At 35.6% G+C, this 57,085-nt stretch carries 68 protein-coding genes and 1 pseudogene (1 of these 69 running past the window's edge); 43 read left to right on the top strand and 26 right to left on the bottom strand.

Annotation, left to right across the window (positions count from 1 at the left end; all coding sequences use genetic code 11):
* The 5 genes from CDZ92_RS12655 to CDZ92_RS12635 form a co-directional block, all read left to right on the top strand.
* Positions 1-83, top strand: partial view of a sensor histidine kinase gene (locus tag CDZ92_RS12655; protein WP_096155565.1) — the final stretch only. Its footprint begins 919 nt before the window's first position; the window shows 83 of its 1,002 coding nt (coding positions 920-1,002); the start codon falls outside the window, past its left edge; its stop codon occupies positions 81-83.
* 84 nt (positions 84-167) lie between these two features.
* Complete coding sequence (locus tag CDZ92_RS12650; RefSeq protein ID WP_096155564.1) at positions 168-938, top strand: ABC transporter ATP-binding protein; 771 nt, start codon at positions 168-170, stop codon at positions 936-938.
* Positions 928-2,859 carry an FtsX-like permease family protein gene (locus CDZ92_RS12645; protein ID WP_096155563.1) on the top strand — a complete coding sequence of 644 codons (1,932 nt, stop codon included), beginning with the start codon at positions 928-930 and terminating at the stop codon, positions 2,857-2,859. Before CDZ92_RS12650 ends, CDZ92_RS12645 begins: the two co-directional genes overlap by 11 nt.
* Before the next feature lie 145 nt (positions 2,860-3,004).
* A complete protein-coding gene (locus tag CDZ92_RS12640; RefSeq protein WP_176483764.1) occupies positions 3,005-3,334 on the top strand; it encodes a PadR family transcriptional regulator in 330 nt (109 codons plus the stop codon).
* Positions 3,331-4,533, top strand: a complete 1,203-nt coding sequence (locus CDZ92_RS12635) for a DUF2812 domain-containing protein (protein ID WP_096155562.1) — start codon at positions 3,331-3,333, stop codon at positions 4,531-4,533. The genes CDZ92_RS12640 and CDZ92_RS12635 overlap by 4 nt, the downstream gene beginning before the upstream one ends.
* 354 nt (positions 4,534-4,887) lie before the next feature.
* On the opposite strand, the gene CDZ92_RS12630 is transcribed toward CDZ92_RS12635, so the two are convergent.
* Positions 4,888-5,694 carry a hypothetical protein gene (locus CDZ92_RS12630; RefSeq protein WP_096155561.1) on the bottom strand — a complete coding sequence of 269 codons (807 nt, stop codon included), beginning with the start codon at positions 5,692-5,694 and terminating at the stop codon, positions 4,888-4,890.
* A 290-nt stretch (positions 5,695-5,984) separates the two neighbouring features.
* Between CDZ92_RS12630 and CDZ92_RS12625 the strand changes: the two genes are divergently transcribed.
* Positions 5,985-6,233 (top strand): YuzF family protein, encoded by a 249-nt coding sequence (locus tag CDZ92_RS12625; protein ID WP_255249855.1) that lies wholly within the window; start codon positions 5,985-5,987, stop codon positions 6,231-6,233.
* Positions 6,234-6,282: 49 nt separating this feature from the next.
* On the opposite strand, the gene CDZ92_RS12620 is transcribed toward CDZ92_RS12625, so the two are convergent.
* The 10 genes from CDZ92_RS12620 to CDZ92_RS20510 all read right to left on the bottom strand — a co-directional run bounded on the left by CDZ92_RS12620 (position 6,283) and on the right by CDZ92_RS20510 (position 12,922).
* Positions 6,283-6,828 (bottom strand): LysM peptidoglycan-binding domain-containing protein, encoded by a 546-nt coding sequence (locus CDZ92_RS12620; protein ID WP_096155560.1) that lies wholly within the window; start codon positions 6,826-6,828, stop codon positions 6,283-6,285.
* A 124-nt stretch (positions 6,829-6,952) separates the two neighbouring features.
* Positions 6,953-7,093 (bottom strand): DUF6241 domain-containing protein, encoded by a 141-nt coding sequence (locus tag CDZ92_RS20340; RefSeq protein ID WP_255249854.1) that lies wholly within the window; start codon positions 7,091-7,093, stop codon positions 6,953-6,955.
* 160 nt (positions 7,094-7,253) lie between these two features.
* Complete coding sequence (locus CDZ92_RS12615; protein WP_096155559.1) at positions 7,254-8,942, bottom strand: glutamine--tRNA ligase/YqeY domain fusion protein; 1,689 nt, start codon at positions 8,940-8,942, stop codon at positions 7,254-7,256.
* A 463-nt stretch (positions 8,943-9,405) separates the two neighbouring features.
* Positions 9,406-10,083 (bottom strand): YdeI/OmpD-associated family protein, encoded by a 678-nt coding sequence (locus CDZ92_RS12610; protein WP_096155558.1) that lies wholly within the window; start codon positions 10,081-10,083, stop codon positions 9,406-9,408.
* Positions 10,084-10,150: 67 nt separating this feature from the next.
* Positions 10,151-10,348, bottom strand: coding sequence for a hypothetical protein (locus CDZ92_RS12605; RefSeq protein WP_096155557.1), 198 nt, complete (start codon positions 10,346-10,348; stop codon positions 10,151-10,153).
* A 155-nt stretch (positions 10,349-10,503) separates the two neighbouring features.
* Positions 10,504-10,626 (bottom strand): hypothetical protein, encoded by a 123-nt coding sequence (locus tag CDZ92_RS20335; RefSeq protein WP_255249814.1) that lies wholly within the window; start codon positions 10,624-10,626, stop codon positions 10,504-10,506.
* A 15-nt stretch (positions 10,627-10,641) separates the two neighbouring features.
* On the bottom strand, positions 10,642-10,953 hold the full coding sequence (locus CDZ92_RS12600) for a hypothetical protein (protein WP_141395225.1): 312 nt from the start codon (positions 10,951-10,953) through the stop codon (positions 10,642-10,644).
* A gap of 57 nt (positions 10,954-11,010) precedes the next feature.
* Positions 11,011-11,883 (bottom strand): nitroreductase family protein, encoded by an 873-nt coding sequence (locus CDZ92_RS12595; protein ID WP_096155555.1) that lies wholly within the window; start codon positions 11,881-11,883, stop codon positions 11,011-11,013.
* Positions 11,884-12,234: 351 nt separating this feature from the next.
* Complete coding sequence (locus tag CDZ92_RS12590) at positions 12,235-12,753, bottom strand: DUF421 domain-containing protein (RefSeq protein ID WP_369679947.1); 519 nt, start codon at positions 12,751-12,753, stop codon at positions 12,235-12,237.
* Positions 12,677-12,922: a hypothetical protein gene (locus CDZ92_RS20510; RefSeq protein WP_369679946.1), complete on the bottom strand. Its 246-nt coding sequence runs from the start codon at positions 12,920-12,922 to the stop codon at positions 12,677-12,679. Before CDZ92_RS20510 ends, CDZ92_RS12590 begins: the two co-directional genes overlap by 77 nt.
* Before the next feature lie 215 nt (positions 12,923-13,137).
* Here CDZ92_RS20510 and CDZ92_RS12585 point away from each other — a divergent pair, with 215 nt between their 5' ends.
* A complete protein-coding gene (locus CDZ92_RS12585) occupies positions 13,138-13,461 on the top strand; it encodes a hypothetical protein (protein WP_406564902.1) in 324 nt (107 codons plus the stop codon).
* A gap of 57 nt (positions 13,462-13,518) precedes the next feature.
* On the opposite strand, the gene CDZ92_RS12580 is transcribed toward CDZ92_RS12585, so the two are convergent.
* From CDZ92_RS12580 to CDZ92_RS12570, 3 genes are all read right to left on the bottom strand, one after another.
* Complete coding sequence (locus CDZ92_RS12580; RefSeq protein ID WP_227521538.1) at positions 13,519-14,484, bottom strand: PDR/VanB family oxidoreductase; 966 nt, start codon at positions 14,482-14,484, stop codon at positions 13,519-13,521.
* A gap of 15 nt (positions 14,485-14,499) precedes the next feature.
* A complete protein-coding gene (locus CDZ92_RS12575) occupies positions 14,500-14,880 on the bottom strand; it encodes a dimethylamine monooxygenase subunit DmmA family protein (RefSeq protein WP_141395224.1) in 381 nt (126 codons plus the stop codon).
* Between the two features lie 62 nt (positions 14,881-14,942).
* Entirely contained in the window at positions 14,943-15,890 is a 948-nt protein-coding gene (locus tag CDZ92_RS12570; RefSeq protein ID WP_096155553.1) for a heme-dependent oxidative N-demethylase family protein, read from the bottom strand.
* A 236-nt stretch (positions 15,891-16,126) separates the two neighbouring features.
* Between CDZ92_RS12570 and CDZ92_RS12565 the strand changes: the two genes are divergently transcribed.
* Both CDZ92_RS12565 and CDZ92_RS12560 read left to right on the top strand, forming a co-directional pair.
* On the top strand, positions 16,127-16,972 hold the full coding sequence (locus CDZ92_RS12565) for an STAS domain-containing protein (RefSeq protein ID WP_096155552.1): 846 nt from the start codon (positions 16,127-16,129) through the stop codon (positions 16,970-16,972).
* 351 nt (positions 16,973-17,323) lie between these two features.
* Positions 17,324-17,479 carry a YpzG family protein gene (locus tag CDZ92_RS12560; RefSeq protein WP_096155551.1) on the top strand — a complete coding sequence of 52 codons (156 nt, stop codon included), beginning with the start codon at positions 17,324-17,326 and terminating at the stop codon, positions 17,477-17,479.
* 216 nt (positions 17,480-17,695) lie between these two features.
* Here the strand turns inward: CDZ92_RS12560 and CDZ92_RS12555 are convergent, their stop codons facing one another.
* Positions 17,696-18,187: a hypothetical protein gene (locus CDZ92_RS12555; RefSeq protein WP_096155550.1), complete on the bottom strand. Its 492-nt coding sequence runs from the start codon at positions 18,185-18,187 to the stop codon at positions 17,696-17,698.
* Positions 18,188-18,346: 159 nt separating this feature from the next.
* On the opposite strand from CDZ92_RS12555, the gene CDZ92_RS12550 reads away from it, so the two are divergent.
* The 12 genes and pseudogenes from CDZ92_RS12550 to CDZ92_RS12500 all read left to right on the top strand — a co-directional run bounded on the left by CDZ92_RS12550 (position 18,347) and on the right by CDZ92_RS12500 (position 29,456).
* Positions 18,347-19,408, top strand: coding sequence for a M42 family metallopeptidase (locus CDZ92_RS12550; RefSeq protein ID WP_096155549.1), 1,062 nt, complete (start codon positions 18,347-18,349; stop codon positions 19,406-19,408).
* 59 nt (positions 19,409-19,467) lie between these two features.
* Positions 19,468-19,644, top strand: a pseudogene (locus tag CDZ92_RS12545) (thioredoxin reductase); the annotation flags it as partial.
* Positions 19,645-19,824: 180 nt separating this feature from the next.
* Complete coding sequence (locus tag CDZ92_RS12540; RefSeq protein ID WP_096155548.1) at positions 19,825-20,826, top strand: LacI family DNA-binding transcriptional regulator; 1,002 nt, start codon at positions 19,825-19,827, stop codon at positions 20,824-20,826.
* A 138-nt stretch (positions 20,827-20,964) separates the two neighbouring features.
* Positions 20,965-21,774, top strand: a complete 810-nt coding sequence (locus tag CDZ92_RS12535) for an ABC transporter substrate-binding protein (protein WP_255249813.1) — start codon at positions 20,965-20,967, stop codon at positions 21,772-21,774.
* Complete coding sequence (locus CDZ92_RS20330) at positions 21,759-22,187, top strand: extracellular solute-binding protein (RefSeq protein ID WP_255249812.1); 429 nt, start codon at positions 21,759-21,761, stop codon at positions 22,185-22,187. The genes CDZ92_RS12535 and CDZ92_RS20330 overlap by 16 nt, the downstream gene beginning before the upstream one ends.
* A gap of 203 nt (positions 22,188-22,390) precedes the next feature.
* Complete coding sequence (locus tag CDZ92_RS12530) at positions 22,391-23,257, top strand: carbohydrate ABC transporter permease (protein ID WP_096155547.1); 867 nt, start codon at positions 22,391-22,393, stop codon at positions 23,255-23,257.
* The gene (locus CDZ92_RS12525; RefSeq protein ID WP_096155546.1) at positions 23,257-24,078 is read left to right on the top strand and encodes a carbohydrate ABC transporter permease; all 822 of its coding nucleotides are present in this window, start codon (positions 23,257-23,259) and stop codon (positions 24,076-24,078) included. The genes CDZ92_RS12530 and CDZ92_RS12525 overlap by 1 nt, the downstream gene beginning before the upstream one ends.
* Positions 24,079-24,454: 376 nt before the next feature.
* Positions 24,455-26,137: a glycoside hydrolase family 13 protein gene (locus CDZ92_RS12520; protein ID WP_096155545.1), complete on the top strand. Its 1,683-nt coding sequence runs from the start codon at positions 24,455-24,457 to the stop codon at positions 26,135-26,137.
* Positions 26,138-26,626: 489 nt separating this feature from the next.
* Positions 26,627-28,267: a glycoside hydrolase family 13 protein gene (locus tag CDZ92_RS12515; RefSeq protein WP_096155544.1), complete on the top strand. Its 1,641-nt coding sequence runs from the start codon at positions 26,627-26,629 to the stop codon at positions 28,265-28,267.
* A gap of 144 nt (positions 28,268-28,411) precedes the next feature.
* On the top strand, positions 28,412-28,726 hold the full coding sequence (locus tag CDZ92_RS12510; RefSeq protein WP_096155543.1) for a DUF3243 family protein: 315 nt from the start codon (positions 28,412-28,414) through the stop codon (positions 28,724-28,726).
* Between the two features lie 198 nt (positions 28,727-28,924).
* Complete coding sequence (locus CDZ92_RS12505; RefSeq protein WP_096155542.1) at positions 28,925-29,131, top strand: stress-induced protein, KGG, repeat-containing protein; 207 nt, start codon at positions 28,925-28,927, stop codon at positions 29,129-29,131.
* Between the two features lie 142 nt (positions 29,132-29,273).
* Positions 29,274-29,456 carry a hypothetical protein gene (locus CDZ92_RS12500; protein WP_096155541.1) on the top strand — a complete coding sequence of 61 codons (183 nt, stop codon included), beginning with the start codon at positions 29,274-29,276 and terminating at the stop codon, positions 29,454-29,456.
* Positions 29,457-29,518: 62 nt separating this feature from the next.
* On the opposite strand, the gene CDZ92_RS12495 is transcribed toward CDZ92_RS12500, so the two are convergent.
* Complete coding sequence (locus tag CDZ92_RS12495; RefSeq protein WP_096155540.1) at positions 29,519-30,091, bottom strand: DoxX family protein; 573 nt, start codon at positions 30,089-30,091, stop codon at positions 29,519-29,521.
* A 246-nt stretch (positions 30,092-30,337) separates the two neighbouring features.
* Between CDZ92_RS12495 and CDZ92_RS12490 the strand changes: the two genes are divergently transcribed.
* The 6 genes from CDZ92_RS12490 to CDZ92_RS12465 all read left to right on the top strand — a co-directional run bounded on the left by CDZ92_RS12490 (position 30,338) and on the right by CDZ92_RS12465 (position 33,648).
* On the top strand, positions 30,338-31,072 hold the full coding sequence (locus tag CDZ92_RS12490; RefSeq protein WP_096155539.1) for a ZIP family metal transporter: 735 nt from the start codon (positions 30,338-30,340) through the stop codon (positions 31,070-31,072).
* Between the two features lie 112 nt (positions 31,073-31,184).
* Positions 31,185-31,556 (top strand): hypothetical protein, encoded by a 372-nt coding sequence (locus CDZ92_RS12485; protein WP_096155538.1) that lies wholly within the window; start codon positions 31,185-31,187, stop codon positions 31,554-31,556.
* Positions 31,557-31,976, top strand: a complete 420-nt coding sequence (locus CDZ92_RS12480; RefSeq protein WP_096155537.1) for a hypothetical protein — start codon at positions 31,557-31,559, stop codon at positions 31,974-31,976.
* 19 nt (positions 31,977-31,995) lie between these two features.
* Positions 31,996-32,190, top strand: a complete 195-nt coding sequence (locus tag CDZ92_RS12475; RefSeq protein WP_096155536.1) for a YwbE family protein — start codon at positions 31,996-31,998, stop codon at positions 32,188-32,190.
* Positions 32,191-32,354: 164 nt separating this feature from the next.
* The gene (locus CDZ92_RS12470; RefSeq protein WP_096155535.1) at positions 32,355-32,879 is read left to right on the top strand and encodes a sigma-70 family RNA polymerase sigma factor; all 525 of its coding nucleotides are present in this window, start codon (positions 32,355-32,357) and stop codon (positions 32,877-32,879) included.
* A complete protein-coding gene (locus CDZ92_RS12465) occupies positions 32,869-33,648 on the top strand; it encodes an anti-sigma factor C-terminal domain-containing protein (RefSeq protein WP_176483763.1) in 780 nt (259 codons plus the stop codon). The genes CDZ92_RS12470 and CDZ92_RS12465 overlap by 11 nt, the downstream gene beginning before the upstream one ends.
* Before the next feature lie 47 nt (positions 33,649-33,695).
* Here CDZ92_RS12465 and CDZ92_RS12460 read toward each other — a convergent pair whose 3' ends face one another.
* Entirely contained in the window at positions 33,696-34,193 is a 498-nt protein-coding gene (locus CDZ92_RS12460; RefSeq protein WP_096155533.1) for a hypothetical protein, read from the bottom strand.
* A gap of 94 nt (positions 34,194-34,287) precedes the next feature.
* Here CDZ92_RS12460 and CDZ92_RS12455 point away from each other — a divergent pair, with 94 nt between their 5' ends.
* Positions 34,288-34,869: a vWA domain-containing protein gene (locus CDZ92_RS12455; RefSeq protein WP_096155532.1), complete on the top strand. Its 582-nt coding sequence runs from the start codon at positions 34,288-34,290 to the stop codon at positions 34,867-34,869.
* 52 nt (positions 34,870-34,921) lie between these two features.
* Here CDZ92_RS12455 and CDZ92_RS12450 read toward each other — a convergent pair whose 3' ends face one another.
* Complete coding sequence (locus CDZ92_RS12450; RefSeq protein WP_096155531.1) at positions 34,922-35,557, bottom strand: FMN-dependent NADH-azoreductase; 636 nt, start codon at positions 35,555-35,557, stop codon at positions 34,922-34,924.
* A gap of 193 nt (positions 35,558-35,750) precedes the next feature.
* Positions 35,751-35,897 (bottom strand): hypothetical protein, encoded by a 147-nt coding sequence (locus tag CDZ92_RS20020; protein WP_176483762.1) that lies wholly within the window; start codon positions 35,895-35,897, stop codon positions 35,751-35,753.
* Positions 35,898-36,131: 234 nt separating this feature from the next.
* Between CDZ92_RS20020 and CDZ92_RS12445 the strand changes: the two genes are divergently transcribed.
* The 7 genes from CDZ92_RS12445 to CDZ92_RS12415 all read left to right on the top strand — a co-directional run bounded on the left by CDZ92_RS12445 (position 36,132) and on the right by CDZ92_RS12415 (position 39,705).
* Positions 36,132-36,476: a rhodanese-like domain-containing protein gene (locus CDZ92_RS12445; protein WP_255249811.1), complete on the top strand. Its 345-nt coding sequence runs from the start codon at positions 36,132-36,134 to the stop codon at positions 36,474-36,476.
* A gap of 300 nt (positions 36,477-36,776) precedes the next feature.
* Entirely contained in the window at positions 36,777-37,202 is a 426-nt protein-coding gene (locus CDZ92_RS12440; RefSeq protein ID WP_096155530.1) for a VOC family protein, read from the top strand.
* 115 nt (positions 37,203-37,317) lie between these two features.
* Positions 37,318-37,647: a PadR family transcriptional regulator gene (locus CDZ92_RS12435; protein ID WP_096155529.1), complete on the top strand. Its 330-nt coding sequence runs from the start codon at positions 37,318-37,320 to the stop codon at positions 37,645-37,647.
* Positions 37,644-38,279 (top strand): HAAS signaling domain-containing protein, encoded by a 636-nt coding sequence (locus tag CDZ92_RS12430; RefSeq protein WP_096155528.1) that lies wholly within the window; start codon positions 37,644-37,646, stop codon positions 38,277-38,279. Before CDZ92_RS12435 ends, CDZ92_RS12430 begins: the two co-directional genes overlap by 4 nt.
* Before the next feature lie 70 nt (positions 38,280-38,349).
* A complete protein-coding gene (locus tag CDZ92_RS12425; RefSeq protein WP_096155527.1) occupies positions 38,350-38,748 on the top strand; it encodes a hypothetical protein in 399 nt (132 codons plus the stop codon).
* 13 nt (positions 38,749-38,761) lie between these two features.
* Positions 38,762-39,154: a hypothetical protein gene (locus CDZ92_RS12420; RefSeq protein WP_096155526.1), complete on the top strand. Its 393-nt coding sequence runs from the start codon at positions 38,762-38,764 to the stop codon at positions 39,152-39,154.
* Between the two features lie 32 nt (positions 39,155-39,186).
* Positions 39,187-39,705, top strand: a complete 519-nt coding sequence (locus tag CDZ92_RS12415; protein WP_096155525.1) for a hypothetical protein — start codon at positions 39,187-39,189, stop codon at positions 39,703-39,705.
* Between the two features lie 387 nt (positions 39,706-40,092).
* On the opposite strand, the gene CDZ92_RS12410 is transcribed toward CDZ92_RS12415, so the two are convergent.
* From CDZ92_RS12410 to CDZ92_RS12395, 4 genes are all read right to left on the bottom strand, one after another.
* A complete protein-coding gene (locus tag CDZ92_RS12410) occupies positions 40,093-40,794 on the bottom strand; it encodes a metallophosphoesterase family protein (protein ID WP_096155524.1) in 702 nt (233 codons plus the stop codon).
* A 371-nt stretch (positions 40,795-41,165) separates the two neighbouring features.
* Complete coding sequence (locus CDZ92_RS12405; RefSeq protein WP_096155523.1) at positions 41,166-41,549, bottom strand: hypothetical protein; 384 nt, start codon at positions 41,547-41,549, stop codon at positions 41,166-41,168.
* 194 nt (positions 41,550-41,743) lie between these two features.
* Complete coding sequence (locus tag CDZ92_RS12400) at positions 41,744-43,135, bottom strand: aldehyde dehydrogenase (protein WP_096155522.1); 1,392 nt, start codon at positions 43,133-43,135, stop codon at positions 41,744-41,746.
* A 77-nt stretch (positions 43,136-43,212) separates the two neighbouring features.
* Positions 43,213-43,515: an ArsR/SmtB family transcription factor gene (locus tag CDZ92_RS12395; protein ID WP_096155521.1), complete on the bottom strand. Its 303-nt coding sequence runs from the start codon at positions 43,513-43,515 to the stop codon at positions 43,213-43,215.
* A gap of 192 nt (positions 43,516-43,707) precedes the next feature.
* On the opposite strand from CDZ92_RS12395, the gene CDZ92_RS12390 reads away from it, so the two are divergent.
* A complete protein-coding gene (locus CDZ92_RS12390; RefSeq protein ID WP_096155520.1) occupies positions 43,708-44,790 on the top strand; it encodes a threonine aldolase family protein in 1,083 nt (360 codons plus the stop codon).
* Between the two features lie 41 nt (positions 44,791-44,831).
* Here the strand turns inward: CDZ92_RS12390 and CDZ92_RS12385 are convergent, their stop codons facing one another.
* From CDZ92_RS12385 to CDZ92_RS12375, 3 genes are all read right to left on the bottom strand, one after another.
* A complete protein-coding gene (locus tag CDZ92_RS12385) occupies positions 44,832-45,782 on the bottom strand; it encodes an L-threonine 3-dehydrogenase (protein WP_096155519.1) in 951 nt (316 codons plus the stop codon).
* Positions 45,783-45,863: 81 nt separating this feature from the next.
* Positions 45,864-47,057 (bottom strand): glycine C-acetyltransferase, encoded by a 1,194-nt coding sequence (locus CDZ92_RS12380; protein WP_096155518.1) that lies wholly within the window; start codon positions 47,055-47,057, stop codon positions 45,864-45,866.
* Positions 47,058-47,426: 369 nt separating this feature from the next.
* Positions 47,427-48,902, bottom strand: a complete 1,476-nt coding sequence (locus CDZ92_RS12375) for an amidase family protein (protein WP_096155517.1) — start codon at positions 48,900-48,902, stop codon at positions 47,427-47,429.
* Between the two features lie 271 nt (positions 48,903-49,173).
* Between CDZ92_RS12375 and CDZ92_RS12370 the strand changes: the two genes are divergently transcribed.
* The 7 genes from CDZ92_RS12370 to CDZ92_RS12340 all read left to right on the top strand — a co-directional run bounded on the left by CDZ92_RS12370 (position 49,174) and on the right by CDZ92_RS12340 (position 56,786).
* A complete protein-coding gene (locus CDZ92_RS12370) occupies positions 49,174-50,289 on the top strand; it encodes an NAD(P)/FAD-dependent oxidoreductase (RefSeq protein ID WP_096155516.1) in 1,116 nt (371 codons plus the stop codon).
* A gap of 245 nt (positions 50,290-50,534) precedes the next feature.
* Positions 50,535-51,230, top strand: a complete 696-nt coding sequence (pssA, locus tag CDZ92_RS12365; protein ID WP_096156998.1) for a CDP-diacylglycerol--serine O-phosphatidyltransferase — start codon at positions 50,535-50,537, stop codon at positions 51,228-51,230.
* 288 nt (positions 51,231-51,518) lie between these two features.
* Entirely contained in the window at positions 51,519-52,499 is a 981-nt protein-coding gene (locus tag CDZ92_RS12360; RefSeq protein WP_096155515.1) for a TAXI family TRAP transporter solute-binding subunit, read from the top strand.
* Positions 52,500-52,524: 25 nt separating this feature from the next.
* Positions 52,525-53,058: a DUF1850 domain-containing protein gene (locus CDZ92_RS12355; RefSeq protein ID WP_157842768.1), complete on the top strand. Its 534-nt coding sequence runs from the start codon at positions 52,525-52,527 to the stop codon at positions 53,056-53,058.
* Between the two features lie 28 nt (positions 53,059-53,086).
* Positions 53,087-55,288 carry a TRAP transporter permease gene (locus CDZ92_RS12350; RefSeq protein ID WP_096155513.1) on the top strand — a complete coding sequence of 734 codons (2,202 nt, stop codon included), beginning with the start codon at positions 53,087-53,089 and terminating at the stop codon, positions 55,286-55,288.
* Between the two features lie 97 nt (positions 55,289-55,385).
* Positions 55,386-55,727, top strand: a complete 342-nt coding sequence (locus tag CDZ92_RS12345; protein ID WP_096155512.1) for a nuclear transport factor 2 family protein — start codon at positions 55,386-55,388, stop codon at positions 55,725-55,727.
* 129 nt (positions 55,728-55,856) lie between these two features.
* A complete protein-coding gene (locus tag CDZ92_RS12340; RefSeq protein WP_096155511.1) occupies positions 55,857-56,786 on the top strand; it encodes a manganese-dependent inorganic pyrophosphatase in 930 nt (309 codons plus the stop codon).
* Positions 56,787-57,085 lie beyond the last annotated feature (299 nt).

Raw genomic sequence — 57,085 nt, 5'->3', positions numbered from 1 at the left:
ATAAATTAGGACACCACCTTCTCATACATTCGGAAGTTTCCAAAGGCACTACTGTTACGATTCGATACCTTACAAAACTGTAAGGTATTTTTTGTATCGATAAATGGTTGTAACAAACAATTATTAGTAAGATGAAGGTAACAAGTTACAGGGCAGGGGGATTTAGTATGGCAGATGTTATTTTAGATGCTAATAAACTAGTAAAGATATATGGAGAAGCGAGCGGAGAAGGAGCGACAAAGGCAATAGATGGAGTTAGTTTGACGGTGCGTAAGGGTGAATTTATTGCCATAATGGGCCCATCTGGTAGCGGAAAAACAACACTATTACATATGCTCAGTGGCATAGACAAACCAACCTCTGGTGAAGTGCATATCGCAGGAAGAGAAATTAGTAATATGACAGGGGATGAACTAGCCATCTTTCGTCGTAAGAAGCTAGGGTTTGTATTTCAAGAGTTTAATCTATTAGATAGCTTAACAGTAAAAGAGAATGTCATTTTGCCAATGGTATTAGAAAAGAAAATCGTGGAAGAAATGGATGAAAAAATAGAAGAACTAGCAAAGTTGTTTAGTATAGGTGATATTTTGCATAAATATCCGTACCATATTTCTGGTGGTCAGCAACAACGTACAGCGGTAGCGCGAGCGCTTGTGAATGAACCGAACATTGTTTTTGCAGATGAACCTACAGGTAATTTAGATTCCAAGTCCTCTTCCACTATTATGGAGTGTTTTGAAAAAATTGTGCAAGAACTGGAAACAACCGTCCTTGTTGTGACACACGATGTGTTTGCAGCAAGTTACTGCCGTAAAGTTGTTTTCATAAAAGATGGTCGAATTCACTCCTCCATTGTTCGAAAAGGAGATAGGAAAGAGTTTCTCAATCAAATAATGGATAACCTCGCCGTTCTAGGAGGTAGGAGCCATGACCTTTAATCAACTCGTATGGAGGATGGCGAAGAAGAATAAGCAAAAATATTTGTTTTACTATTTATGTAATAGTTTTGCGGTTTTATTTTTCTTCATGTTTGCAACGATTTACTATAATGAAGAAATTGTAGAAGTTAAACAGATAGATTCCATTGATACGGTATTAATTGTACCAGGTGTTGCATTAGTTGTATTTGCCATTTTCTTTATTAACTATGCACATGGAATATTTATTAAAAGAAGAAGAAAAGAATTTGGCTTGTTTATGACGCTTGGAATGTCGAGCAAGGATTTTTGTAAATTGTTATTACTAGAAAGTGGAGTTATTGCCGTTCTTTCTATTATTTCAGGGATTATAACTGGTGCTGTATTTTCAAGGCTGTTTTTCTTAGTGTTAATGAACAGTACTGGGTTTGACGAAGTTCCGTTTCAATTGAATGTAGAAATGTTTAAAGCATCTATTGGTGCATTTTTACTCGTGTATCTCGTTTCTGTAGGAAAGACGTTGATTTTAACTGTTACACAATCGCTTACACATAGTTTAAAAAGTGATAGGGTGACAGATTCACTCAAGTTTAAAAGTCCGCTTTTTGGTGGAGTAGGAATTGTAATCGTAATCGGATCGGCCTTCATGCTCTACTATACCTATTTAAACCCGAGCTACGGCGGAAGTGATGGCAGTATTCTACTACTGTTTACTATTCTTTTGTTACTAGGTCTCTATGTAGCGTTGTCTCAATGCATGAGCTTTTTTATTGAAATGGCAAAAAAGTATAAACCATTTTATTTTCGTAGATTGTTATTTTTGTCCAACTTAGAATACAAGTTTAAACAGCAAACAGGAATTTTAATGCTTGTTACGGTAATGAGTATGGTCACAATATTTTATAGTTCCGTTATATTGTTTATTTACCTATCGACGGAAGATCAAGTGACCAAACGTAATCCGTATACACTGACCTTTGTAGAATCAGAAACAAAGAATCGAATCTCCGAAGAGGAACTTTACTCTATTTTAGATAAAAAAGAGCATCCGTTGACAGATCATTTGGTTTTACCAGTTTTTGAACACACGGTGAAACATGCTGAAAATTGGTTCTATGATTATGCTTTTGTAAGGTTGTCTGATTTTAATAGTTTAACCGGAAGTCAGAAAGTCTTAAGCGAAGGTGAATTTATCTATTTTTTAAATAACTATCCTGAATATACGTATATGGATGAGCCTTTGGATAGACTCACTATTAAGGTGCAAGGGGAGAATGTAACGCTACCTCAACAAGAGGCGTTCGTGGACAGAAAGGTGAATATTGGATACGAGTACTTTATTTTGAATGATGGGGAGCTAGATGCTTTAAAGCAAAATGTAGTCGGAGTGGAATATAACATTCATTTAATAAATACAGACAACTGGAAGAATACTAGCTTTGCGGTGACTGAACTAGAAAAGAGTTTAACAGAGTGGAATGAGGCTAATTTAGATGAGGAGATGGAGGAAACATATCCGGATGTCAGATCTCGAGTGAAGGAGTATGACTCGGAAAAAAACGCCGGAGCCATCCTATTCTTTGTTTCCACTTTCTTAAGTGTAATGTTCTTTTTTGGAACGTTTATTCTGTTATATTTAAGTTTATTCTCAGATGTTGAACAGGAAAGAAAGCAATATAGGAAACTATTTAAGATTGGAATTACATCGAAAGAAATGAAAGCGAACATTTCAAAGGAATTAGCCGTTTTATTCTTTTTTGCACCATTACTAGGCAGTTGCCTTGCTTTTGTCTATGTTCTTACTTTAGCAAAAGATGTTGGTGGGATTTTGCAAAATCCAAATCTATTCAAGAATTTCCTTGTTATATCCTTGATTTATTTAGCCATACAAACAATTTATTACGTTTATGCACGAAGGAAGATGTGGAAGCAGTTATTGTAAGATCATATTTTTCAGGTCGAAGGGAACATACTTCGGCCTTTTTAATTGTAAATTTTTTCTTGTTTTGTATGTCGTGGTGTGATATAGTCGTATCATGACATACCGAGGTGTGACATTACTTGTTGTTCAGAAAGTGGTGTTTGAAGTGAATATAGAAAAAGTATTAAAAAAATATATACCGATGACAGAGACTGCGTTTTATATTCTTTTGTCTCTCACGTATCCTCGACATGGGTACGGAATTATTAAACATGTAGAAGAGATATCGAACGCTAGAATCCGTTTAGGATCTGGTACGATTTATGGGACGTTAACAAAGATGCAAAAGGATGGAGTTATTACTGTATTTTCTGATGAAGAAAGAAAGACAGTTTATGAAATTACGGATGTCGGCAAACAACTTATAGTAGCGGAGATTAATAGGTTGAAAGAGCTTCACGGGAATGCCATAAAGTATGAGGGGGAGTTTATATGATGACTCGATTTAGGCCATTATGGAGTTTTGATGTGCAGAAAACTGAAACATGGCTATCGGAACAAGCGGCAAAAGGGTATCACTTACATAAACTGCATCGCTTTAAAAGAGGCTTTTCTTTTGAAAAAGGAGAATCAAAGGCTGTGACATATCGGATTGGCCGAGATAAAAATCAAGGAGCCACTTTGTCCAAAACACTTACAGATGGTGGTTGGGAAATCGTTGCACAAAGTGGAGGTTGGTTTGTAACCGCCAATGAAAGTGTACCAGAACAAATTAAATCCTTTACGAGTCGAGAAGGGATAATTAAAAGAAATAGATCAATCACTTACTTATATTACTTCTTACTTTTTTACTTTTCTTTTGTGGCATTTACGAACTTTGCGATATTTTCTGCAGCTTACTTTACTAATATCCCGATGGAAGTGGAAGAGAGTCCATTTTGGTTCATCACATATACGGTATTTGGTATTATTGCGGCCTTTTATATCCTAATGGTATATTCCGTTATTAAGATTCATCGAACGAATAAAATGTTGTCTGAGGAACATGTAAAGTCTAGTTTTGTAAGTAATTTTCAGACAGTAACGATTCTAACGAAGAAGGAAGAAAAGGAATTTAGGAAGAGTGGAAAGTTGTTTAAGAAAAGGAAGTTTGGTTGGTTTTATTCTCCTGACAAAACGGAGAAATGGCTTGAGAAAATGGAAGCCGAAGGAAATAATCTTTATAGAGTCAACAAGCTAGGAACAACGTTTATTTTCTTAAAAGGAAAGTCACGAAAAGTAAAATATTGTGCGGACTATCAAAACTTCTCGAAAGAAAGTTACTTTGAAATACATCGTCAAGCAGGATGGAAGCAGGTTTATAGCTCAGCAACCGCATTACAAAAGTGGACAATTTGGAGTAAAGAGTATAATGAAGGGGAGATTTCTCCTCATTTATATAGTGATAAAACACATCTATTGAAACACGCAAAGCGTGTTGCATCAGCCTATTCAATTCTCTTCACACCAATGGTGCTTATGTATTTGTTTATTACGGGTTTTAATTTGATGTATATCTACACATCGGATACGTGGAGTATAAATGAATTCAATATAATTATGTTCTTAATAACTATTATTGTATTTGGGTCGTTTATCACAAGGTCGTGGATGTACTATTTCCGATTGAAAAAAGAAACGAGCACGGAGAGGTAGTGTGCGTGAAACAAGATTTTTCGGTGTGTAACTGGCACCTGTAATTTATAGGCCTTATGATGTGAAACAAGATTTTTCGGGTGGTGCATGGCACCTGTAATTTTAATGCCTTATGAAGTTCAACAACAGCAAATTTTTAGGTCTAGATGAACTTCATAGGCCTTATGAAGTTCAATAACAACAAACTTTTAATGTTAGATGAACTTCATAGGTCTTATGAAGTTCAACAACAACAAATTTTAAATGCCAGATGAACTTCATAGACTCTATGAAGTTCATCTGGCATTAATTTATTAGGACAAGTTGAACTTCACAAGCTTTTTTGTCCCAGACTCTTTATTTATTCTTATGTTCTCACCAAGATTTATCGTCAAAATTGCCTTCGTTAGGATAAATCTCGCGTTTCTTTGAATAGCCATCTTGGTACACTACTTCAAGCTCAAGCTTCTTCATGTTTTTTGTATTCAGTTCGCCTTGATAATATCCGTAAGTACCAGCTCTACGTTGTAATTCTTCCACACCTTCCGTTCCATCACCATAAGTAATGTGAACTTTAACTTCTCTAACTCGGAATTCTTCTAACGGTGACTGCGCCGGATGTACGGCTATGTTAAAATAACCTATTTTATCTTTACCGTCAGATCCAAACTCGCTCTCGTACTGCACAAGGCGCTTATGTGAAGTATCTGGAATCATATCGACAGTAGAAGATTTTGTTGTACCCCCAACTGCTGTTATTTGATATTCGTACGATTTATTAGAGGCTAGCACAACGTTCGCCTCAAATTGTGTGAGATTCAAACTAGTAGCTTTTATTTCTTCCCAAACGTTACTAGAGGTATTTCTATAAGAAAAAATTACTTCAGCGTCATTATCTAATTCATTAAATGTCCAAACAGCTGTCACATGAACAAAGTTTTCATTTACTACTGATTTCGGAGTAAACTCTACATGATTAATAAATCTGTTTGCCTCCACTAATTCATAGAGCTCATATTGCATGTTATCTATATTAGATGTAAGCCGATTAATTTCAGATCGCAAATAAATCACTTCTTGGCGTGAATTATTTTCTACCTCAAATACTTTTGATACGGAATAAATACTTAAAATCAAACTTCCTATAAGTAGGAAAGCTAAAATCTTCATCTGCTTCTCCAATTTCCATCCCCCTAGTTAGTACAATCCGAATTTCTCCATACATACATAACGAACGAAATAGAAAAAAGTTTCAAAAAACATTAACTATAGTAGCATAGTAATGTTTAAACAAACGTTTGATTAATATGTAAAAAACTTATGTACATCAATGGAATTTTATCTAGATTAACATTTAATAAAAACGATAATAAAATAATGAACCGTCTTTCCAATGTATAAGAGTAACCATTTCAGAAATGTAAACATATGTTGAGATGGATAATAATCTAGGAGGGGAAATTTTGAACAATATGTATACTTACCGTACGCAACCGCAAATGAATACGAATGGTCCTATGCAAGTTGTAGTCGTAGAGCCGTATGTGTATACTGCCCTAACTAACTTGAATGGAAAGCGAGTAGTATTAGATACGACACGTGGATCTGTTAGTGGAACAGTTGTAGATGTAAAACCAGATCATGTCGCCATTCAAGAACATGACTCCACTTTTTTAGTACGTTTATGCCAAATTGTATGGATAATGCCTGATAATAACTAAATCTAAATGTTAAAGCGCGAAGGACAGCACGATACATGCTGTCCTTTACCTACATAGCAGCTGGGATATTAATCACTTGACCACCAAAAATAAGGTTAGGATGTTGGATTTGAGGATTTACTCGTAGGATACTTTCTACAGAAGTACCAAACCAAATAGCGATTTTGAATAACGAACTCCCTGGCCTGACAATGTACTGACCAATTATCGGGCGTTCTTCACATTGAAACCCTAACGAAGTCCATGTTTCCGCATCTACAATACCTGTCATTTCTAACTCGCGAGTGTTACGCTGCCAAGTAAGTACAGCTGTTTGAGTGAGTGGCCCATATATTCCATCTATTACTCCTCGATAAAGACCAACAGTTTGTAACATAAATTGAATTCTACTAACATTTGGACCGCGGTCTCCTTGTCTTAATACAGGGCATAGAGTATACGAAAACTCCCGAGGTGGTAACTGAATAATTTGCCCAGGATATATTAAATTAGGATTCTCTATTTCAGCGTTATAAGCCATTAAAAGTTGTAAAGTCGTGTTAAATCTTGTTGCCAATGAATAAAGGGTATCGCCAGGTTGAATGACGTAGACCATATTGATTTCCTCCATTAAATGTTTTCTTTGACTAATATATGATTTAGTTAGATTTTTGTTTCAACCTGAAAAAACGCTCGATACAAAAAGAAAAAGCTAGGGAACTATAGTATCCCTAGGCATTTTATTTAAAGTGTTTTCTAGCATATCGGAGTTGTTCTCTTTCCGTTAAGAGCCTCGTCGCTTTTCCAACCGTTCCATTTTGTAGAGACCATATTGGATTATGATCTTGCACTGCATGACTAAAATCGAGGGATGAAACTATAGATGAATCAATTTCATCATTACGGTTCGTTTATTGAAAAACGTAATTTTGTAAATAGAAATAAAACATTCGTTACTCTTATAGTAGTCATACATTATGTAACGGATTAAAAAAGGCCAGAAGCATAATAAAAATGGCTTCTGACCTTTTTTCTTATATCCTAAAGCTTAAACGAGCTCTTTAACGAAACAATTAAGTTAAATACAAATTTCTCTTCAGTCGTATGCTTTGGATCCACATTGAAGTAACCGTGTCTAAAGAATTGGAACTTCTCTTGTGTTGCCACGCTTTTCATGTTTGGCTCTACAAAACCATTTAATACTTGAAGAGAATTAGGGTTAATTTGATCTAAGAAAGATTTTTCCACTGTTTCCGTTTGCTCTTCTCCAGCAGTACCTTCTGCTACTACTTCCTCAGGCTCTTCTGTCGTTAATAACGGCTCATATAAGCGAAACTCTGCTGGTATAGCTTGAGTTGCTTCTACCCAGTGAATCGTACCTTTTACTTTACGACCAGTAAATCCAGAACCACTCTTCGTTTCAGGGTCATACGTACAGTGGATTTCCACCACATTTCCGTCTTCGTCTTTAATGAATTCTTCACACTTAATAAAGTAAGCATGCTTTAGACGAACTTCATTACCAGGGTATAGACGGTGGTATTTGTTCGGTGGATTTTCCATGAAATCTTCTTGCTCAATATAAATTTCTCTTGAGAATGGAATTTGTCTCATACCCATTTCCGGATTCTCAGGATTAATTTCTGCATCTAAAAATTCTACTTGCCCTTTAGGGTAGTTCGTAATAACCACTTTTAAAGGACGAACAACACCCATTGTACGAGGTGCTTTCAGTTTTAGATCTTCACGAACAAAGTGGTCAAGCATTTGTGAATCTACAAATCCTGAACCTTTTGATACGCCTGTTTCACGAACGAAGGTACGAATTGCTTCTGGCGTGTAACCTCTGCGACGTAAACCAGAAATAGTTGGCATACGTGGGTCATCCCATCCGTCAACAATTCTTTCGTCCACAAGTTGCTTCAGTTTACGCTTACTCATCACAGCGTTCGTAATATTTAAACGACCGAACTCAATTTGTTGTGGTGTGCTTGTCATTTCACACTCTTGTACAATCCAGTTGTAAAGAGGGCGTTGGTCTTCGAACTCTACTGTACAGATGGAATGAGTTACATCTTCAATCGCATCTTCTAGAGGATGAGCGAACGCGTACATCGGGTAGATACACCATTGATCGCCTGTATTGTGGTGAGTTGCATGGGCAATTCGGTAAATAACAGGGTCACGTAAGTTAATGTTCGGTGAACTCATATCAATTTTCGCGCGTAATACTTTCTCTCCGTTACCAAACTCTCCGTTACGCATACGTTCAAAAAGGTCTAAGTTCTCTTCAATAGAACGATCGCGGTAAGGGCTGTTTTTACCAGGTGCTTTTAATGTGCCACGGTACTCACGAATCTCATCTGCAGAAAGGTCATCAACATATGCTTTTCCTTTTTTAATTAAAAGAACAGCTCTGTCGTACATTTCTTGGAAATAATCAGATGCGAAAAATAGTCCGTCCCAGTCGTAGCCAAGCCATTTCACATCTTCTTTAATCGCATGAACGTACTCAGAATCTTCTTTTAAAGGGTTCGTGTCATCAAAGCGTAAGTTCGTTTTACCGTTAAACTCGTCTGCTAAGTCGAAGTTAATAACGATTGATTTTGCATGACCAATATGTAAGTATCCATTAGGTTCTGGAGGGAAACGAGTAATAACATGGCTTCGCTTACCAGACTCCAAATCTTCTTTCATAATATTACGGATAAAGTTGGAATTATGATCCACGTTTTGTTCAACCTTTCTTGTTATGTGATGATTGGGTCAACTAGACAGATTACCAGGCCCAAATCTTATTTAATAAGCATTATACACTATTCAATTTTATAATTGTATCACAATTGAAAGTGAGTGCAAAAAAGTTAGAAGTTTCTTCAAAGACGAATGATTATATTTAAGACAGCAATAATGTACACACCCTTTTAAATGCCGCAGATGATTGGAGCGCAAGCCTTCGCTTTCCGCGGGCGGTCTCGTGAGCCTCCTCGGCGCAAGCGCCTGTGGGGTCTCACTTAACACGCTTTCCCGCAGGAGTCTACGGCTTGCGCTCCAATCATCTGCTAGAAAGAATAACAATCTTTACATTCTTCTATAGAATAAAAAGAAAAAAATCCGACTTATCCCAAGTTAATTAGGGCATATTGTTCGAATTTTCCTTTAATAAACATAGTTTTGTCCCAGCCGTGATAATCTATTTTTTCCTTCTATATAAATCCATCGATTTATAGCCTTCTAGTAATACTTCCTTCATTTGGTCTAGCCTCTTGTCTTGCGTTTCTTTTCTCTTCGCGCTATACACATATCTTGCCCAATCTTTCTGGTAGCCATATGTTAGGTTGTTATAAATTTGAAGGACCTTGCTATCGTCTTTCAAATATTCCTTAATATCTTCCACATGTTTAATATAATCATCTACGCATTGGCTAACAGGAGGAGAACTAGTTGCCTTTTTCTTTTTTTGTGCTTCCGCTTTAAATCCAATTACGGTAAACACATCATCTAAACTAACCATTCGTGAAAATTTGATATTGCTGCCATGTAAAAAGCCATTTTCATCTAAATGTTTCGGACTATAGATAGTATCTCGTTCAATATACTCTTCATATTTAGGGTTATTCTTTTTCGGATATGCGAAAAAAACATAGCCATTGTCTTCAAGTAATTGCTTGTTAATAATTAATTCTACATATTCCCTAAACTGCTCTATTTTGAAAATAAAGAAAAAGATTAAATGGTATTTTTCTTTTACAATAGCGGAGTCGAATTGGATTTCCTCAAAATCTTTATACCCTGCAGGCACATTCAAAATGAGTTTAGTTGGATATTTTTTGAAATTCAATTTCTCTGTAATGCTTTTAGTTGAATTCATTTGCTCTCTCCCTATTAAACTAGTTCATCTAAAGGTTTGACCAAATCCATTAATAATAAACGTATATCTATTTGTTTTCGCCAAGTAACTTTAACATGGCATTTATTTCTCCCTGATGTAAACCTTCGTGCCATAGGACGAAATTTAATACCTCTGCTGCGGTATTAAGCGTAACGTCAGGACCAAGCGAGAATGGTTTTTCTCCTGCTTCTTCCAATCTACCAGAGAATGTTTGTACTATTCGGTTTGGCTGTTCCTCTAACATTGTTTTAATTTCAGAAATTGAGGGAGGTTCTGTTGTCTATTTATTTGGACTGCTTCCGATACTAAACATTTCTTGAAACTCAGAAGAACAATTATGCTCTTCTTTTAAAAACGAATGCATCAACACTTCCTGGGCCCAAAAAATATGGGCAAAATTCATAATAAGTTATTATTAAATCCTTTTGGTATTTCTAAAAGAATACTTTCAGGTGTTTTCTCTAATAACGAAACCGTACGTTTACGAATAATAATCATCTGTTTGAAAAGACTTTGTTCCATCGTGTATGTACCTCCTTATGAATATTTAGGGTATTTTTGACGATATACCCCCATGAATAGAATGATAAGCCCAACTAAAAAAATAATCGGAAACATAACCATCATTAATGCTATGCCAGCAAAACCGTCTCCTTCTTTAATTCCATACTGCACCGAGACAATCCAAGATAATAATGGTGCAATGCAAACCATTGTGATAATGCCCCATACAATAAATTTCTTGTCTTTCCATTTTCCATTGCTTAAAATAACACCTATGATTAGAGTTAATACTAAAATTGTGGCTGCTAATACGATCATTATACTTTCACCACCTACTTCGCTCATCTACTAATCATCATATTCTACAAAGCAAAACAATATCCTTTTATTGTTTAAGAACAATTAACTCTTCTGCTCTAGTTTCCAGGTTACAATATATTCCGTATTTTCATTTAATAATGAAATGCTAGGATTTTCAATAGACCAATCACCACCGATAGATAACTCCTGGCAAGCTAATTCAAATTGACACATTGCAATGCCCATATCTAATAGTTGCATAAGGTAACCGAAGGATGAACTGTAATTTGGTGTATGTTCAATGAAAAAGTGACATGATTTACCATCTTCAGAAAGTACTAATCTCCAAGGTTGCTTGTTGGAAGCAGAAGGCCCTAGCCTTACCATGTCGATTGGAGTTTCTAAAAGCCCTGCAACATCTCTTGATAGAAATGTATCAAAACTCCCATGATAAAATAGTTTCTCCCACGGCTTTTTATTATCTGCTTTCACGACAAAACGAAGTGCTTTATCAAACACTCGCTGTTTTTCCTTTGGATAGCCTAGAGGTGATACACAAGGAATAAACTCCCCATCAGGCATTTGAATTTCTCTTTCAAAAGAATTTCTTGTAAATGTGCCACCCATCCAACATGTACCGATTCCTAACTGTGTTGCATATAGAGTTGCTTTGTGAAAAATATATGCATACTCCACTAAAGGGTACTTTTCGTTTACGCATTTGCCAACAAAATAAGCTTGTGCGTTTTTAATAAAACCGTATGTTCCAATTTTAAAGCCCTTATCTGTAACGTTGTTTTTAATGTGTATAAAATCAATGTGACCTTTATTGCCGAACGGTCCGATTAAATTCTGATCATTCGTTATAAAACTTGTTAATTTATCAATATCTGAATCTCTTAAGCGTTCTGTTTCATATGTTCTTACAGATTGTCTGGCGCGCATTGTTTCAATCAAAGAAATGTTAGTAGCCATGCGTTCTCCTCTCGCTAAACATATTTATTTAATAATAGTATAAGTACAAAAACTCCAAGACAACAACGAAAAAGCATCATTTATATGAAAAAATAAAGAAAGCAGAGGAGGAGCGAGAGTATTTGATTTACGATGAAGTTCATTTTGGCAAAAGAAAAAGAAGAAGATGAACTGGATAAGGCAGATGAAGTTCATTTTGGATAAGAAAAAAGAAAAAATGATCTTCATCGACAATAATTTAAAACGAGAGACAGTATAAAGTATTGGATAGCTTCTTTAGAAATAAACACCTAATTTTTTCAATAAATAAATTTACTTCCTTTGTTAAAAATCGAATTTTTGTCTCTTTTGTTAAGAACCTGTCTTCTGAAATGGAATAATATACATCCCACCATCTTTAATCCAATCCGCGTACAATACATCTTTCACAGATGATACTCCTTGAGCTTGAAGCTGTTGGTCAAGCCACGTTTTGTCAAAGCCCAATTCCGATAAATTATCTTCTACAATTTCACCATCTAGTATGAGGGATGTACATAGATAAGTAGGAGCTGGTGCAATATTTAAATCTTCCAGTGTAACTTTCTGAAACAAGTTTTTCTTCAAAATGCTAATAGAACCGTTCGTTTCAAGTATTGCATAAGCCACTTCTCGAATTGAAAATGTTTCACTTTGCCTTAGTAAACTTAACAATTGATTTAAGTTCATTCTGTTTTTCTTTAACTCTTTTCGGTCAATTTTTCCATCTCTTATAATGATAGATGGCTTTCCCTCTAAATAAGCTCTTGTTTTCTTAAACTTTAATAAGATTCTCCATAATAATAAGCAAAGCTCTCCATAAACCAATCGTATAGATGATATAAAAAACACCTACATTTTGTTCGTAAATGGCATTTCCTAATAACTCAGAAAGTACGATTGCCGAGACAAAATCGAAAGGGGTTAATTGTTTAATAGTCGTTCTTCCTAAAATGATTGTTATAAAAAAGAGCAAGAAAAACCCAATAATGACTTTTATGCTTATATCTGTAAAGTCCATGTCAACATCTCCCAAACTAACAACCTTTTTTATCTATTTTTGACTAGAATGGGAGATTTTATTCTTTATGGTATTTTCAAAGATATAACCGCGAAAAGTTTTTCTTGATTTTAATACTAGCTATAAATTCCCTAAACATAGGCCATCGTCCAATCCGAATAGGCAATTACCGCATATTATCTACTGTATTAAATAAAATACGAGGAGGATTTACATTGAACGAACATTTTCAAACTATGATGCCCCATCAAACTTTTGATCAGCACACGTTAATGAATGTAAATAACCAAAGATTTCGACCAGGATTCGGTGGAGGATTCGGAAGACCAGGATTCGGTGGAGGATTTGGAAGACCAGGCTTTGGCTTTGGAGGATTCGGACGTCCAGGATTTGGAGGGGGCTTTGGAGGAGCAGGCCTTGGTTTAGGATTTCTAGGAGGCTTAGCTACGGGAGCACTACTAACACCAGGACCAGGTTTCGGATACGGCTACCCACCGCCATACTACTACCAACCATACCCGTACCAATACTATTACTAAGAACAAACGATAAAAAAGTAACCTTCTTACCTATTAAAGGTGAAGAAGGTTACTTTTTTAATTGATATCTAAGACTAATCGTTCTGACTTAGCACGAGAAACACAAGTCAGTATGCTTTTGTTCAAATACTTTTGTTCCTCGCTTAAAAACTGATCATAATGATCAACTTCTCCTTCTAACACCTTAACCTCACAAGTGCCACACCTTCCCACTTGGCAAGAGTAAGGGACATTAATTCCTGATAGAATTAAGGAGTTTAATAATGTTTGATTTTTGGAAACAAATACAGTCTCTCCCGTTTTTAACTCTACTTCAAAAGGTAATGTTTTTTTAGGCGCAGGAGGAGAAAAACGTTCAAAATGAATGCTTGATTTCGGATAACCATATTCAATTGCTGCATTGGAGAATTCAGCAATAAACGTTTCTGGTCCACAGAAATATACGTGTGTGCCAATATTGTGTTCTAAAAGGGTTAATGGTGAGAGACGTTCTGAATCTTCCGCCTCTGAAAAATAAAATGTACATTGTTCTCGAAAATATTCTTTTAGAAGAGAGTAAAATGAACATAGCTCCCTTGATTTAGCAGCGTAGTGAAGTTCAAATGAGCCACCGGTCTCTTGTAGCTCTTTCATCATAGATAAGAAAGGAGTAATCCCAATCCCAGCAGCATAAAAAACATGATGCTTTGCCTTAAAGCTTAATGGAAAGTAATTTTTCGGATAACTAATGGTCAACTGTTCGCCAACTTTTATTTGCGTGTGCCAGTAGTGAGAACCTCCCTTTGAGGTGTCACTTAATAAAATGGAAATATCATACGTACCTGTTTTATCTGGATGGCTGTTGAGAGAGTAAGATCTTTCTAACAAACTCCCATTCTTTCGGATGTATGTAGTTATATGTGAGCCAGCACTAAAAGGCGGAAGAGTAGCGCCATTCATTGGTGCCAATGTAAATCTCTTCACTTTCGGAGTTTCAATAGTAATGTATTTTACATATACAGGAATTTCTTTTTGTTTTTTCAAGTAAAACACCTCTGCCTATAGCTTTGCGACATAACCAAGAAAGGCGTCTCTTTCCTTTGAATAATGATCAGATACGGATAATAATAAATGACAGTGGATGCAAGTAACTTCAATGTTTACAGGTACCTCGTTTACCTTCATCAGCCCATGACAACGACAACAAAATATCTGTATCCTCTTTTCTCCATAGCCAATAAAATGTGACTCTTCTTCGGTATAACCTATCTCCATAGCCAACCTTTTAACTCGACTCAAATTTCCCCAAGTAGTAGCAACATAGAGGAACGTACCCATCTTTTGGTTTCTTAATTTCCTCGTCAACTCTTTATCTTCTAAACTTATAACTTCAATTGTAGCATCTACAACTTGATTATGAAGTGGGGATAAGAGTGCCAATCCTTTCTCACATCCACAAAAAATATATTTTCGTTTGCCAGAGATCAACAATGGTAGTTCATTCATTTACCATCTCTACTTTCTAACTGTTCTTTTAAATAGGCTAGTACCTCATCTTTAAATAAGGAAATCCCTTTGTAATCGACAATGTGTGGTGGAAGTTCACTTAGAATGTGATAAAACTGTTCTAACCACTCTCTCTTACTTATAAAATCGGAAAGAGGGAGTACATGTGAGTGAATGGTAAATAAAATAGAGTTGGAACGAGGTAGTCGAAAAAGTTTTTGTACTTCGACTCTCAAATGTACAAATTCTCCCGCATTTTCCTTTGTAACTTTCTTTCTATTTTGTCCCCACTCATTAAACGTTTCTAGTGAAGTATCTAAACGATTTCCAGCCATTAGCGACCAATTTTTACGCCACCATGGATTTCCTGCTTCTAAACCGAGCAGAAAAGTAAGGATCCTGTCATCTAAGCCTTCCTCTTTGAATCCAGGAATAGGACGATGAATATCTTTAAAAGACATTCCAAGATTGAAGGCAAGTGACCAATTAGCTGGAAAGCATAATTGCCCAGCGTCTAAAAACAAATCCCCATCTCGTTGTGTCATAATGAGTAAGTCTTCTTGCACATGTCGCCCGATAAAATCTAGCGGTTCTTGTTGGAGGGAAGATTCATCTCCGAAGATAAACTCCTGACTTTCATCAAGTATATTATTGTGGAAAATCCACTTATTGTTACTTTTTTTCAAAGAAAACATGTTAGGATAATAGTGTGTTAGATGTTCTAATAGTAACTCTACGACTTCCCACTGTACCTTTTTTGTATGTGACGACGATTGGTAGCAGCGAGAATAGTTATTTATTAATAGGTTACGTTTTAAGTTTATTTCATTTTCGTAATTCAATGTAATTTCAACACTTGTTTCTTGCTCCAGAATGATAGAATTATTACTGTAGCGATATACATCTTCTTTGAATGGATATGGAAACTTATCGAGCCTATTCATTCTCGTTCACACCTTTTTATCAGAGTAGTCTGTCATTTTCATCGTAAGTATAGTTTACTATGTATTAAGGAAGAGCAACAGCAAGTTATAAATACTTACTTTAAAACAGAATACAAATGTGTTAGGATTTCCTAAGTATTAAGTATAGTTGTCGAAGTTTTTGGAGGATTTTCCTCCCTATTAGCGAATATGAAAATAAATTGTCAATTATTGAACAAAGAGAGGAGAGTTCCTGGATGAAAGTAACATTAAATAGTAATTCAGAATTAAAGAAATTTCTTAGTGAGAATAGAATGGATTTTGAGGAGAGGCTTTTATCAGAAGCGGTTAATGTTGCATCCAAAATTAATGATATTTTACAAGCAGGCAATATAGACCTTTTAAAAAATGCAGAGACATTAGTTATGTATGTAATAGAACAGAAAGAAGAAGAATTAATCGAATTTGCTAAACAGGAAGGTATTTTATGGGCGCAACATTCATTAACACTTTCCTTTAAATTAGAGTGGGTGCAAGCGATTAGGCGTACTCTTTGGAAGTTTTTACATAAGTTTGATAAATTGAATGAAAATAGTTTTTTAATTAATGATTTTTATGAGTTGGAAAAGAAAATCAATAATAATGTGGACTGCTTTTTAAATACTTTTTTCTTAAGTTACTCCAATTACAAAGACAATTTATTGAACAATCAAAGAAAGTTAGTAGAACATCTATCCGTTCCAATTATTCCAATAAGTACATCTGTTGCGGTATTGCCTCTAATTGGAATGATTGATTCGTATCGAATGAAAATTATTCAAGAAAAGGTGCTAACGGAGATCTCAAATTTGAAATTACAAACACTAATCTTAGATCTTTCTGGCGTTACAACGATGGATGATGAAGTGATTTCAGACTTTGAAAATGTTTTAAGCGGAGTAACCATGATGGGGTGTAAAGCTGTTATAACGGGCTTACGTGCAGAACTTGTCACAAAGATGGTTCGTCTCGGTGCATCGTTCCAACATTTAGCCGATACGCGTGGAACACTTCAACAAACATTGAAGACTTATTTAGATTTAGAAAATGTAAAACTATACTGACATAAAATGGCTTATGTTAAAATCTAATGTTTTAATATGAGCCATTTATATTTGCTTTCTGATTATTTTAAGTAGAATGCGATTAGCATATACATAAAAAAGGTGCTTAGTTATGAATAAACAATTCCTTTCAATTAGTCTAAAATTCAAAAAAAAAATACCATAGGTAGTCGTCGATGGCCCCCATACTCTCTCCCTCAAAAATAATTGCTAACTCAAGGTTGTATCCAAATTTATCCTTAAAAGAAATGTGCGTATTTTCCTTTCCATTAAACATAAACTGATAATGATATTCCAAGCTGAATATCATTTTATTAGAAATATCCAATCCTACCAAAGAGGTGACAATGCATGAGAAATCAAGGTCGATTAGATCCAACTTCTCAAAAATTTACCCACAATTGGACAAGACCTAAGCGAGCTAGTTCTCAAATAAACGGACATACAAAAATGTCTCAGTCCGTTATTATTGCTAGAAGTGATGCGAAGGCACACAGGATGTTTTAAGATATTTCTAAATCTTTAAAAGGAAAGAAGATGATATTGTCTTCTTTCCTTAAAATTTAACCTTTTATATAGTAATTGCAATCTTCAATTATTCATCATTCATAAAGCGCTTTTCGTTGGAGGGATTAATCATGTCCTTTTTTTGTTGACTTTACTAAAATAAGTACCGTTACTTTTCTTTTCAGGGTAGACATAACAAATAAAAGTTTAAGTTACTCAACACAAAACAATGATTCGATATGGAGTAGTCTGGGCAGGAATGCTTTTCGTACTCGGTCCGTAAATGACAATTAGATTGCGGTTAGCGGGATTGGAGGAGAACTGTTGACCATTTTGTAATACTAGTTGCGTAATTGGTGATATGTTTAATTGTAATTGCCCATCACTACTCAATAGTTGATCATTAAAATAATCTATTTTTACGTTCTGGTAGGTCCTATTTTTAACCATTACTATAGCACGATATTGCGGGGGATAGATTAGAGGAACAGGAGCATTTGTGTCGAAGTAGCCTACAATTCTGTCTCCGGTTCGTGCGGTAGAGTGATCGACAAAATAAGTAGTAGGTGATACGACAAAATTAACTATTCCTCCATTTCCATCCTCTAATGTAAACATTTTACAACATCCTTCACTAGCGCCATTTGGACTAATAGGAAAATCGCTTATAAACGTAATCGTACCTTCAAATACCCCGAAATTTACCATCATGTTACCCCCAATAAGAAATATCTTCTTTTCTAGATTATGAAGCACCTAAAGATAGGTGCCTACAAGATAATTTTCTGATTTATAAGACGATTTGTTAGTTACTTTACAGTTTTCTACTGTAAAATAGAATCAATATTTAAAAGGGGGATAATGAATGTGAAAAATTTGTTAAAAGAATTGTCTTCTATTCACGGGCCGTGTGGTTTTGAAGAAGAAGTAGCCAAATACATAGCAAAACGTCTTAAAGGAGCTGTTGACTCCATTGAGGTAGACGGAATAGGCAACTTAATTGTGAAAAAAAAGGGTCATCAGGAAGGGCCGAAAATAGTAATTGCAGCTCATATGGATGAAGTAGGCTTCATCGTAAAGAAAATAGAGAATAATGGTTTAATCCGATTCGAAAAACTTGGTGGACATGATGATAGAATTTTACTTTCACAACGTGTTCAATTACAGTCTACTAGCGGTTTACGACAAGGTGTTATTGGAACGATAAGTGCCCATATGATGAAGTACGACGATCCGAAAAAAGTTCGACCTCATCAGAAATTATACATAGACGTTGGTGCATCTTCTAAAAATGAAGTAGAGGAACTAGGAATTAAAGTAGGGGATTCGATCACTTGGCACCCACATTTTGAAGAATTAACGGAAAATAGAATCGTTGGGAAAGCTTTTGATGACAGAGCAGGTTGTGCCGTATTAATTCAAGCACTGGAAGATCTAGAAGCAACCGAGTTTGCGGGTGAAATGATAGGAGTCTTTACCGTACAAGAGGAAGTAGGATTAAGAGGAGCGCGTGTTATTAGTCATCAGCACCATCCTGATGTAGCTATAGCAATAGACACAACGGCTGTCAGTGACACACCGGAAGAAATGATGGATAACTCTTTAGCGCTTGGAGCAGGAACCGGTATTAAGGCGATTGATTTTAGTTTAATTGCAAATAAAAAAATTCGAAATCAATTAGTGCAACTTGCCTTAGAAAATAAAATACCTTATCAAGTAGAAGTATTCCCTGGTATTGGAACAGATGCAGGTGAATTAAGTCAAGCACATCAAGGTGTACCTACTGGAACATTATCGATACCTTCCCGGTATGCACACTCTTCTATTGAAGTAATCGATGTAAGAGACCTAGAAGCAACAAAAGATTTATTGGTTGCGTTTGTGAAGAACATGAAAAAGGCGAAAGAATATAAATTTACGATTGATTGACTATTTTTTTCGTTAAAAATACCTTGAATTCTTATGGAGTTGTTTCCCCTGAAAGAGGAATCATCGAGTATCAAGCACAATTAGGTGGGAAAATTCACGTTTATCCCGAAAAGATGATTTGGGATGTAGGGGGACAAACGCCAATTCCTGCTGCAAAGTTAATTGATCAATTAGTTGAGCAAGGATTGACGTTCCAACATACTGTTATATTGAATGAAAAGGTAGAGATTCTCACAATGACGTATTTAAAGAAAAGAACGTGGAGATAGTGAAAAAGCTAATGGCTACAAAAGGTTAGCTTGTCTAATTTTAATGAGTGGGAGTGATTTAAACCTCTAAAAATGAAAGCACTTGCAAAAATAAAAAAAGGATGTTAAAGTATTTTTACGTAAACGTTTTCGTAAAAAGGTGATGAAATGAAACCAACGATTAAAGATGTCGCGCAGAAAGCAAATGTATCCATTGCTACTGTGTCGAGAATATTAAATAACCAACCAGGCTATTCCGAAAAAACAAAGGAAAAAGTGTTGAAAGTGATTGAAGAAATGGGCTTTCATCCAAATGGAATTGCGAGAGGTTTGGTAAATAAACGAACGAAAACAATTGGTGTTTTATTACCGAATGTAACGAGTTCCTTTACCTCCAAATTATTAAAGGGTTTGGAGGAAAGTGCTCACGAAAATGATTACAGTATGATAGTTTGTAATACAGACCATAACGGTAAGCGCACGCTAGACTACTTAAGAGTACTAGGGGAAAAGAAAGTCGATGGACTAATTTTCGTTAGCCAAGTTGTGAGAGATGAGTATTACAAAGTTATGCACAGTTTAGGAATTCCAGTAGTGTTAGTTTCATCTCAGTCTTATAAATATCCGATTCCATATGTGAAAGTGGATGATGTACAAGCAGCATACCAAGCAACAAGTTATCTTATTCAAAATGGACATACGAAGCTTGCAATGATTGGTGGAGATATAGAAGATGAACTAGTTGGTATACCGAGGCTGGAAGGATTTAAAAAAGCATTAAAAGATCATGGCCTACAAGTTAACGAAAAGTTAATTGTTCATGGTGATTTTGGTTTTAGTAGTGGGAAAAGATGTATGGAACAACTAGTACCATATTTAACCGAATTTACAGCAATCTTTACAGCAAGTGATGATATGGCAGTTGGAGCATTATCTACAGCATATGCACATAATTTAAAGGTTCCTGATGATTTTTCCATCGTAGGTTTTGACAACACGAATATTTCAGAAATGTCCATTCCACCTTTAACAACTGTTGCGCAACCACTTTGGGAAATGGGTAGTACAGCTGTAGAAAAGATAATTGAAATGATTGAAAAAAATCATCAAATCGAGAGCTCCATTATGAGCCACACTATTGTAGAAAGAGAAACTGTTAAGAAAATATAACACCTCCATAAAGGTGTATTATTTTCAATACTTACGTAAACGTTTACGTAAGAAGATTTATTAAGTTCAAATTATTTTTTTCTTCATTACGTAAACGTTTACGTAATGAACTCAAACAAAACCATAGGGGGAACAACAATGAAAAACAAGTTTAAAGCACTTATTGCAAGTTCAGTAGCAGCGTTAGCATTAACAGCTTGTGGTGGAGGATCTGATGATGGAAGAGTGAAAGTGGAATTCTTTCAAAATAAATCAGAAGCAGTGAACACTTACAACGAATTGATTGCAAAGTTTGAAGAAGTATATCCAGAAATCAATATCGAGCAAAACCACGTACCAGAATCTGAAACAGTATTACGCTCACGTTTAACTCAAAATGACATTCCACAAATCATGGCAATTAACGGAAATGCAACGTATGGTGAACTTGCAGCAGCTGGAGTACTTCATGACTTCGCAGGTGATACAAAGATTGAACAAGTTCAACCTGCATATGTAGAAATGTTAAATCAATTAGCAGGAAAAGACACTCCTAACGGTATTCCGTTTGCTGCAAATGCGAACACAGTACTTTACAACAAAGATAAGTTTGAAGAAATGGGTCTTGAAATTCCAACTACTTGGGATGAATTTGTGGGAGTAGCAGAAGCAATTGAAGCAGCTGGTGAAGTTCCTTTCTATCACACATACGGTGATGCTTGGACAGCGATGGTACCATTTAACGCGCTAGCCGCGAACCTACAAGGTGATGATTTTATTGAGAAAAGAAACGAAGGTGCTGTTACATTCAACGAGCGTTATAAAGAAGCAGCAGAAAACATGTTAACATTACTAAACTTCGCTAACAATGATGTATTTGGTGCTGGTTATGATCAAGGTAATACGGCTTTTGCAAATGGCGACGTTGTTATGTACATCCAAGGTACTGGGCAGTGGGATCTATTTTAGATGCAAACCCTGAAGCAAACATTGGTGCTTTTGCTTTACCGGCAACAAACGATGTGTCAAAAAATCGTCTAGTATCTGGTGTTGATACAGTATTAGCCATTTCAGAGAATGCTAAAAATAAAGAAGAAGCACAATTATTCATTGAGTTCTTACTTCGTCCAGAAAATGCACAATTCTACATTGACCAAGAAAAACAATTCTCAGCAGTGGAAGGTGTTATTCAAGAAGACCCTACAGTAGCTGACTTAGCAAAACATTTTGAAGATGGTACAATTACTAGTTTCCCTGACCACTATTTTCCAACAGGAATGCAAGTAGAAAACTTAGTACAAGAGTTTTTACTTAAGAAAGACGTACAAGAGTTTTTAAATACTCTAGATAACGAGTGGAACAAAGTAAAAGGTAGAAACTAATAATTTTAGGAGGGAGAACTTCTTTTTCTCGGACTTTTCCCTCCGAAAAAAAACCTTCCTTATTGATATGGGTCCATTTCCTATGAAGGTTAACGATAATCTTTATCGGAAATGGTCTTATGCTAACGAAGGTGAGACATTGTATTCAGAAGTTAATTTGTGGTATCGATTTCACAAAGAAATTAAGGGGAGGAAAGGTAGCAATGAAAAAGAAGAAAATTAGTCCATATCTTTTAATGGTACTTCCAGCAGTTATTCTATTTTTTGCCTTTCATACATTTCCAGTGTTACAAGGTATTTTCTATAGTTTCACAAACTGGAAAGGGTATGGATCTTGGGATTTTGTAGGATTCCGAAACTATATTAATGTATTTCAAGATTCACGCGCATTAGATGCATATATGTTCACATTTAAGTTTGCCATTTTATCTACTGTCCTAGTAAATATCATTAGTTTAGCAGTTGCGCTAGGATTAAACTCACAAATTAAGTTTAAGAAAACGTTGCGCGGCGTTTATTTCATGCCAAACATTTTAAGTATCTTAATTGTTGGATTTATCTTTAACTATATTTTTGCAATCTTTGTTCCTTCCATTGCGGAGAACTTAGGAATCAACTCTTTAACGGCAAGTATTTTAGGAAATCCCGATTTAGCTTGGATAGGAATTGTTGTTGTAGCAGTATGGCAGGCTGCAGCCTTTAATACGATACTTTATCTAGCAGGTCTTGCAACTATTTCAACAGAGCTTTATGAAGCATCAAGCATTGACGGAGCGAATAAATGGCAGTCTTTCTGGAAAATTACGTTCCCACTTATTGCTCCATTCTTTACAATCAATATGGTTTTAGCAATGAAAAATTTCTTAATGGTATTTGACCATATTATGGCCTTAACAGGTGGTGGCCCAGGTAGATCTACAGAGTCTATTTCCTTATTAATCTACCGCGGTGGTTTCCAAGGTGGAGAGTTTGCCTACCAATCGGCTAACGCAGTTGTGTACTTTATTATCATCGTAACAATTTCTGTTATACAAATCCGTTATTTACAAAAACGGGAGGTGCAGATGTAATGGGAAGCAAAAAAATTAATTGGACGGTTACGATATTATTAATAATCGGTTCCATCGTTATTCTTTTTCCAATATATTTAACAGTTGTCAATGCGTTGAAAACTCCACAAGAGACAGCGCAGTCCATTCTAGCGTTACCAAGCGAATTACGTTTTGATAACTTTACAAGAGCAATCGAAATGACAAATTTCTTTAATGCGTTAAAAAATAGTGCCTATATTACATTTTTTACAGTAGTATTTACGATCTTAACGAACTCAATGGTTGCCTATGCTATTGCTCGTAATATGCACAAGAAATCTTATAAAGTATTATTCTATTATTTTGTAAGTGCAATGTTTGTACCGTTTCCAATCATTATGTTACCGATTGTAAAACAGATGAGTGCCATTTCTATGATGAATCCAACAGGGCTAATCATTTTATACATTGTGTATGGACTAGCATTTAATATTTTCTTATATGTTGGATATATTAAGTCGATTCCAATTGAATTAGAAGAAGCAGCAATTATGGATGGATGTTCTAGATGGGGAGTATTCTGGAGAGTTATTTTCCCACTATTAACACCGATGAATGCAACAGTAGGTATTTTAACAGCACTTTGGGCGTGGAATGACTTTATGTTACCACTAGTTATTCTAAGCGACCGAAGTGATATGACGTTACCTTTAGTACAGTTCGTTTTCCAATCACAATTTAGCACTAACTACAACTTAGCATTTGCCTCTTACTTACTAGCGTTGTTACCAATGTTACTCGTATATATCTTCCTACAAAAATGGATTATTAGCGGAGTTACAAAAGGAGCTATTAAGTAACAAATTTGGTGCATTTGTTAAATAAGCGATGTGACCAAAGCCAGGTGCGAAGTGACCGAAGCAAGGTGCGAAGTGACCGAAACAAGCTGCGAAGTGACCGAAACAAGCTTCGAAGTGACCGAAACAAGCTACGAAGTGACCGAAGCAAGGTGCGAAGTGACCGAAGCAAGGTGCGAAGTGACCGAAGCAAGGTGCGAAGTGACCGAAACAAGGCACAAAGTGACCGAAACAAGGCACAAAGTGACCGAAGCAAGGTGCGAAGTGACCGAAACAAGGCACAAAGTGACCGAAACCAGGTACAAAGTGACCGAAGCAAGACCCATAGTGACCAAAACAAGATACAAATTATATAAAATAATCGAAGGGACGGCGAACAATGCAAAAAACATGGTGGAAAGAAAGTGTCGTATATCAAATTTATCCAAGAAGCTTCATGGATAGCAACGGAGACGGAATTGGCGATATCCAAGGAATTATCTCAAAATTAGACTACCTAAAAGAATTAGGAATAGATGTTATTTGGTTATCACCGGTTTATAAATCTCCGAATGATGATAACGGCTATGACATTAGCGACTATAAAGATATTATGGACGATTTCGGAACAATGGCAGATTGGGAAGAAATGCTTGCAGAAATTCATAAGCGCGGCATGAAATTAATTATGGACTTAGTAGTTAATCATAGTTCAGATGAGCACGAATGGTTCATAGAGTCAAAGAAATCAAAAGATAACCCTTATCGTGATTATTATATTTGGCGAGAAGGAAAAGATGGAAAAGAGCCAAATAACTGGGAAGCAACGTTTAGCGGATCTGCTTGGGATTATGATGAAGCAACAGATGAATATTACCTTCACCTTTTCGCGAAAAAACAACCTGACTTAAACTGGGAAAATCCACGCTTACGCCGTGAAGTGTACGATATGATGAAATGGTGGTTAGATAAAGGTATCGATGGTTTCCGTATGGATGTTATCAACTTTATTTCCAAAGTAGACGGTTTACCAGACGGTGAGTTAAAAGAAGGAAAAAAATACGGATCTGGTTCTAAATATTTCATGAATGGACCTAAAATTCATGATTACCTTCAAGAAATGCACCGCGAGGCGATAAGCGGGTATGATGTTATGACAGTTGGAGAAATGCCAGGCGTAAACCCAGAACAAGCACAGCTTTATACAGATGAAAATCGTAATGAAGTGAACATGGTATTCCAATTTGAGCATGTAGATTTAGATTCTGGACCTAACGGAAAATGGGACTTAAAACCACTAGATTTAAAAGACTTAAAGTGGAGCTTATCTAGATGGCAAAAAGGATTAGAGAAAACAGGTTGGAATAGCTTATATTGGAATAACCACGACCAACCACGAATCGTCTCTCGCTTTGGGGATGACAAGAATTATCGTATGGAATCTGCTAAAATGTTAGCAACACTTCTACACATGATGAAAGGAACGCCATACATCTACCAAGGTGAAGAAATTGGGATGACAAACGTTAAATTCGATTCAATCGAAGACTACCGAGATATTGAACTATTAAATATGTATAAAGAAAAAGTGGAAGCTGGTGTTCCAGTAGAAAAAATCATGGAAAGCATTTATGTAAAAGGGCGTGACAATGCACGAACTCCTGTTCAGTGGAACGAAAGCGAAAATGCAGGCTTTACAACAGGTACTCCATGGATTAATGTAAATCCTAACTATAAAGAAATAAATGCCGAGCAAGTAGTGAAAGACCCTAACTCTATTTTCCATTACTATCGTCAGTTAATTGCATTACGCAAGCAAAATGAGATAATCGTATATGGAGATTATGATATTATCGTCGAAGATCACCCTCAAATTTATGCTTTTACTAGAACTTTAGGGGAAGAGAAACTGTTGGTTGTATGTAATTTTTACGGTGAGACAACAACATTTGATTTACCGGAGCAATTAAAAACATTAACAGTTGATAGCCTTTTAATAAGTAACTATGAAGTGGAAGAAAAAGAAGTAATCGAACATATCGAACTTCTTCCATACGAAGCAAGAGTGTATAAATTAAAATAAATCTAGAGTAGATACCCGAGTGAGTTTCATAATGTACAATTACTAAACGAAAAACGAATATTAAACCTATTCTTTCATATAATTAACGTTTTATATCGAACGTTATTTAATAATAATACACTGAACATTCGTTTTTCACTATACGAACAGTAATTATGAAATTGATTCACCCATATAAAAATAGAATCGCACCATGAAAGATGAAGAGTTAAAGATTTCATTTTAACTTATCAATATTAATTAAGTTGTTGTTTGCGGATGGTGAGAGACTCCTGCGGGAAAAGTGCGTCAAGGGAGACCCCACAGGCGCATGAGCCGAGGAGTAGGTTTTTTCATGACAGTGAAAATAACCTTCCTTTTACCACCCGCGGAAAGCGAACACCTTCCGCGAACAACAACGATTAGTACTCAATACAATACTTTTCGGGTAGGGCTTATGTGTTATGTGCCCTGCCTTTTTACCATATCTAATGTAAAGGAGCGAAGATAATGAATAAAAAATGGTGGAAAGAAGCGGTTGTTTATCAAGTATACTGGCGCAGTTTTAATGACACAAATGGTGATGGTTACGGTGATTTACAAGGTGTTATCGAAAAGTTAGATTACATAAAACAACTAGGTGTAGATGTAATCTGGTTAAATCCATGCTATGAATCTCCTGATGTGGATAATGGCTATGACATTAGCGACTATTACGGTGTCATGGAAAAAGCAGGAGACATGAAAACATTGGAGCGTTTGATTGCAGAAGTTCATAAACGAGACATGAAAATTATTATGGACTTAGTAGTAAATCATACTTCTAATCAACACCCATGGTTTATGGAGTCTGCTTCTTCCAAAGATAACCAAAAACGCGATTGGTATATATGGAAAGACCCACATCCTCAAACAGGTGAAGCTCCAAATAACTGGAGATCTTATTTTGCACCATCTGTGTGGGAGTACGATGAAAATACAGAACAATATTACATGCATTCATTTGCGGTGGAGCAGCCAGATTTAAACTGGGAAAACGAAAAAGTTCGAAATGCCATTTATGAAATGATGCGTTTTTGGCTAGATAAAGGGATTAACGGCTTCCGAATGGATGTTATTAACTTGCTTGCAAAATTAGAAGGTTTTCCTGATGCGGAAAATCCATATGATATTTCTTACTTAGGAAATAATCCAGGTATCCACGAGTATTTACAAGAGATGCATGATAAAGTACTACGTCACTATGATGTGATGACAGTAGGAGAGATTCCTTTCGTTACTCCAGAGGATGGCGTGTTATATACAGGGGAAGACCGTAAAGAATTAAACACGCTATTCCATTTTGAAGTAGCAGATAACATGGCAACATGGGATATGCTTCGTTTTAAAAAAATTCAAAAACGCTGGTACGAAGGATTAAAAGGAAAAGGCTGGAACTCTCAATTTCTAAACAACCATGATCATACTCGTCAAGTAACACGTTACGGTAATGACGGAAAGTATCGAGTGGAGTCTGCAAAACTACTTGCTACACTTGTTCATACATTACCAGGTATGCCTTATATTTACCAAGGAGAAGAAATTGGAATGACGGGTGTAAGATTTGATTCAATTGAAGATTACAACGACATTGCGATGAAAAATAAATATAAAGAAGAAGTAGGAAAAGGTAGAAATCCAAAAGAAGTGTTTGAAAGCTTACTATTATTAAGCCGTGACAACTCTAGAACTCCAGTTCAATGGAATAGCGAAAAAAATGCTGGATTCACATCGGGGACACCGTGGATTAAAGTGAATCCTAACTATAAAGAAATAAATGTAGAAAAAGCTCTGCAAGATGAGAATTCCGTATTCTATTTCTATAAAAAACTAATTCAACTCCGTAAAGAAAATGAAGTAATGGTATATGGTGACTTTGAAGATCTATCCGAAGGTGATGAAAAGTTATACACGTATACTCGTGCGTACAATGGAGTAAAATGGTTAATCATTTTGAATCATAGCGACGAAGAATATAATTTAACATTGCCTAGGTCTTTAGACGGAACGAAAAAAGAATTAATTTTAGCAAACTATGTAGGTGTGACAAGTAACAGCGACATGGATCAAACTGTCTTGCGTCCACACGAAGCAAGAATTTATAGAATTTAATATACTACAAAAAGCCCAGTCGCTAATCCTAACGACTGGTTTTTTTGTAATGAAAGTTTGTTTCTTTGTAAGTCAGGGAATGGAGATAGTGTCGCAAATCTTTTCTGTTTCATATGTGACAAAAATAGAGAGGAGTCGATAAGTATGAATACGAATCAAAAAACGGAAGAAAAGCTAAAAGACATTTCTAGTGAACAAAAACAGGAGATCTTAGATAATTTCCAAGGGTTCATGGATTATTTAAAAAAGCAAATTAACCGCGGAGAAAAACTAGGTTTAAATGAAGAGCAATTAGCAAAAGCGGCAGAAAAGGTTGCCGAGCATTTGAACAAACATGAAGAACCACAAAACCGTGAAGAATACGTCTTAAACAAAATGTGGAATGTAGCAAAAGATGACGAAAAACATGCTATCGCACATGTATTAGTACGTTTGGCAAAAGAAGAAGGAAACGTTTAAACTATTAAGGTAATATATAAGTAGAAACTACTATTTTAATTTCTCGTCTCAAAAAGTGTTTAATCTTTCGCAAACCATGGTAAATGTATTTATGTGAGTTCGTTTCTAATGAAAAATCAAATCATCATGAGAAGCTAAATTCATTATGAAACGGACTCATGAAAAATTCATAAAACCATTAACAGGAGGATGATGAACATGACAAACAATAATAATCAGAATCAGAGCAATGGTACAATGAGTTATGAAGAAAGAGGTCGTAAAGGTGGAGAAGCAACGAAGCAAAGTCAAGGCAAAGACTTTTACGAAGAGATTGGTCAAAAAGGCGGAGAAAAAACAAAGCGTGAGCATGGCACGGAACATTACGAGGAAATTGGACAAAAGGGCGGCCGTAGCTCCAATTAATAATATAGGACAAGCTATTCGATAATAATAAAAAGAAGCCGATTTTGGCTTCTTTTTTGTATCTTCTAAAAGTACATACTCCTTTACTCTATAAGCATCATACAGTGAACCATACGGAATTGAGAAGGAGGCTACTTTAATTATGATTATGTATCAAGGATACGGTGGTCAACCAATATATTATCATTGGCCAACTTTTCCTAGTCATCAACATATGACTACACACCAACACGATAGTTCTCACACGCATAATTATCACCCACATGCACATTTTGGATATTTTTATCCTTGGAACTTGTACACAGAACGTAGTTGGATGTACTAAATACAAAAAGCAAGAGAGGAAGTGTTATCGTTATAACTTCATCTCTTGCTTGCGTTTAAAGTTTATATTTGTCTAGTTTTTTCTTTTTTCTGAGAAGCGTTACGATTCCATGGTGTGCCTAAGAAAGGAAGTGCCCAACGATCTAGTCCAATCCACCCTGAATTTTTCCAAGCAAGTACGAGCCATGTTGCAAGGACGAATAATATTGGATTCGTACTTAGTGTTCCTGCAAAAAGGAAACTCACATTCATTACTCCGCCAAAAAATGCTGCGATACCAGTTAATAAACCAAGAATTAGTCCTATTCCAACCAAAAGCTCACCGTATGCAACTACATAACTGAATACTTCCGCATTTGGGAGAGCCACATTTTCTAAAAAGCTTGCATACCAACCTGTTACATCTGCACCACTTTCTGCTTTTGCGATAGCGCCATTTAAATAACCTTTAACAGCTGCACCAGCATTTTCTCCAGTCCAAGCATCACTTGTAACCTTCTTCCATCCAGCTGTAAGCCATGCATATCCAACGTATAGTCTAACAATTAACCAAATCCAAGCAGCGCGTGTACTGCTGAATAGAAACTTTGAAACGGGATTTTCAGGGATAATAATATTACTTCCTTTACTTTGCAAATAAACGCCTCCCTTTTCTAAAAAAACAAGCAATTTTTTGTTAATTTCTACCTTAATTGTAACGAGGAAAAGCGTTTAATTATGTGATATTTATCACACCTTTGGAAAATAGTAAGTTGTAATAGTTAATCATATGCACTTAAACTAGGTAAGTTTCATAGTGTATATGAATAATTTTTCGCGAATCTTAAAAAGATATATGTGATATAAGTTTTTTAGCTATATTTTATTAGGAGGCGTTCACTCATGTGGAATGCCCTGTTTTGGGGGACGTTAGCAGCATCTGCAACAATGGCAGGAGCTATATTAGCAATGAAAGTAACGATACCTCATCGCATTGTCGGTTACATAATGGCTCTAGGGACTGGTGCTTTAATTGGAGCAACTGCTTATGAGCTGCTTGAGGGTTCATTAGAAATTAGTGGATTTAAAGAAGTGGCAATTGGCTTTTTAGGTGGTGCATTAACCTTTACAGTCCTAGACTATTTTGTTTCACATAAAGGAGGGCATCAACGAAAAGGAGTGGACCGAGAGCAGAAAAAAACAGATAGTTCTTCTGGTATGGGGATTTTTATCGGAAGCGTCATGGATACAATACCAGAAACAGCATTGATTGGAATGAGTTTGATTGGCGGTGGATCTGTTAGCTTAGCACTAGTAGTATCAGTGTTTATAAGTAATATTCCGGAAGGGCTTTCGAGTACAATAGGACTTAGAAAAAGTGGCTTCTCGAAAAAAAAGATCCTCATTATGTGGGGCTTCGTTGTTATTGCTTCCGCCTTGAGTGCGGTAGGTGGAGCAACTATTTTTGCAGAAGCATCCAATAGTATGAAAGCCATTGTAAGTTGTTTTGCAGGAGGTGCCATCATTGCAATGATTGCCTCGACGATGATGCCAGAAGCATATAAAGAAGGCGGACCAACAGTTGGATTTGTAACTTCCATAGGAATCTTTATAGCTTTATGGTTGCATCATTTATAGGCATCTAATGTGCAGATAGATTAAGTCTATCTGTTTTTTTGTTATTCGTTTACATTTGTTCATTTGAAATGTAATATTTTACAGTAAGAGATTTTTTATAAGGGGTAAAATAATGAAAAGTATATCTAAAAGTAATTCTAAGATTAGATACTTCTTGCTACTATTAATGTATTTAATAATTGTTTCTTTAGTCTTTTATAGTACACCCTCCATGACAATTTTTATGTTATGCTTATTCCTTATTACTATATATTTTATATTTTTATATTATATTAGTTTAAAAGAAGGAATGACGCTAAGAAAAAGAATTCCATACGTTTTCGTAACAATATTTACAGCGTTACTGGTCAATTGGTTATTAGGATCGCCGATTAAGATGCACATTGTAATTATAGCTGTAACATCTACAGCTATTGCTTCACATATAGAGCAAAGAAAGAATATGGAAAAGGAGAATACATATATGGAAAAGGAGAATACATAATTGAAAAAACTTTTATTCATAATATCTTTAATATATCTCTCAGCTTGCAACGTAAATCAAGTTGATACAATGGTGCTTTTAAATGAAAAAGTGACAAAAGTGGAAGTATCCAGATCTAACGGCATAGGGGATGTGAATTTAGATATTCTAACAACGTATGAGGACAAGCCAACCATTAGAATTTTTGAAAATGCTATTAAAAGTGCAGTGCAAAAAGAAGTCACTATACCGAAATCTACACCAGATTATGACTTAATCATTGATTATGGAGACAACTTTCCAAGGCATGCCATCCATTTGTGGCTTGGAAATGATAAAGAACAAAGTATTATGATGTACATGGTTGAAGGTGGAGATACTTACGTCACTTCCATGAAGATAACAAAAGCTTTAAGAGATCTACTACTAAATGCGGAATAGATAAAAGGAGAATAAGCCATTGCCAGGAACAAAAAGAGCTAAAATAAAAATAGGAACGAAAGTGAAAGTAGTTCAAAAGCAAGATCAACGTAGTGGGAAGTTAACGGAAGGTATTGTATCCAAACTACTCACTAATTCCCCAACACATCCTCATGGAATAAAAGTAATGTTACAAAATGGTGTGGTTGGTAGAGTGAAAGAGATTATTGAGTAGCACAAACAAATAAAAACAAATTTCCCCGGAAATAGACATGTGAAGTTGGAAATAGTCGAAAAAATGTTCCCTCCTAATGGTAAAGTTAGGATGGAATATTTTTTTTCGAAATTATTGTAACTTTTTTTGCATAAATGCAGTTGATTGTATGAAGGAGGGAAAAGATGCGAAAAGAAAGAAAAATTGAAGACATTTACATGCTATATATGAAAGATCTTTTTCGATACATTTATTCCCTCTGTAAGAACAAGGAACAAACCGAAGACATTGTTCAAGAAACATTTTATCGAGTGTACATCTATATCGATTCTTATAAAGGAGAAGAAATTAAACCTTGGTTATTTAAAATAGCCTATAATACTTTCATAGATACGTATAGGAAAGAAAGTCGAATGACCTATCTAGACGCTGAATTGTTGAATAATGTAGAGAAAAGTATAGGTGCAGAACAACAATTTTTCCAAAAACATGAAGTAAGTAACTGGTTAAAAGAAGTACATAATCTTTCTATAGAAAAAAGAAATGCAGTAATACTTAGAGACTATCATTCTTTTAGTTATCAGGAGATTTCAGAGCTTTTGGACTTGTCCCTTAGCTACAGAATTTGCATGTGGAAAGGTGCTCTTCTATCTCTGTATCTTCTGTATGTGTACATTCGCCGTTTATGCAGAATACGGAATGTTTCTTAATGCTACGATTGATAAAGAACTAAGAAGTAAGGTAGGTAGTGAGCAAAAAACAGTTGGTAAGTTGTACGGAAGTATGTTTTTTGACATGGTTGATATTAAACGAGAGTGGCTCGATGGACAATACGATATTAACTTAAGCTTTGTGCACCCTGACTTTTTTGATCAAGAGGATCCTCATCTTTTTCCGTTGGAAGATGTATGGAATCTCAGGGATGAAATATGGGGAGTACTAGATCTATTACCTGAAGGAACTGTTTCCGAAGTGGCTATATCCTTTGACCAACTATATTCAATTGATGAAGTATACTCCATATTGAGTCGATATCCAGATTTGGAGATTGTATGGTACGCAATGAATACAGGGAGTGAGGTTGAACACTCCAATCGCTTTGGTCCGTTTTTGCATGCTAGGGAAGGTTTATTTGGTTTAAATGAAAATGCTATATGGGACTTAATGGAGAATAATAATTCAATTCTAGTAAGAGGAGAAGGTAAGCGAAGAGAAGAAGCATTCATTAACAGTCTGGAATTTGTATCTGAGTATGAAAGAAAAGGTTGGATAAGAAGTTATTTTTATGGAGAATCCATTCAAAAGCGGCTAGAATACGTAAAGGAACATGGCTCTAAGAGTTATGGAGTTTGTGTAACAGGCCCAACCAAAGAGTTATTAAAGTTACAAAATGAAGAAAGAATCCAATATGCTTCTTTAGGTGAAGTGGAATGGTGGAATCTGCATCAAAAAGGAATCAGTGGTAGAATAAGCAATTAAAGTTTAAAGAAAAATCCACTCATCATAACAATGGGTGGATTTTTTTTCTATATCAATACTCCGCCTAAAGGTTTTAAACTAAAATAAGCTAATGCTTGATTCACATCAGTGATGCTATAAATCTCATTTTCTATACAATACTGTATGATTAGATCAAAGGTTTCGCTTTCAGATAGCGTATACCCAGCTGAGCTTAGAAGTTCTTCTGCGTCTTTTAATCTTAGTTTTAAGGATAAAACTAAAGATATAACCGTATTCTTGCTAGGCTTATATTCTGGGTTAGAACGGATTTTGGAGAAATGCCTTCTGTCTATGCCAGCTCTTTTATACACATCCGCATCACTTTCTCCTATATTATCGATGAATTGAAAAAGCAACTCTTGTAGTGTTGGCTTCCGTTTTTCCTTAATAAAATTTTCCATATGTATCATTTCAAGGCTTTCTTTAGCTTCAAAGTCTGTGTCGTGGTTTGCTTGTAGTGTAGGTGGATGTAAGTGAAAATCAATGTATTCTTCTAAAGATTTCAACTGTATTTTTGTAAGCATAGCTCTCCTCCAAAATGTCGCTTGTGAGGCGACCAAATTATGGATAAATATAGGTATCATTATAGCATATTCAAATAAATGGAGGTTGAGAGATATGAATAAGAATGTAACAGAAATTGTTTTTCTACTAGATCGAAGTGGTTCTATGTCAGGATTGGAAAATGATACTATTGGTGGTTTTAATGCATTTGTTCAAAAGCAGGCGGGACTAGAAGGGGAAACTTTATTAACTGCAGTCCTTTTTGACGATAAGTATCAAGTTTTATGGGATGGAGTAAATGCGAATGATGTGAAGCTAACAAGTAACGAGTATTACGTAAGGGGCATGACGGCACTCTTAGATGCTGTTGGGAAATCTATATTAACTGTTGGTAACCGATTAGCAATGACAAAAGAAGAAGACAGACCTGGAAAGGTTATTTTTGTTATCACAACGGATGGGATGGAAAATTCAAGTAGTGAGTTTACTTATGGAAAAGTGAAGGAGCTAATTAACCATCAAAAAGAAAAATACAACTGGGAATTCATCTTCATGGGAGCCAATATAGATGTATCAAAAGAAGCAGATAGCCTTGGAATTGACGCAGAAAATGCATTTAACTTTGAAGCATCGGAAAAAGGCGTAGAAGCAATGTACAACATCGTTTGCGAAGCAGTAATGGAAAAAAGAGTATAATTTATTTCAAGAATATTACAAGCGCCAGGCACTTGTAATATTCTTGAAATATTTAAAAGGTGTGTGCTAAGTCTTTTGCTCTTGCGATAGCATTTTCTTTAATTTCTTGTGCTTTGTCTGGCATTGCAGCGTGCCCTTCTACGAACAACCCTTCGAATGAAGGTACTCCGTAAAATTGCATCATGATGTCTAAATAACGGTGTCCCATTTCCATAGCCGCCGCAGGTCCTTCTGAATAAATTCCTCCACGTGCTTGAATGTGAAGTGCTTTTTTATCCGTTAACAATCCTACTGGACCTTCAGCTGTATACTTAAATGTTTTTCCTGCTACTGACACAGAGTCAATGTAAGCTTTTAATACAGGCGGGAAGGAGAAGTTCCATAATGGCGTAACGAATACATACTTATCAACCAAAATAAACTGTTCCACTAGTTCATTTAAACGACCAACTTTTGCTTTTTCTTCAGCAGATAGCTCATCAAAACTTTGCCCAGAACGTAATTTTCCCCAACCATTGAATACATCTACATCAATGTGTGGAATATCTTCCGTATATAGATCTAAATTAATTATTTCATGATCAGGATTCATATCTTTATATGTGTCAATAAAAGCCTTTCCAACTGCCATGCTATAAGACAAAGTATCATCATGAGGGTGTGCTGTAATATATAAAACTTTTGTCATTCTTTAACGTCCCTTTCTCTTACAAATATATTTGTCGTTTTATTTTTGGCCAAAAATTAGAATTTAAGTATTTATTTTAAATGAAAATATCTCAAATTCAAGATTTATTATAAAACATTGAAAATTATTATTCAAATATAATGCACAAAAAAAGAGGACTGTCATAAAGACACTCCGTAATAAGCTAAATTAATTAATCATTATTTTCGATAACGTATGGATTACCGCTAATATTTGCTCTCATCTCTTCCGTTAGTTTGAATGATTCAGTTGCTGTTTCCACTTTAACTTCCCCATACTGTTGGATACTTCCGTCATAATGTAATGGTTTACCTTCCATGTCCAAGCACCTCCATATCTATTAGTATGAACCTTACTAAATTTTTTATTTAAAATGTGTAAGATTATACTTTTGGGCTTTACTACTAACTAAGGGTTTATATTACAATAATAACATAAAATACCTAATTATAGGTTAAATGTCATGAAAAAATCAGAAGAAATTCTTGTGAATATAAATGTATTTTCAAATTTTAGGGCTTTCGTTATCATTAAATTATAGAAGGAGTTGAATATGTTGGAAATCAAAAAAATAACTGCTATAAAACTTGAGGAAAAAATGAAAGAAGAAGAACATACCATCATTTTAGATGTAAGAGCAATAGAAAAATACAATACATATCATATACAAGATGATAACGTGGAGTCGATAAATATTCCCAAAACGATCATTTTGAGTGAAAGTGAAAATAAAATGGACATTCAAAACTTTCTTCCAAAACATAAAGAAATCATAGTTACATGTACAACAGGAAACTCAGCGATGAAGTGTGCAACTATACTTGCTGAGAATGGGTACGATGTTTCGGTTTTAGATGGTGGATTGACTGCTTGGAAAGAACGTGAGGAAACAAAATGATTTTGAAGAATTAGGTCCAAATAAAATATGGCTAAGAGTAGAAGTGGACAACCATCAAACAATTAAATCATAGAAAAGAATCGGAATTATGGGTGGTAACACTTATATAGAAATAGAGCCAGGCATAAGAGGAGAGCATGGTATCTATTCATTAGATGGAACAAAAAAGGATGAATAAGAATAGGATACAATTATTTGTCCTTTTTTTGAAAAAATAATTGTATACATAGATGATAATTGTGGTAAAATTAAGTTAGAACGTATGTTCTTTTTTTAAATTCAAAGGAAGAGGTGCACGTAATGAATGTACATATCCATCCGTATATCGTGTTAGATGGGAACGCTAAAGAAGCAGTTGGTTTTTATTCAAAAGCTCTTGGTGCAGAAGTGATAGGGATACAATCTTTTGGAGATATGCCAGACAACCCAGAATATCCAACTCCTCCAGAAATGAAAGAAAGAGTATTACATGCAAGTTTACAACTAGGAAATGCACGCCTTATGTTTTCAGATACAATGCCAGGCCAACCATACGAACTTGGAAATCAAGTAACAATCGCCGTTACTTTAAGTAATGTCGAAAAATCAAAAGATATTTTTGAAAAATTAAGCGAAAACGGAAAAGTGACAATGCCATTACAAGAAACTTTCTGGAGTCCTTCTTATGGGCAAGTAACAGATAAGTATGGTGTACACTGGCAAGTTTCTGTTGAAGTAGCACATTAAGGAATCGCGAAAAAAGGACTCACTTTGTTAAAAAGTGGTCTTTTTTTATTTGACTATATCTAGGAAAAATTGTAAATTTATTATATACCTCATAAAACTAGGTAGGTGAAGCACAATGTATGATCGTGAACTGATAAAAGGAAGTACTTCCCTCATCATACTCCAGTTATTAACCTCAGGAGATATGTATGGGTATCAAATTGTGAAAGAAATGGGACAACGTAGCGACAATACGCTAGATGTAAAAGAAGGTACTATTTATCCAGGACTACACAAGCTTGAAGAAAAAGGGTACATTACTTCCTACTGGAAAGAACAGGAAAAAGGTCCCGCAAGGAAGTACTATGCAATAACAGAGAATGGGAATGGATTACTTCAAGATAAAAAGAAAGAATGGAATTCCTTTGTAAAAATGATGAATCAAATGTTGGGTAGACATATATGAGCAGAGGAAAAGAATTGTTTCTAAACCAACTTGAAAAGGAACTGGAGTTTCATCCAAACTCTGAAGATATTTTGTTAGAATATGAAGTTCATTATGAATCTAAACTTCGGGATCTGATTTTAACTGGCTTGAGTAAAGAAGACGCGGAAGAAAAAGTGTTAGAACAGCTAGGTAATCCGAAGATAATTGCTTCACAGTTTTGCTACAAGCCTCTTAGTAAAAAGAAGTTGAGTAATGTCACTGTCTCTTTCAATTATTTACTTTTTTTAACTGGAATACTATTAACAATAAGTCTATACAGTAGTGAATTTCCATTTGCTACAACACTCTGGCAAACTTTAGCGCAAAAGAAATGGTTCGTACTATTCTTATATTTTTCTCTTTGGATTGTAGTAGGCTACGCCATTGGAAGGATTTATGGCTTTAACGGAAAGGAAACGTTAAACACTATTCTAAAATTAGCGTTAGTACCGAATGTGATATTAATGCTACTCGTGTTGTACTTTGAGCCGATTAAGAATATTTTTGAACCGTTATTGAGTCCTGCGTTTTTTCTAACATGTGTGATTGTGACAATACTTTTTTATCCTATTAGTAAAATCAGTTATAAATATGGAATAACAAAGGGATAACATCCCTACTTTTTTTAAACACATACATAGAATTACTAGGTATGTATTTATCTATGGAGGTGCAGAAAAGATGCTTATTGGAGTGTTATTTGTATTCTTTTTTGGTATTTTTCCTGTATTGTTAGGAACTTATCTTATTAGTTTATACGTTTTTAAAGATTCAAAGAAAATCCTGATTTTTTTGTATAGTATCCCAGTTGTATTAATCATATTCATTGGAGGCTATATCGTTTACGAACGTAATTACCATTTCGTGAAAAGTACGGACATTCCTTATGAATCACAAGAGGTATTTTATGTTGGTGATGCGATCGAAGACGTAAAAAATTTTTATGGAGAAAATTATTATTCAACGGTTGAACAAGGAATGAGTGTTATTGGATATGTCGATAGAAACCGAAAAATGAACCTTGTATTCTGGCATTATCAAGGAGAGGTATACCAAGTATGGGTGCGAAGAATGGAATAGGAGGTATTAACGGATGTTATTTTTTGATATTTTGTTTAGTACTATTTTTCCTATTGTAATAATTTGCTTTGTTATTTTGATTCTCTATTCTAATAGAAAAAAGAAGGGAAGAAAAGTTGTAATTATATTCTTCATCCTTTACATGGTTGGAAAAGTTTCATACAGCGCTTATCATTCCATCTATTATCCTGCGAAAATGACAAAAGACGTAGAAGTGTACTTGGTTGAGCAGGGCTATAATCAAGAAGACTTTAAAATTGTTGGAACTGAGCGAAATGCGTTTTTAGGGTACTTAGCTCTGGTGGAGTTTTCCGATGAACCTGAAACTTATTATTTCTATCGGTATGAAAGGGAGACAATCTCACAAGTGCTTCATAGTGGATTTGCCGAAAAACATGTAGAGTAGGAACACGAAGAGTAAAGAGAGAGGTGTTATAAGTGTACAAAAATTTTTTAGTGGTTTTTAGTATTTTTATAGTCTTTATAACTGGTTGTAATAATGTTAGTCGTGAAGAAGCTATGAAGAATGTTGAATCAACAAACTTACTTAACGAGAATATTAGTGGTATTAAATTAGGCATGGTAATTACAGATGATGAATTTATAAAAGAACATGGCAGATTTAATTCTTATCCTTATGATGATGAAGATGAGTTACCGTATGAACTACTATGGAACGATAAACTTTTGATTAGAGCACTAAAAGAATCAGGTGAGATTATTTTAATTGCTCCGGAAGAAAAGAATATGTCAGCATCTACTGAGAAAGGTGTCAAGATAGGAACCCCTCTAGAAAATGTCATAGAAGTTTATGGTGGTAACTACTATACCTATGAGGATAATGACCAAGGTTTACACGAAATCGGATATGTTGACCATGAACATAACATCAGTCTGTCTTTTGTGCATTTTTATGGGAAGGTAACGAATATTAGCTTGAGGAAAGATAAACCTTAATAATAATTTGAAGTTAAACACATGAGGATGATGAAGTTGATTTTTACTAAATAACTTAGATTAAACATTATAAGGCCTCTCAAGTTCATTCTCACCACAGAGAAATTCAAAAATGAACTTGATAAGACCACTCAACTTCATTTTCAGCATAGAAAAAGTTCAAGAATGAATTTGATAAGACCACTCAAGTTCATTTTCACCAAAGAGAAGTTCAAAAATGAACTTGATAAAAAAAGAATGAAGCAAAACCAGTGACATAAATTGAAGTGGTCCAAAGAAACTATCGATTATTCTTTGGAGCCAAAACCTTTTTGCGCTTTTGTCCCAGCCTTAATTTATCCTTCGTTTACAGATGTACCGCTGTTTCTATAGCGGTTGAACCGATGATCATTCTACATAAATTATTTTCAAACTTTCCACTTCCAAACAGTTAAGTCTGCCTCCATAAGCACACCCACCATCAATACCGATAATGTTATTTTTGCCGAAATATACTTCAGGGCTGTTATGTAAGTACTTTGTTGGTGTGTGTCCGAAAATAACTGTTTTAGGGCCGGCATAACCTTGGTGAAATTCTTCTCGAATCCATACAAGTGTATGTTGGTCTGTTTCATGAAGTAATGTTGTTGGATGCACCCCAGCGTGTACAAAAATGTGAGTGTCTGTTTCATAATAATAGGGTAGTTCATGAAGAAATTGAATATGTTCTTTAATTTCTTCGTTCATTTCTATAAGATCTGGCATTTCCTCCGTCGTGTACCAAAACTTTGCGTCGTCTTTTGCAATATCGTATCCATAGTTTTGAAGTGTCTTTATACCACCATTGTAATACCATCTCTTTAAACTCATTGGATCTCCTTGAAAAGCGTCCATCATCATTTTTTCATGATTTCCAATCAGGGCGATGGCACCATCTTTCTTCAACTCTATTACTTTATCTATTACTTGTTTTGACTCTAGACCTCTGTCAACATAATCACCTAGGAGTAAAAGTTGGTCGTTTTCACTGTTATATTGAACTAATTTCAATAGTCTTTCGAACTTCTTTAAGTCACCGTGTATGTCACTAATAGCTAGCAGTCGCTTCAAATTTATCACTCCCATTTACCTGTTAAATTTATACTAACACAATGGGGATAATTTAAAGGTAATAATAATAAGTTTGGAGGTTTGGACAATACCAATAAGTATTTCTAGGATATTGCTAGTGCCTGTTACAATTCCAGAATATTTAATAGTGGTATGAACTTTAAAGGTTACAGCTATATTGGGTAAGATAAAAGTAAGTATAATATGGAAAGGTGTGATAAATGTGGAAAGTAAACCTGTCACTGAAATCTTGAGCAATCATAAAGAGTCGATGGTGATCAAGCGATTAATAGGAATGTAAGAGCCAAGGGAAATAAAACCACTGGCTCTTTTGTATTAGAAAATGTGTTCAGGAACAAGGGGATTTTCTTTTACCTTCCATATACAACAACATCAATTGTACTTTCTTCCTCCACTGAAATTTCAGCCAATATAGTCAGTCTTGTCCCTGGAATTGAAAAAACATCTGTACAAGATTCGCCTGGAGCAAGTTTGAATTTTTTTAATGGAATAAGTAATTCACGTTCTTCTGTAAGCACAAACTGAAAGTGAACAGTTGCCTCAGAATCACTTTGATTTTCTGTAGTTATACGTATTTCATCGTAATAAGCAACATAAATACTCTTTTTAGGAAAACGGCTCGTTACGTTCGTTACCCCTTTTCTGACCGTTTGCCCACCTAAAGGGGTTCGGAAAATCATCTTCGTTCCTTTTGTGTACTTTTGCCCAACATAAAATTGATCTCTACTATCCAACGGAAACACTCCTTTTCTATTAGTAGATGTAATAGAGTTGCTAGAGGAGTAGTTAATATACCCAAAAAATAAAAAAAGGCTATAGTCCATCGCTATTACAACAGTGCTACTAGACTACAGCCTTTTTCAATATTACAGATTTGTTAAAAGTGCCTGGCACCTGTAAAAATATTGCAATACCTGTGTAATTTTTGTTACTTCAATAGTTTTCTTACCCATTTTACTTTGTCGCCATATGGTGGGAAGGCAAGGTTTGAGCCGATTTTCGTGCTTTTCTTTAGGATGCTTTTTTCGTGGGAGAAGACGTTAAAACTATGTTCTCCGTGGTAAGCACCAATTCCTGAGTTACCAACACCACCAAATGGTAGATTTGGGTTAGATACATGTGAGATCGTGTCGTTAATGCAGCCGCCACCAAATGAAACACGTTGAAGCACTTCTTTTTCCGCATCAGCGCTTTCAGTAAACATGTATAGGGCTAGTGGTTTTGGGTGCTCATTTATCATAGAAATCGCATAATCAAGCTCCGTATATTCAAGTATAGGAAGAATTGGTCCGAAAATCTCGTCTTCCATACAAGCGTCATCCCAGTTAACTCCATCCAAAATAGAAGGTTCAATGTATAAATCACCCCTATCAACTCTACCACCGTAAACTAGTTTCTCACGGTCGCGTTCCACTATAGAAACTAATCGATCAAACTGTCTTTCATTCACTATACGACCGTAATCTGGACTCTCCGAAGCATGCTCCCCGTAAAACTCTTTTATTGCTTCTTTCATCTTTGAAATCAGTGAATCTTTAATGCTTTTATGTGCAAGCACGTAGTCAGGTGCAATACACGTTTGGCCGGAATTCATTAGTTTACCCCAAGCAATTCGCTTTGCTGCTAAATCTAAGTTGGCTGTAGAGTCAACAATTACAGGGCTTTTTCCTCCAAGTTCCAAAGTTACTGGAACTAAGTTTTTCGCAGCAGCTTCCATGACAATTTTTCCAACAGGGACACTTCCTGTAAAGAAAATCTTGTCAAAAGGAGCATGAATTAAGGTAGAAGTTGTTTCTCGTTCCCCTTCAATCACCCGAATATAGCGCTCATCAAAATTTTCACTAATTATTTTGTTGATCAAAGCGGAAACATTTGGTGTGCTTTCGGAAGGCTTTAACACGACACAATTACCAGCAGACATTGCTCCAATTAATGGCTCCATCACAAGTTGGAATGGGTAGTTAAACGGGCCGACTATTAACACAGTGCCATAAGGTTCTTTCATTAAGTAGCTTTTGGATGGCATTTGATAAACTGGCGTTTTAACTTTCTTTGGCTTCATCCATTTTTCAATATTTTTCGTCATCGATCGAATGGTGTCTAATACAAAACCAATCTCCGTTGTATACCCTTCGAATTCACTTTTTCTCAGATCCTTATACAAAGCATCTAGTATCTCTTTTTCAGAGGACTGAATCGCTTCTTTTAATTTATTTAATTGCTCTATGCGAAAGCTTGCTTGAAAGGTGTGACCTTCTCTAAAAAAATCTTTATGTTCTTTCAAAATCACATTCATGTTTTGTTCGGTAAGTACTTTCATAGTTTAGGCCCCCTATTTTTATTCCTTATTTATATTCAAAGGTTTAAATATTTAAACCAACCAAATTTTTATCAGTTTTAAAGACAATCTTTTTCTACGGATTCAATTAATTGTTTTAATAATGTTAATGAATCTTCAAGTGCTAATGAATAAAACCGCTGAGTACCTTGTTGTTCTACTTTTATAAGGGCGTTACTTTTAAGAATTTTTAAATGATGAGAAATAGCTGGGCGAGATAAAGAAGAGTAGCCTGTTATATCATTTACTGTTAATTTTTTATGTTCACCTAAAAGCAAAATAATGTCTTGTCGATGTGGATCACTTAACGCCTGAAAAGTGGGAATACATGTGCGTAGTATGTCCAAAGCTTTTTGCCCCATCTATTAAACCCCCTTTTATAAAGTTTAAATGTTTAAAAGTTTAAACGCTTTGTTCAGATTAAATTTAGCATGTAGGTATAAATAAATCAATTAGCGAAGAATGGATAATAATGCATGCAAAAGGTGTCAGTGATAAAATTAAAGTGAATTTGCAAATTGCATTTATAGTTGGCATAAAAGGAGATGGATATAATGGCTAAGGATGAACTGCTACAGGCTTACAAAGATGCAAACTATCAGCTACATGGACACGGTATAAGAAATATTCAAGTTTTACAAAAAGCAATCATGTCGCTGGACGAGGACCAAGAAAGTGATATGTATGGACAAGGTAAAATAATTGAAGAATTTCAAGAGAAAATGGCGGATTTTTTAGGGAAGGAGTCAGCAGTGTTTTTCCCGAGTGGGACAATGGCCCAACAAATCGCATTAAGAATATGGGCGGATGAAAAACACAAATATAAAGTTGCATACCATCCACTTTGTCATCTCGAAATTCATGAAGAGGATGGGTTGAAAGAGTTACATAAGATCGAGACCGTATTATTAGCAGACGAAAGTAGAGTTATAGAATTAGAAGATGTCGTTAACATGCAAGAGGATATAGCATGCTTATTATTAGAATTACCACAACGAGAAATCGGAGGCAAGTTGCCTAGTTATGAAATGCTTGAATCAATCTCTAGTTATTGCAAAGAAAGAGGAATTAGACTGCACCTAGATGGAGCAAGGCTTTACGAAGTTTTACCATATTATAAGAAAACTGCTTCTGAAATTTGCCGTTTGTTTGATAGTGTATACATTTCTTTTTATAAGGGCATTGGTGGGGTAGCGGGTGCCATTCTCGCTGGAAGTCAAGAGTTTATGAAAGAGTCGAAAATTTGGAAAAAGCGGTACGGAGGAGATTTGATTAGTCTATATCCTTATATTGTGGCTGCGGATTATTACTTTGAAGAAAGACTTCATAAGATGGAGCAATATTATAGAGCGGCAGTAGAACTTGCAAAACTTTATAATGGTTGTTCAAAAGTGTCAACTATCCCTGAAATTCCTGTTTCTAACATGTTCCATGTTCATATTGATGCTCCAAAAGAAGTTTTACAGCGCATTTTTACTGAGTTATATAAGGAAACAGGTATAGGAATCACAGGGTATATTAAAGAGAAAAGTGATGGGAATAGTACGTATGAAGTAAGTATAGGGGACCAATATAATAAAATTCCTAAAGAAACATTAAAGAACCTTTTTGAGCAATTGAATGAAGAGTTAAAGTAAATGAAAAGGACTGCTCTCGATTAAAGAGGCAGTCCTAATTTTTATGCTTGTAATTTAACTTTTAATTTTTCTAACATATCAACCGTCATCTTCTCTAAATTGTAGTCGGCTTTAAAGCCCCACTCTACTTTTGCACATTTAGAGTCGATAGAATTTGGCCAACTGTCTGCGATAGCTTGACGAACTGGATCTACCTTGTAGTCCATTTCAAAAGAAGGAATATGTTTTCTAATCTCAGCAGCAATTTGTTCTGGCTCAAAGCTCATTGCTGTCACATTAAACGAGTTACGATGAGATAACTTAGTTGCGTCTGCTTCCATTAAATTAACAATCGCATTTAACGCATCAGGCATGTACATCATATCCATGTATGTACCTTTGTCGATGTAAGAAGTGTAACGACCATTTTTAATTGCTTCATAATAAATTTCTACCGCATAGTCAGTAGTTCCGCCTCCTGGAGGTGCTACATAAGAAATTAAACCAGGGAAACGAAGTCCACGAGTATCTACTCCGAACTTATGGAAGTAGTAGTCACATAATAACTCACCAGAAACTTTGTTCACACCATACATCGTAGTTGGGCGCTGAATAGTATCTTGTGGTGTTAAATCTTTCGGTGTCATTGGACCGAATGCACCAATTGAGCTTGGTGTAAAGAATTGTGTATTAAGTTCACGAGAGACTTCTAACGCGTTTACTAATCCTCCCATGTTCAAGTTCCATGCTAATAACGGATTTGCTTCGGCTGTCGCAGATAATAGAGCAGCTAAATGAATAACTGTATCTACTTCATGGGTTTTAGCAATTTCAAACATTAATTTTGCATCTGTAACGTCTAATATTTCAAATGGACCAGATTCCGTAATGTCACTACCGTTGTTACGAATGTCTGTTGCAATAACGTTTTCTGCTCCGTAATTTTCTCTTAATTTAGATGTAAGCTCAGAACCGATTTGGCCAAGAGCACCAGTAATTAATATTTTTTTCATTTTGAAAATCCCCCAATGCATTCTAGCTGATTAATCAATACTTGAGGGGAAATAGAATATTTCCCCTCAAGTACTGTTGTATTACTTAATAACACCTAATTCTTTTCCAACCTTCTCGTAAATAGCAATAGCGTCGTCTAACATATCTTTTGTATGTGCGGCAGTTGGCATGTTACGTACACGACCTGTTCCTTTTGGTACAGTCGGGAATACGATTGATTTTGCGTACACGCCACTTTCGAATAGGCGTTTACTGAATTGTTGCGTTAACGTTTCATCCCCGATGATACAAGGAGTGATTGGTGTTTCGCTATCACCGATATCAAATCCTAAAGCTTTAAGGCCTTTTTTCAAGTAGTCTCCGTTTTCCCACAACTTATCATGAAGCTCTGTGCTTTCCATGATGATTTCTAAAGACTTAATACACGCTGCGATATCCGCTGGTGGTAAAGAAGTAGAGAATAAGAACGGTCTGCTTCGAACTTTTAACCACTCAATTAACTCTTTTTTACCTGCAACGTATCCGCCAACAACACCGATTGCTTTTGAAAGTGTTCCAATTTGGAAGTCGACTTTGTCAGATAGACCGAAATGTTTTACCGTCCCAGCACCTTTTCCTAAAACTCCAGAACCGTGAGCGTCATCTACATATGTTATAAGATCAAACTCTTCTGCAATTTCCACGATTTCTGGTAGCTTAGCGATGTCCCCATCCATTGAGAATACCCCATCAGTAATAACCATGATTTTGTTATATAGGCCTGACTCTTTTGCTTCCTTCGCTTTTGCACGTAAATCGTCCATGTCAGAGTGTTTTACACGAATGATTTTCGCTTTAGATAAACGACAGCCATCGATAATAGATGCGTGATTTAATTCGTCAGATAAAATTGCATCGTTTTTGTCCATAACAGCTGAAATAGCTGCCATGTTACAGTTAAAACCAGATTGGTAAGCAATTGCTGCTTCCGTATGTTTGAATTTTGCAATTGTCTCTTCTAATAGAACGTGAAGCCCTAGTGTACCGTTGATTGTACGAACTGCTCCTGCTCCAACACCTAAATCTTCGATCGCTTTAATCGCTACTTCTTTTAATCTTTCATCTGTTGCCAACCCTAAATAGTTGTTAGAAGAAAGGTTGATTAACTCTTGTCCACCAATCTTAATTTTTGGTCCATTTGGACTTTCTAAAGGATCAATGACGTTAAAAAGACCTTTTGATTTTAAATCTTCGAGGTTTTCTTGTAAAAAACTATCTAAAATAGTACTAGACATATGTATTCCTCCTTAAATATATAGATTTGTTTCTTTGCAAACGCTTTCGTGTACACCTTAAAAAGATAAATGTTTGTTTCAGGTGGACATATGGAAGTGCTGTTAAATGTTAATATTAAAAGTAATCACAATAAATACTTTAACATATATTTTTATAAATGTTTATACCCAAAAGACAAATTTCCAACTTTCAAATACCAACATATTATACCCAAAGTAACCTAGTATTACGATAACTTTACAGGTGCCTTTACAGGTGCCAGGTACTTGTAACATTGCTGTAACAAACAAAAGATCCAACACTTTAGTGAAAAGTGTTGGATCTTTTTAATCAAGCAATTAAAAGCTTCGATCGGTATATTAATAGTATCAGTTCTCTAGTACCGGTGGTTTCCTATGCTTTGTTTTTTGCTCATAGGCATAGCCGATTTGAATGAGTTTTCCTTCTTCGTATGCACCTGAAGTAAACGTTGCGCCGATTGGTTTGCCTTCAGAAGAATAACCTGCTGGTACTGTAATGGAAGGATAACCAGCTTTTGCAGGTATACCGGCGCCAAAGTTGTTAGGTGTTAAAATTGCATCGAGGGAATAAGTTGCTAATGTTGCATCTATTCCTTGTTCTTGTGAAAGATATATATCCTTCTCTCTACTTAATACGTATTCTTTCTCTGTTAAAGATCCACTTGTGTCTTCACATTTTGTTAGCAAAGTTTGTCCGTATTTTAACCGTGTGTTCGGTTCTTGTAAGTTAAATTCTATGACTTCTTTCAAGTTAGAAACGGGCACGTCCCTGCTAGTAGTTTTTAAGTATGCGTTCAAATCTGGCTTAAATTCATATATTAAAGTATTGTAGTCCCATTTTTCCTTACTAGAAGGAATTTCAACTTCCTCCACAACCGTAGCTCCAAGAGCTCTTAAATCTCCTATTACACTTTCCATTAACCCTTTTTCCTCCTCTGTTAAATAAGAGAAAAATGGATCTTTTGCCACACCGATTGTGATGCCGTTAAGATTTTCCGATTGTAAAAAATCTTCATAAGATTTGTTGATAATTGGATTAGTTAAAGTAGCAGGGTCACTGCTATCTTTTTCAGAAATTACCGATAATAAAAGGGCCGCGTCTTTCACAGTTCTAGCCATTGGGCCGGCAGTATCTTGGCTATGTGCAATTGGAATGATACCAGTTCTACTTACTAATCCTACTGTTGGTTTTATTCCTACTAAAGAATTAGAGCTAGCTGGACTTAAAATAGAGCCAGACGTTTCGGTTCCTATTGCAACAGTTGCGAAGTTAGCGGCAATTGCAGCGCCTGAACCACTGCTAGAACCTCCTACATCAAAATTCCCTGGTCCGTAAGGATTTTGAACCTGGCCTCCTCGGGAACTATACCCACTAGGCATGTTTTCCGACATAAAGTTTGCCCATTCGGTCATATTGGTTTTGCCTAAGATAACAGCACCAGCTTTTCTAAGTTGCGTTGCGACAAAAGAATCTTGTTCAGCCACATTAGCAGCCAAGGAAAGTGAGCCTGCACTCGTATGCATCTTATCTGCTGTATCTATGTTATCCTTCAGTAGAACTGGAATGCCATGAAGTGGGCCGCGTGCACCTGAACAAACTCTTTCAACATCCAAGCTTTCCGCAATCTGAACGGCATCGGGGTTCACTTCTAAAATCGAATTGATGCCACTACCTTCTTTGTCATAAATTGCAATTCTATCTAAATACATTAAAACTAAATCGCGAGAAGTAATTTTTCCCTCTTCCATATCCCTTTGCAACATACCAATTGTCGCCTCTAATAAATATTCTTTAGAATAAGCAACTAACCTAGGATTCCACATAAACTTTACACCCCTACTCTTTCCTAATCTAAACTAACCTAACTTAACTTAACTTAACTTAACTTAACTTCCTTCTAAACTTACCATTAACCCCATTCTACCTAATATAGAAAGTTCTGAAAATAAAAAAGTTTTGTTACAGAAATATTAAAAGTGCCAGGCACTTTTAATATTTCTGTAACTTTTCCCATAACAGTATTTGAGTATATGGTTATGGTTCTTGTAAACTAGATATAGTTGATTAAGTCTTAGATAGAAAAGGTGTTATATTATGAAGAAAATAGTAGTAATTGGCGGGGGGATTGTTGGGGCATCGACAGCATATCAGCTTGCGAGAAGTGGTGTAGATGTTACGTTAGTAGATAGATTTGATAAGGGACAAGCAACGGATGCAGCGGCAGGAATTATCTGTCCTTGGATTTCCCAACGAAGAAATAAAGCTTGGTACGGACTTGTTAAAGGTGGCGCTCGCTTTTATCCAACTTTAATAGAACAATTAGAGCAAGATGGAGAAACAAATACAGGCTATAGGAAAGTAGGAGCATTAAGTCTTCATTCCGATCCTCTGAAATTAGAAAAAATGGCAGAACGTGCACATAAAAGAAGAGAAGACGCCCCTGAAATTGGGGATATTAAAATATTATCTCCAGAAGAAACAAATAAACTATTTCCACCGTTATCAACGGAGTATGGGGCTGTGTTCATTAGCGGCGCTGCTCGCGTGGATGGTAGAGCTTTAAGAAATTCACTGATTAATGCAGCTGAAAAAAGAGGGGTTAAATGTATTAGAGGTAGTGCATCGATTAACTTTTACCAAAAACAAGTCACCGGAATTACAGTTAATGAAGAAGTATTCGAGGCAGAGGAAGTAATAGTTGCTGGAGGAGCTTGGTCAAAAGAACTACTCGACCCTCTAGGAATAGAATTTCTAGTTAAACCACAAAAAGCACAAATAGTGCATTTAGAAATGGAAAATGCCAATACTGAAAACTGGCCAGTTGTTATGCCTCCGAATAATCAATATATTCTTTCCTTTGGTGGAGGGAAAGTAGTGGTAGGTGCTACACATGAAGATAATGTTGGATTTGATTTTCGAGTTACCCCTAGTGGACTTAATGAAATATTTAGTAAAGCATTAGAGGTTGCTCCTGGACTTGGTCAAAGTACATTGGTAGAAACAAGAGTAGGGTTCCGACCATTCACACCAGGCTTTTTACCGGTATTAGGAAGAGTACCGAACTTAAGTGGAGTGTTAGTTGCAAATGGATTAGGTGCGTCTGGATTAACAAGCGGACCATATATAGGAGCAGAATTAGCGAAGCTAGCCATTGGGAAACAAACAGAATTAGACTTATCATTATATGATGTTAAGGGGGCTATAGAGTAGTAATTGAAAATGATTTTGTTACGTGATATAACAAAATGTGTAATTTTTTAAGCTAATTTATCGTGAAAGTGATATAATCTGAATTATAGTAAAAACTATATTTTTGTAAGGTTTAAAGTGAACTACAATGAGTTTCTTCATGTATTACTTCAAACTGCAAAACGAAAATAAATGAATTGAACTTACATAGCAAAAGATAAAGGTAAAGGTTATGAAAAGATGGAGTGTGATGAAAGCCAGTGGGTATTCGGTTTAGAAGAAGTATTCCAAATTTGTTCACGTTAGGTAACTTGTATTGTGGATTTTTATCCATTGGATTTGCTGCAGATGGCCAATATAGCAACGCTGCAATTTTAATCCTAATTGGTATGATGTTAGATAGTATGGATGGTCGCGTTGCGAGAATGTTAAGAGCAGAAAGTGAGTTAGGAAAAGAATTAGACTCACTTGCAGATGTAGTTACATTTGGTGTAGCACCTGCATTTCTAGTGTATTATACATATTTTTTTCAGTTCGGCTTAATTGGATTCATGGTGGCTGGTGTGTTCCCCTTATTTGGAGCGTTCCGACTAGCGCGATTCAACGTTAGTACATCTAATTCATCTGGAAAATATTTCACAGGTGTTCCAATCACAGCTGCAGGGGGAATCTTAGCATTATTAACCCTATTTGGTGGCAAATTCCCTGAAATATTAACAACTGTTATTTTTACAGCACTTTGTTTCTTAATGATAAGTAAAATTAAAATACCTAGCTTTAAAGAAATACCACTTCCGAAATATGGTACGATTGTAACACTATTTTTAGGAAGTCTTTTATATGTTATATATAAAGGAACATATGCACAGTTTCCTTATTTAATTTACATTGCGACACCACTATATTTTGCTTACTTAGCATATCGCTTTGTAAAAGGTAAAAATAAAAAAGATATTGACTAAAACAAAGGTATAGTAAAACTCAAATTAGCATAAATATATACAAAGTTAAAGCTCATCCGCACACGTGGATGAGCTTTCTTCATCACTTTGGAAATGTAAAAATATACAAAAAAAGTAATCTTATTGTCATATTATTTTTCAACAAATAAAAATTGTGTTACAATCAAAATACGATTGTATCAATCTATTATAGTACATATCTAGTTCTAAAACATGTTAATTTCAAGGGTGTAACAGCTCTTGTAAATTATAGAATGCTTTCAAAAAAACAATAGAGGGGGAATAATTTTGAAAAAGCATAGTTTACTATTAATTTTAATGCTAGTAGTTGGTATGGTATTAGCGGCTTGTGGTACATCCAACAAAGGCGGTACTACTGGTGGAGAAGATGGAGACGGTTGGGTAAGTGACATCACGATCTTAACTGGTGGAGAGCAAGGGGTTTACTTCCCATTAGGTGGAGCGATGGCTCGTATTATTACGGACAACGTTGATAATGTAACTGCAACTGGAGTTTCAAGTGGTGCTTCTGTTGTAAACGCAAACGACATTCACGATGGAAAAGCAGAAATCGCATTAGTACAAAATGATATCGCTTTCTATGCACATGAAGGTTCTCAAATGTTCACGGACAAAACAGATAATTTCTACGGAATTGCTACTCTTTATCCAGAAGTTGTACAAATTGTTACATCTGCTAGCAGTGGAATTACTACTGTTGAAGATTTAAAAGGTAAGCGTGTTGCTGTAGGTGACCAAGGTTCTGGTGCGGAAGCAAACGCTCGACAAATTTTAGAAATTCATGGAATTACGTATGATGATATTACGGCAGAATATATGGCATTTGGTGACGCTGCAAATGAAATCCAAAATGGAAACATTGACGCAGCATTCATTACAGCTGGTACTCCTACAGGTGCAATTGAAGCGTTAAAAACAACTACTGACGTTGCAATTGTAAGCATTACGGCTGATAAAGTTAAAGAATTATCAGATAAATACCCTTACTACACTAGCTTCGACATTCCTGCAAGTGTTTATGGTACAACTGTAGATGCAACTACTGTAGCTGTTCAAGCTATGATTATTGTATCTAAAGATTTATCGGATGACCAAGTATATGAAATGACGAAAGCTTTATTTGAAAACTTAGATGTATTAGCTGGTACTCACGCACGTGGTGGTGACGTATCTTTAGAGACTGCGTTAGACGGTATGTCTATCGAAGTTCACCCTGGAGCACAACGCTATTACGATGAGGTTAAGTAATAGAGTTGAACATAAAGGAGGGGCATTGCAACTTAGCAATGCCCTTTCCTACCTTAAAAAGAAAAAAACAATAGTAGTAGTAAGCTTCATACTCATGTCCACGCTTTTCATGTTGTACCTTCCAAGTCCTCACAAATTCCTTGTTATTGAAGAAGTGAAAACAGGGGACATATTGTGGCAAAGAGAAATCAAACCAGATGATTGGTTTCGACACGAGTATATACATTCTGTTGAACTATCATTAGTAATAGAGAAGTTTAAAGTAGACGAGTCTGGTCAAATTTTTGCAATGGAAAGCTGGACTAGATCGTTTGGTGCTGGAATGCCTTATGAACAAAAAGGCACAGTGGAAATGAAAGACGGCTTTTATATCTTAAAAGATTTATATGACCCAATAGATGTTATTCATATGATGCCTTCTCACCTTCACCTTCACACTTTTCATTTCAAGGAGGAAGAAGTTGTTTTATCAGAACCACCGTACACAAGAAATCATATAAAATTCGCCATTATACATGTTAAATGGATCGAATATTTTCATTGGAAACTAAAGAGTTAGTTTTCCTTGAAAGAAAGGAGCGAATGTGATGAAAAACAATAAACACGATAAGATAGAAGTTGCGAAAGCACTAGAGCTTGAAGCAAGTGATAGGATCTTAACAGGTAAATGGGCAATGATTATACTTGTGGCTAGTTTAGTTCTATCTATCTACCACTTTTACACAGCAGGTTTTGGACTGCGAGTAGGAACAAGAACTCATTTGATTTTTCACTTAACAATGGGTTTAACCCTGGTATTCTTAATGTTCCCGATTAAAAAAGGACTAAACCAACGATCTATTCCTTGGTATGACTTAGTTTTAACAGGATTTGCAATTTTAGTAGGTACTTATATTATACAAAACCAACAATCGCAATCGATTTTAAGTGCTAGACCGTCCGATTTAGATGTTTGGGTAGGGGTTGCGCTAGTTGCTTTGGTTTTAGAGGCAACCAGAAGGGTAGTAGGTAAACCACTTGTTATCATAGCGGGTTTCTTTATCGCCTACTACTTTTTGGGAGAACACTTCTATGGAGCATTTCGACATGTTCGTGCAGACTTTGACCGTTTCTTCTACGAAATGGCCTACACAACAGCTGGTATTTTCGGGACACCAATTAACGTTTCTGCAACATACGTATTTATCTTTATTTTATTCGGAGCTATCTTAGAATCCACAGGTGCTGGTAAAATGTTTATCGACTTAGCATTACGTGCCTTCGGTAAATATAAAGGTGGACCAGCAAAAGCAGCCGTTGTAGCAAGTGGTATGCTAGGAAGTATTTCTGGTAGTTCTACAGCTAATGCGGTTACAACCGGAACATTTACTATCCCATTAATGAAAAAAGTAGGATTCAAGCCACACGTTGCCGGTGGTATTGAAGTAGCAGCTTCATCAAGTGGTCAATTCTTACCACCAATTATGGGTGCTGCGGCATTCTTAATGATTGAATATACGAATATCCCATATGCAGAAATAATTAAAAGTGCATTCATTCCAGCGATCCTTTGTTATGTAGCCATTCTAGTAATGGTTCACTTTGAAGCTTCAAGAGATAATATTCGAGGACTGAGAAAAGACGAACTAGTTTCTGCAAGAAAAGTTATGCTACAACAAGGGTATTTAATCTTTCCAATTGGAGTATTACTATACTTCTTAATTGGAGGGGCAACTGTACCAAACGCAGCATTCTTCTCCATCGTAGTAATATTAGTTCTTGCATTCTTTGCACACCGATTTAAAGAAAGAATTGGTCGAAGCTTACTTTATGCAGCTATCTTAATTGGTTTTGCATACAGTTTAGGGTACGTAATTGATTTTCTTAACCAATTCTTAAAAAGAGATATTATGTGGCGAAATGAAATTCCATTATTAATTGTATTAAGCTTAGTCATTGCAGTGGTATTCGCTGTTGGACAAAAGAAATTAAAAGTAGAAGCAGCACCAGTACGATATGGACTACGTGAACTAATTAACGGATTTGAACTTGCAGCTAGAAACTCTCTAGCCGTAATCGTAGCCTGTGCAACTGCTGGTATATTGATTGGGGTAGTTAACTTAACAGGTCTTTCTTTAAAACTATCCAACATGATTATTTCTTTCTCAGGAAATGCAACAGCTCTACTACCGTCATTCCTAGTTTTTGAAAATACACAGCTATACATTGCATTAATTTTAACTGTCTTTGCTTGCTTAATCCTTGGATTAGGTCTTCCTACAACAGCAACATACGTTATTTTAGCTGCAATGATCGCACCAGCACTTGTACAATTAGGTGTACCGGTACTCGCGGCTCACCTATTCGTACTATACTACGGTGTACTTGCGGATGATACACCGCCAATTAACTTACCAGCTTATGCAACAGCTGGAATAGCCAAGGCTGAACCAATACGTACTGGTGTTCAAGGATTCAAGTTTGACTCAGGCGCGTTATTATTACCGTTCGCCTTTGCAACGAACCCGACTATTCTATTGTTAAACCCGGAAGCATCCTGGTTAGACGTTGGTATTAACATATTCACTGCCCTAATCGGTATTATTGCATTTGCTTCTTTCATTCAACGTTGGTTTTTTGTTGAATATCAATGGTATGAAAGACTAGCAGCACTAATTGCAGCAATCTTACTAATTAACGGTAACTGGATTACCGACATTACAGGTATCACCATTGTTGTAGCGTTATTCTTATATCAATACGCTCGTTCAAAAAAAGTAAAGCCAATGAACGAAAATGTGCAAGCATAATAAAATAAGAAAACCTCTTCTTCTAATAGGAGAGGTTTTTCTATATAATAAATGACAAACTATAAAGTAATAGCTCAATTAATTGGAGGATTTAAAAATGGAACAACTATCTCAAAAATTAGCTCAAACACAATTAGATGCCTATAACAATGGAGACATTGAAACATTTCTCTCGGTATATAGTGAAGATGTACAAATTCTCGATTTCCCATCAAACGAATTAGTTTATGAAGGTATCGATAAAATGCGTGAACGTTATTCTAACCTATTCAATCAAAATCCAAATCAACACGCTGCCCTTGTATCGCGAATGGTAAAAGGCAATATCGTAATTGACCATGAGCATGTAACCGGCAGAGCAAATGGCGTAGAAGTTTTTGCAATCGCAATGTACGAAATAAAAGAAGATAAAATTTCTAAAGTTTGGTTTGTAAAATAACACGTGTTTTTAATAAAGCCCTATTGAACACCTATATGAAAAAATGATAAGTTTAAACGTAGGTAAAATACATAATATCGATGAGTAGCAAATGAATTCGTCGAAGTGAAACATAAAGGAGAATGACAAATGGAAAAAGTATTAGTTTTTGGTCACAAAAATCCAGATACAGATTCAATTACATCTGCGCTTGTTTATGCAGAATTAAAAAGACAACTAGGAATGGACGCTGAGGCTGTTCGTTTAGGTGAAGTAAACGAAGAAACAAAGTTCGCTTTAGAGCATTTCGGTGTACAAGCACCTCGTTTAGTAGAAACAGTTGCGAATGAAGTGGAAGCGGTAATTTTAGTAGACCATAATGAATTCCAACAGAGTGCAATTGACATTAAAAATGTTCAAATTGCAGAAGTTATTGATCACCACCGTGTGGCTAATTTTGAAACAAAAGATCCTTTATACTTCCGTATAGAGCCAGTTGGATGTACAGCAACTATTTTAAACAAAATGTTCAAAGAGAACTTAGTACCTGTTACAAAAGAGCTTGCAGGATTAATGCTTTCTGCAATCATTTCTGACTCCCTGTTGTTTAAATCGCCAACTTGCACAAAAGCAGACGTAGAAGCAGCGCACGAGCTTGCTGAAATCGCTGGTGTGAACGCCGAAGAGTATGGACTTCAAATGTTAAAAGCTGGTGCTGATCTAAGTCAAAAAACAATCGAACAACTATTAACTATTGACGCTAAAGAATTTTCTATGGGTACTGCAAAAGTAGAAGTAGCTCAAGTAAATACAGTAGATACTAATGATGTACTTTCTCGTCAATCAGAAATCGAATCAGCTATCAACACTGTTCTTGAAGCTAAAAACTTAGACTTATTTGTCTTAGTTGTAACAGACATTCTAGATAATGATTCCGTTGCACTAGCTTTAGGTAAGGAAGTTAGAAAAGTAGAAGAAGCATTCGGTGTTTCCCTTGATAACAACACAGCTACATTAAAAGGTGTTGTTTCTCGTAAGAAACAAATTGTCCCACCTTTAACAGCTGCATTTACAAAATAATTCGACATGAAAATAATAGTGATTTAATTTCATAATAGCGTTTCGTTAATTACACTTAAATATTCCTGTTTTTTGCAATGTTTCCCGACACATATGGATAGTGATAATACATTATTCAACTCACTCAAGTACTTGTTCTTATGAAAATAAGAATGGGTACTTTTTTTATATCCCCGTAAGAGTGTATGGACCATATTAGATAGAATGTTCCTATCAGTCTATGGAAACATACTAATAAAGCACATCTATTATTAAAGTATTCAAATAATAATGATAAAATAGAACTAATTGGGTAAAAC

It is taken from the genome of Bacillus sp. FJAT-45066 (genome assembly GCF_002335755.1).
Classification (GTDB): domain Bacteria; phylum Bacillota; class Bacilli; order Bacillales; family Bacillaceae_I; genus Bacillus_CD; species Bacillus_CD alkalisoli.
The sequence above is the reverse complement of the archived record's forward strand: the minus strand, read 5'-3'. Positions and strand labels throughout refer to the sequence as shown.

Excerpts from the sequence above, each read along its gene's own strand:
- CDZ92_RS12650 (WP_096155564.1), top strand. The coding sequence starts at position 168 with ATGGCAGATGTTATTTTAGATGCTAATAAACTAGTAAAGATATATGGA.
- CDZ92_RS12645 (WP_096155563.1), top strand. The coding sequence starts at position 928 with ATGACCTTTAATCAACTCGTATGGAGGATGGCGAAGAAGAATAAGCAA.
- CDZ92_RS12635 (WP_096155562.1), top strand. The coding sequence starts at position 3,331 with ATGATGACTCGATTTAGGCCATTATGGAGTTTTGATGTGCAGAAAACT.
- CDZ92_RS12625 (WP_255249855.1), top strand. The coding sequence starts at position 5,985 with ATGTATACTTACCGTACGCAACCGCAAATGAATACGAATGGTCCTATG.
- CDZ92_RS12620 (WP_096155560.1), bottom strand. The coding sequence starts at position 6,828 with ATGGTCTACGTCATTCAACCTGGCGATACCCTTTATTCATTGGCAACA.
- CDZ92_RS12610 (WP_096155558.1), bottom strand. The coding sequence starts at position 10,083 with ATGAATTCAACTAAAAGCATTACAGAGAAATTGAATTTCAAAAAATAT.
- CDZ92_RS12605 (WP_096155557.1), bottom strand. The coding sequence starts at position 10,348 with ATGTTAGAGGAACAGCCAAACCGAATAGTACAAACATTCTCTGGTAGA.
- CDZ92_RS20335 (WP_255249814.1), bottom strand. The coding sequence starts at position 10,626 with ATGGAACAAAGTCTTTTCAAACAGATGATTATTATTCGTAAACGTACG.
- CDZ92_RS12600 (WP_141395225.1), bottom strand. The coding sequence starts at position 10,953 with ATGAGCGAAGTAGGTGGTGAAAGTATAATGATCGTATTAGCAGCCACA.
- CDZ92_RS12595 (WP_096155555.1), bottom strand. The coding sequence starts at position 11,883 with ATGGCTACTAACATTTCTTTGATTGAAACAATGCGCGCCAGACAATCT.
- CDZ92_RS20510 (WP_369679946.1), bottom strand. The coding sequence starts at position 12,922 with ATGGACTTTACAGATATAAGCATAAAAGTCATTATTGGGTTTTTCTTG.
- CDZ92_RS12570 (WP_096155553.1), bottom strand. The coding sequence starts at position 15,890 with ATGAATAGGCTCGATAAGTTTCCATATCCATTCAAAGAAGATGTATAT.
- CDZ92_RS12565 (WP_096155552.1), top strand. The coding sequence starts at position 16,127 with ATGAAAGTAACATTAAATAGTAATTCAGAATTAAAGAAATTTCTTAGT.
- CDZ92_RS12560 (WP_096155551.1), top strand. The coding sequence starts at position 17,324 with ATGAGAAATCAAGGTCGATTAGATCCAACTTCTCAAAAATTTACCCAC.
- CDZ92_RS12555 (WP_096155550.1), bottom strand. The coding sequence starts at position 18,187 with ATGGTAAATTTCGGGGTATTTGAAGGTACGATTACGTTTATAAGCGAT.
- CDZ92_RS12540 (WP_096155548.1), top strand. The coding sequence starts at position 19,825 with ATGAAACCAACGATTAAAGATGTCGCGCAGAAAGCAAATGTATCCATT.
- CDZ92_RS12535 (WP_255249813.1), top strand. The coding sequence starts at position 20,965 with ATGAAAAACAAGTTTAAAGCACTTATTGCAAGTTCAGTAGCAGCGTTA.
- CDZ92_RS12530 (WP_096155547.1), top strand. The coding sequence starts at position 22,391 with ATGAAAAAGAAGAAAATTAGTCCATATCTTTTAATGGTACTTCCAGCA.
- CDZ92_RS12525 (WP_096155546.1), top strand. The coding sequence starts at position 23,257 with ATGGGAAGCAAAAAAATTAATTGGACGGTTACGATATTATTAATAATC.
- CDZ92_RS12520 (WP_096155545.1), top strand. The coding sequence starts at position 24,455 with ATGCAAAAAACATGGTGGAAAGAAAGTGTCGTATATCAAATTTATCCA.
- CDZ92_RS12515 (WP_096155544.1), top strand. The coding sequence starts at position 26,627 with ATGAATAAAAAATGGTGGAAAGAAGCGGTTGTTTATCAAGTATACTGG.
- CDZ92_RS12510 (WP_096155543.1), top strand. The coding sequence starts at position 28,412 with ATGAATACGAATCAAAAAACGGAAGAAAAGCTAAAAGACATTTCTAGT.
- CDZ92_RS12505 (WP_096155542.1), top strand. The coding sequence starts at position 28,925 with ATGACAAACAATAATAATCAGAATCAGAGCAATGGTACAATGAGTTAT.
- CDZ92_RS12500 (WP_096155541.1), top strand. The coding sequence starts at position 29,274 with ATGATTATGTATCAAGGATACGGTGGTCAACCAATATATTATCATTGG.
- CDZ92_RS12490 (WP_096155539.1), top strand. The coding sequence starts at position 30,338 with ATGTGGAATGCCCTGTTTTGGGGGACGTTAGCAGCATCTGCAACAATG.
- CDZ92_RS12485 (WP_096155538.1), top strand. The coding sequence starts at position 31,185 with ATGAAAAGTATATCTAAAAGTAATTCTAAGATTAGATACTTCTTGCTA.
- CDZ92_RS12470 (WP_096155535.1), top strand. The coding sequence starts at position 32,355 with ATGCGAAAAGAAAGAAAAATTGAAGACATTTACATGCTATATATGAAA.
- CDZ92_RS12465 (WP_176483763.1), top strand. The coding sequence starts at position 32,869 with ATGTTTCTTAATGCTACGATTGATAAAGAACTAAGAAGTAAGGTAGGT.
- CDZ92_RS12460 (WP_096155533.1), bottom strand. The coding sequence starts at position 34,193 with ATGCTTACAAAAATACAGTTGAAATCTTTAGAAGAATACATTGATTTT.
- CDZ92_RS12455 (WP_096155532.1), top strand. The coding sequence starts at position 34,288 with ATGAATAAGAATGTAACAGAAATTGTTTTTCTACTAGATCGAAGTGGT.
- CDZ92_RS12450 (WP_096155531.1), bottom strand. The coding sequence starts at position 35,557 with ATGACAAAAGTTTTATATATTACAGCACACCCTCATGATGATACTTTG.
- CDZ92_RS20020 (WP_176483762.1), bottom strand. The coding sequence starts at position 35,897 with ATGGAAGGTAAACCATTACATTATGACGGAAGTATCCAACAGTATGGG.
- CDZ92_RS12445 (WP_255249811.1), top strand. The coding sequence starts at position 36,132 with ATGTTGGAAATCAAAAAAATAACTGCTATAAAACTTGAGGAAAAAATG.
- CDZ92_RS12440 (WP_096155530.1), top strand. The coding sequence starts at position 36,777 with ATGAATGTACATATCCATCCGTATATCGTGTTAGATGGGAACGCTAAA.
- CDZ92_RS12435 (WP_096155529.1), top strand. The coding sequence starts at position 37,318 with ATGTATGATCGTGAACTGATAAAAGGAAGTACTTCCCTCATCATACTC.
- CDZ92_RS12430 (WP_096155528.1), top strand. The coding sequence starts at position 37,644 with ATGAGCAGAGGAAAAGAATTGTTTCTAAACCAACTTGAAAAGGAACTG.
- CDZ92_RS12425 (WP_096155527.1), top strand. The coding sequence starts at position 38,350 with ATGCTTATTGGAGTGTTATTTGTATTCTTTTTTGGTATTTTTCCTGTA.
- CDZ92_RS12420 (WP_096155526.1), top strand. The coding sequence starts at position 38,762 with ATGTTATTTTTTGATATTTTGTTTAGTACTATTTTTCCTATTGTAATA.
- CDZ92_RS12400 (WP_096155522.1), bottom strand. The coding sequence starts at position 43,135 with ATGAAAGTACTTACCGAACAAAACATGAATGTGATTTTGAAAGAACAT.
- CDZ92_RS12395 (WP_096155521.1), bottom strand. The coding sequence starts at position 43,515 with ATGGGGCAAAAAGCTTTGGACATACTACGCACATGTATTCCCACTTTT.
- CDZ92_RS12390 (WP_096155520.1), top strand. The coding sequence starts at position 43,708 with ATGGCTAAGGATGAACTGCTACAGGCTTACAAAGATGCAAACTATCAG.
- CDZ92_RS12385 (WP_096155519.1), bottom strand. The coding sequence starts at position 45,782 with ATGAAAAAAATATTAATTACTGGTGCTCTTGGCCAAATCGGTTCTGAG.
- CDZ92_RS12380 (WP_096155518.1), bottom strand. The coding sequence starts at position 47,057 with ATGTCTAGTACTATTTTAGATAGTTTTTTACAAGAAAACCTCGAAGAT.
- CDZ92_RS12375 (WP_096155517.1), bottom strand. The coding sequence starts at position 48,902 with ATGTGGAATCCTAGGTTAGTTGCTTATTCTAAAGAATATTTATTAGAG.
- CDZ92_RS12370 (WP_096155516.1), top strand. The coding sequence starts at position 49,174 with ATGAAGAAAATAGTAGTAATTGGCGGGGGGATTGTTGGGGCATCGACA.
- CDZ92_RS12350 (WP_096155513.1), top strand. The coding sequence starts at position 53,087 with ATGAAAAACAATAAACACGATAAGATAGAAGTTGCGAAAGCACTAGAG.
- CDZ92_RS12345 (WP_096155512.1), top strand. The coding sequence starts at position 55,386 with ATGGAACAACTATCTCAAAAATTAGCTCAAACACAATTAGATGCCTAT.
- CDZ92_RS12340 (WP_096155511.1), top strand. The coding sequence starts at position 55,857 with ATGGAAAAAGTATTAGTTTTTGGTCACAAAAATCCAGATACAGATTCA.